Below are 42,526 nucleotides of genomic sequence, written 5' to 3' on the forward strand. Positions count from 1 at the left end.
GTCCACGGAGCCGCTGTCCAGCCCCGCCGCCAGTGCTTCCAGCGCCGCAATCGCGCCTTCGGCCGCGCCGCGTAGCACCGCCATCTGCGCCGAATCGGGCAGCGCCGCGCGGTGCGCGCCCAACGCCGACAGGTAGCTCAGCAGCGTGTGCGAGCGGATCAGGAAGCGCAGCGCCACGCCCGCGCGCGGCCGCACGAAGCCCGGCTCGCGGAACATGTCGGACACGGCGGTGGACAGCGCCGCGTCGGCGTTGTGGTCGTTGCGCCGCGCCAGCCGGTAGTCGAGGTGGTCGCGTGCGCCGGTGCGGTACTGCTCGACGATCTGCCGCAGGTAGCCCGCGTGCCCGCGCATGGCCGTGGCCGCCAGCTCGTTGATGCGGCGCGCCTGCCAATGCGGCAGCACCAGCAGCACCGCCAGCCCGGCGATGGCGCTGCCGATGGCGGTGTCGACCAGCCGCGGCACCAGCAGCACGCCGCTGTCGCCCACCTGGTTGAAGCACATCAGCACCAGCAGCGTCATCGAGGCGGTGGCCAGCAGGTAGCGCGTGGTGCGCGTCGCGAAGAACAGCACGCCCGCCACCACCGCGATCACCGACTGCACCAGCGGCTGCGGAAACAGCTGCAGCAGCGCCCAGCCCGCCACCACGCCCAGCGCCGTGCCCGCGATGCGCTGGCCCATGCGCGCGATGGTGTCGCCATAGCTCTGCTGGCAGACGAACAGCGTGGTCAGCAGGATCCAGTAGCCCTGCGCGGGGTGGATGACCTGCATCACGCCGTAGCCCGCCACCAGCGCCAGCGACAGCCGCAGCGCGTGGCGAAACAGCGGCGAGCGCACCGTGAGTTGCCGCCGCACGCGCTCGACCGCGTCGCGCCACGAACGCGGCGAGCGGTCGAACAGGCCCATCTCGGTACGGCCGGCGCGCGCCGACGGCTGGCTCGCGCCCGCCAGTTGCCCGTCGAGCTGCGCGAGGTTGCGCGCCAGCGCCTCGACCGATGCCAGCAGCACCAGCCGCTCGGGCGTGACGGCCCGCGCGCGCTCGTGCTCGATGGCGCTGCGCAGGTCGGCCAGCGCCAGCACGGTCTCGGTGCCGGTGTCGAAGGGCTCGCGCCGCGCGATCGATGCCGACAGCCGCAGGCACGCCAGCCCCTGCAGGCCGAGCACGCGCTGGCAGCGGTACAGCAGGTCGCTGTGGAAGAAGGCGTCGGCCAGCGCGTTGTAGTCGTCGTGCGAGGAACTGGCGCGCTCGTGCACGTCCTGCGCAATGAGGTACAGGCCACGGTAGCGCGAGATGCGCCCGGTCGGCGCCCGCGCGCCGATGCGGCGGAAGATGCTTTCCTTGGCCGCGTTGAGCTCGCTCACCACCTCGGCATTGAGCTGCGCGAGCGCGAGCCGCTTGCGCTCGATGTCCACGCCGCGCAGCGGCTCGAACAGCGAAGCCTTGAAGCGCACGAAGTTGCCCAGCACCTCGAACAGCGTCACCAGCCGCGCCTGCACCGGCTGCGCGGGGAAGACGGCGCACCACAGCACCGAGAACACGCCGTACCACGCCGCGCCCGCCAGCAGCAGCAGCGGCTCGCGCCCCCGTGCGGCCGCGCCGCCGTGCGAGGCCATGCCCTCGATGCCCAGCGTGGTGTACATCGCCAGGATCAGCGTGGCGTAGGCAATCGCCTTGTAGCGCGCCTCGACCGCGCCCAGCATCGTGAGGCAGAAGGCCGCGAGCGCAAGCCCGGTGATGAACAGCCACGGCAGGCCGAACAGCGCCTCGATTGCGAACGCGATGGCCGCGAAGCAGGCCAGCGTGACGACCTGCGCGCGCAGCCGGCCGCGCCAGCTGTCGTCGGTTTCGGCGAGCGCGCTGGCGATGGCGCCGAGGAACAGGGGAATCACCGCGTCGGCATGGCCGGTGAAGCCGCACAGCGCCATGAGGCTGCCGAGCGTGAGCAGGATGCGCACGGGCTGCGCGCGGGAAGCAAAGGACCGCAGCCGCTGGCGCAGCGCGTCGGGAGACAGGGGAAGCATGGTGCGATCTTGCACGATGCATGCCACGGAATTTCTACGGCATGGCGTGGCGGCGCAGGAATCCGTGGCGCGGGGCGATCCAGTCGGCCTTGTCGGTGGCGGGGGAGGCGGCGCCGGTGAACAGCGTGCTGTCTTCGGGCAGCAGGAATTGCGGGCCTGCCTGTGCGTTCAGCACATGCAGCGTGGCGCCGCCGAGGTCGAGTCGTTGGCCCGGCGCGGGTGGCGAAACGGATGCGTCGGGCCAGGCTTCGCGCACGGCGCTGTCGACTGGCAACGCTTGCGTCGACCAGATCCACCGCACCCGACCGGGCGCCGCACCGCGCAGCGCCGCGATGTGTTCGGGGCTCGCGGGCGACGGGTCGATCAGCACGCAGTCGCCGCCCTCGACGCCCGCGAAATAGCTGTGCGGCAACGCGCCCGATGCATCAGCCGCCCCCGTGACCCGCCAGACCCGCGCCGATAGCCGCATCACCAGTCCGGCCTCGTGCGCATAGCGCCCGCCGCCTTCGCCGTCCGGGTCGACGTGGCCGACTTCTTCATACGCCGGCTCTTCCATGTTCACCGGGCGCCGGCCCTTGGGGCCATCGGCGAGCCGGGGCATGACACGCGGAATGTGCGTCAGCCTGCGCGCGTGCGCCATGAGCTCCTGCGCGCTGGCAAACCGCGCAAGCTCTTCGAGAATGCGCCGCGTCACGTTCATGAGCTTGAGCCCGCGCGCCGGGTCGACGGCCTCGGCGGGTCGCAGCCACATGTGCTCGACCGTCTCGCGCCCGTCGGGCCGCACGGTCTGCGCACCCGGCATCAGCGCCAGAAAGAAGCGCGTGTCGAAGCGGCGCGGCATGCCCGGCGGCGTGAGCCAGTGGGTGAAGTAGGCGAGCCGGTCGGCCGCGAGCCGCCAGCCGTGCGCATCGCACAGCGCGAGCAATGCGTCGGTGCCCTGTTCGGCTGCGTGGCGCATGGCCGCGAGCTGTTCGGGCGGCAGGCTGTCGAGCGCGACCGGCGCGCGTGGGCATCGGCCGCGAACAGCAGGCCCGCCTCCTCGAAGCATTCGCGGATGGCGGCGGCGTAGTAGTCGAGCCCGCCCTCGGCCACCCCGAGCCGCGCGCTGGCGGCGGCGTCGTCCAGGCCGGTCGTGCGCTGGTGCAGGCCGCGGTCGTGCGCGTCGATCACGCCGCCCGGGAACACGCTGGCGCCGCTGTTCTGGTCGTTGGCCTTCTCGGCGCGGCGCAGCATCAGCACCTCGAGACCGCGCGCACCGTCGCGCAGAACGATGAGCGTGGCCGCGTTGCGCACGGGGCGCGCTGCGGGTTTTTCCGGGGTCTCGCGGGGCTCTTTGTCATGCGTGTTCATGGGCCGTCATTCTCGCGCCGGCCGGCCGGCCCGTGGCTGGCGCGCAGGTGACAGCCGCACGGCCTGCCTGTCGCGCGAAGGACCGTGCGAAACGCCGCGTGCCGCTTAACTTCGAACGCACTTTGTTGAAGGACGCACCATGCATTTCGAATTCACACCCAAGGTGATCGCGCTGCGCGACGAGTTGCTCAAGTTCATGGACGAGTTCGTCTACCCGAACGAAAAGCGCCGCGAAGAGGAACTGGCCGCCAACGCCCGCGCCGGCCGCCCCTATGCCGAACTGCCGATGATGGCCGGCCTGAAGGCCAAGGCGCGCGAACGCGGCCTGTGGAACCTGTTCCTGCCCGAGGCCGAGCACGGCCCGGGCCTGACCAACGTCGAGTACGCGCCGCTGTGCGAGATCATGGGCCGGCGCTACTGGTGCGCCGAGATCTTCAACTGCTCCGCGCCCGACACCGGCAACATGGAAGTGCTGGCGCGCTACGGCACCAAGGCCCAGCAGGCGCGCTGGCTCACGCCGCTGCTGGCCGGCGAGATCCGCTCGTCGTTCGCGATGACCGAGCCCGAGGTGGCGTCGAGCGACGCCACCAACATCCGCTGCAGCATCCGCCGCGAGGGCGACGAGTACGTCATCAACGGCCGCAAGTGGTACATCACCGGCGCGATGAACGAGCGCTGCGAGATCTTCATCCTCATGGGCAAGACCGACCCCGACAACGCCGACCGCCACAAACAGCAGTCGATGATCCTCGTGCCCAAGGACACGCCCGGCGTGACCATCGTGCGCGACATGCAGCTGCTCGGCATGTACGACCCGCCCTTCGGCCACCCCGAGATCGTGTTCGAGAACGTGCGCGTGCCGGTGGAGAACATCCTGCTGGGCGAAGGCCGCGGCTTCGAGATCGCGCAAGGGCGCCTGGGCCCCGGGCGCATCCACCACTGCATGCGCGCCATCGGCATGGCCGAGTCGGCGCTGGAGATGATGTGCGAGCGGCTCGTCTCGCGCACCGCCTTCCACAAGCCGCTGTCGGAGCAGGGCGTGTGGCGCGAGCGCATTGCCGAGTCGCGCATGCTCATCGAGCAGTCGCGCTGGATGGTGCTCAATGCCGCCTACCGCATGGACACCGTGGGCAACAAGGTCGCCGCGAAGGAGATCGCGATGATCAAGGTGCTCACGCCCAACAACTGCGTGAAGGTGATCGACTGGGCCATGCAGGCCTTCGGCGCCATGGGCCTGAGCCAGGACACGCTGCTCACGCACTTCTACGCCTACGAGCGCCACCTGCGCGTGGCCGACGGCCCCGACGAGGTCCACCGCAACGCGATCGCCAAGCACGAGCTGGCGGCGTACCAGTAAGAAGCCAGCCGGAACCGTCGTCAGTTCACGCGCTTGGCTCTTTCGAGCATCGCGTGCAGCAGCACGTTGCAGCCAGCCGTCAGGTGCTCGGGCTGCGCGTCCTCGATCTCGTTGTGGCTGATGCCGTCCTTGCAGGGCACGAAGATCATGCCGGCCGGCGCCAGCCGCGCCGCGTAGATCGCGTCGTGCCCCGCGCCCGACACCACGTCCATGGTCGAGTAGCCCAGCATGTCGGTCGCGCGGCGCACCGCGTCGACGCAGTCGGGGTGGAACGGGCAGGGCGGGATGTACGACACCCGCTCGATGGTCACGCCCAGCCCGGTCTCGCGGCCCGTGCGCTCCACGAACGCCAGGATCTCGGCGTGCATGCGGTCGAGCAGCTCGTCGTTCACGTTGCGCAGGTCGATCGAGAACTTCACCTGCCCCGGAATCACGTTGCGGCTGTTCGGGTGCACCTGCACCATGCCCACCGTGCCCCGGCCGTAGGGCTGGTAGCTGTAGGCGATGGCCACCACCTCCTGCATGATCCGCGTGGCCACTTGCAGCGCGTCGCGGCGCAGGTGCATGGGCGTCGGGCCCGCATGGGCCTCCATGCCGGTCACCACGCAGTCGTACCACGACAGGCCGAGCACCGCCGGCACCACGCCGATCACCTTGCCCGCGTCTTCCAGCACCGGGCCCTGCTCGATGTGCGCCTCGAAGTACGCGCCGATGGGGTGGTCGCCTGGCGTCTGCGCACCCACGTAGCCGATGCGCTCCAGCTCTTCGCGCACCGTCTTGCCCTCGGTGTCCTTCGCGGCGTAGGCGTGCTCCAGGCTGAAGGCGCCGCAGAACACGCCCGAGCCCATCATCACCGGCACGAAGCGCGAGCCTTCCTCGTTGGTCCAGAACGCGACCTCGATCGGCGCTTCGGTGCGAATGCCCTGGTCGTTCAGCGTGCGCACCACTTCCAGCGCCGAGAGCACGCCGTAGTTGCCGTCGAACTTGCCGCCGGTCGGCTGCGTGTCGATGTGGCTGCCCGACACGATGGGCGGCAGCGCCGGGTTGGTGCCCTCGCGGCGCATGAAGACGTTGCCGATCTTGTCGACCGTGATCGACAGCCCCGCCTCCTTGCCCCACGACACCACGAGGTCGCGCCCCTGCTTGTCCAGGTCGGTCAGCGCGAGCCGCTTCACGCCGCCCTTGGGCGTGGCGCCGATGCGCGCCAGTTCCATCAGCGCGTTCCACAGGCGCTCGCCGTTGATTGTCAGCACCTGCTTGTCCACTACTGCATTCATCTGTATGACTCCTTGGGAATTCAGCGCGCCACGGCCGTGGGCGCGTGCTGGCTCTTGAAGCGCTCCAGCGCGGTGAACATGGGCGCGAAGGCCGGGCGCTTGAGGTAGCGGCCGGTGCCGGGCTCGGCGCGCAGGTCGCCGTCGCGCCAGACCCAGCGGCCCGCGCTCAGGGTGTGCCTGGGCACGCCCATGACTTCGCGGCCCTCGAAGATGTTGAAGTCGCTCTTCGAGTGCTGCGTCTTCACCGACAGTGTCCTGGTGGCCTTCGGGTCCCACACCACGATGTCGGCGTCGGCGCCCGGCTGGATCACGCCCTTGCGCGGGTAGAGGTTGAACAGCTGCGCCGCGTTGGTCGAGGTCACGCGCACGAACTCCGACGGCGTGAGCCGGCCCGCGTTCACGCCCGCGTCCCACAGCACGGCCATGCGCTCTTCCACGCCGCCGCAACCGTTGGGGATCTTGGTGAAGTCGTCGCGGCCCGCCGCCTTCTGCTCGGCGCAGAAGGTGCAGTGGTCGGTCGCGGTGGTGTGCAGGTTGCCGCCCTGCAGGCCGCGCCACAGCATGGCCTGGTTCTCGCGCGAGCGGAAGGGCGGGCTCATCACGTGGGCGGCGGCGCGCGCGAAGTCGGGGTCGCGGTAGGCGGTCTCATCGACCACCAGGTGGCCGGCCAGCACTTCGCCGTACACGCGCTGGCCGCGCGCGCGGGCACGGGTGATGGCCTCGAGCGCTTCGCCGCACGACACGTGCACCACATAGATCGGCACGCCCAGCACGTCGGCGATGGCAATGGCGCGGTTCGCCGCCTCGGCCTCCACCATCGGCGGGCGCGACAGCGGATGGCCCTCGGGCCCGCGAATGCCCTGCGCCAGCAACTGCTGCTGCAGCATCGCGACCAGCTCGCCGTTCTCCGCATGCACCGTGGGCATGGCGCCGAGTTCGAGCGAACGCTGGAAGCTCTTCACCAGGATCTCGTCGTCGGCCATGATCGCGTTCTTGTAGGCCATGAAGTGCTTGAAGCTGTTCACGCCGTGCTCGTGCACCAGCTCGCCCATGTCCTTGTGCACGCTGTCGTTCCACCAGGTCACGGCCACGTGAAAGCTGTAGTCGCCGGCCGACTTCTCGGCCCAGCCGCGCCACATGCGAAACGCGTCCATCAGCGGCTGCTGCGGGTCGGGAATCACGAAGTCGATGATGCTGGTGGTGCCGCCGGCCAGGCCGGCCGCCGTGCCGCTGAAGAAGTCGTCGGCCGCGACCGTGCCCATGAAGGGCAGCTGCATGTGCGTGTGCGGGTCGATGCCGCCGGGCATCACGTAGGCGCCGCCGGCGTCGATCACCTGCGCGCCGGCGGGGGCCTGCAGGCCGGCACCGACCTGCACCACCTTGTCGCCCTCGCAGAGCACGTCGGCCCGTTGTTCGGCATCGGCGTTGACCACCGTGCCACCGCGAATGAGTACGGTCATGGCTTGAATTCCTTTTCTAGCTGGGGTTCTTGAGCGGCGCGGCCACGCTCTGCAGCTGCGGCGCGCGCGCTTTCATGAGGCCGAGGTACACCACGGCCGAGAGCACCACACCCACGAACCATGCGTAGGTGTAGACAGTCTTGAAGAGTTCGGGCATCGACGGCACGGCCGCTGGAAAGGCCGCGTTCAGGAAGCCCGGAATGTTCGGCAGCACGCCGACGACGAAGGCCACGATGGCCGCCGTGTTCCAGCCGTTGCCGTAGCTGTAGGGGCCGGTGCCGCGGTAGAGCGCGTCGACGTCGAGCTCCTTGCGGCGAATCAGGTAGTAGTCGGCGATCAGGATGCCCGCCACCGGACCCAGCAGCGCCGAGTAGCCGATGAGCCAGGTGAAGATGTAGCCCTGCGTGGTTTCCAGCACCTTCCACGGCATCATCACGATGGCGATGCCGGCCGTGATGTAGCCGCCCTTGCGGTACGAGATCTTCTCGGGGTTGAGCGCAGAGAAGTCGTAGGCCGGCCCCACCAGGTTGGCCGCGAGGTTCACGCTCACCGTGTCGATCAGCAAGATGATCAGCGCGATCAGCACCGCCGCGCCCGTCATGCGGCTGGCCAGGTCCACCGGGTCCCACAGCGCCTTGCCGTAGATCACCACGGTGGCCGAGGTGACCATCACCGCCATCATCGCAAGCAGGCCCATCGGCGCGGGCAGGCCGATGACCTGGCCCACCACCTGGTCGCGCTGCGAACGCGAGAAGCGCGTGAAGTCGGGAATGTTCAGCGCCAGCGTGGCCCAGAAGCCGACCATGGCCGTCAATGACGGCCAGAACACCGCCCAGAACAGCCCGGCCTTCTTGCCGCCGGGCTCGAACTGCGAGGGCTGCTCGAAGATCGGGCCGAGCCCGCCCGCGCGCTGCACCGCCCAGTAGAGCAGCGCGATGCACACGATGATCTTCAGCGGCGCGGTGTAGGTCTCGAGCCGGCGGATCGACTCGATGCCGTGCACCACGAAGTACAGCTGGATCGCCCAGAAGATCAGAAAGCACACCAGCTGCGCGCCGTTGATGCCCAGCACCGGCAGCTTGTCGCCGCCTAGCGGCTGGCCCATGAGCACGCCGACCAGCGTGTAGATCATCTCGCCGCCGAACCAGGTCTGGATGCCGTACCAGCCGCAGGCCACGATGGCGCGCAGCAACGCGGGCAGCCGCGCGCCGCGCGTGCCGAACGAGGCGCGCGCCATCACCGCGTAGGGAATGCCGTACTTCGCGCCCGCGTGGCCGATGAGCAGCATCGGCACCAGCACGATCGCGTTGCCCAGGAACACCGTGAGCACGGCCTGGCTCCACGACATGCCGCCCTCGATCAGGCTGGCCGCCAGCGTGTAGGCCGGAATGCACATCACCATGCCCACCCACAAGGCCGCGAAGTGGTACCAGCGCCACGTTCGCTGCGCCAGGGTGGTGGGCGCGAGGTCCTCGTTCCAGAGATTGGCGGCGGGCGCGCCGCCGTGCTGCGATGGGGTCGTCATGTGGGTTGTCTCCTGCACGTGTGTTGTGTTCTTGGCCGTGTTGTCGTTCCCCTCCTGCCGCCACCCGGTCTGCGCCGGGCTTGCTTGTCACTCGATCGGTCGCTCAGGCATGGGTGCTGTCCGTGCGCATCGGGTTGTTCGGGTGCGTGGTCCAGTTGGCGTACTGCGCGACCACCGGGTGGCCGGTGCGCGCGTCGACCTCGCCGGGCTTGAGCGTGCGCATCGACAGCGCGCCGGGCACCGGGCAGATCGACACGCACAGGTTGCAGCCCACGCACTCTTCTTCCTTCACCTCGAAGAAGCGCATGCCGTCCTTGGTGGCGGTGATGGCCTGGTGCGAGGTGTCCTCGCACACCACGTGGCAGCGGCCGCACTGGATGCACAGGTCCTGGTGGATCACGGCCTTGTCGACGTGGTTGAGGTTCAGCTCCTTCCAGTCGGTGATGCTGCCGACGGCGCGCCCGCGCAGCTGCTCCAGGCTCTGGTAGCCCTTCTCGTCCATGAAGTTGGAGAGGCCGTCGCACAGGTCCTGCACGATCTTGAAGCCGTACACCATGGCGGCCGTGCACACCTGCACCGAGCCGCTGCCCAGCGCGATGAACTCCGCCGCGTCGCGCCAGGTCGAGACCCCGCCGATGCCCGAGATGGGCAGCCCCGCCGTCTGCGGGTCGCGCGCGATCTCGGCCACCATGTGCAGTGCGATGGGCTTGGCGCCGGGGCCGCAGTAGCCGCCGTGCGAGCCCATGCCGCCGGTGTTGGGGAACATGGCCATGGCGTCCAGGTCCACGCCCATGATCGAGTTGATGGTGTTGATCAGGCTCACCGCGTCGGCCCCGCCTTTCCTGGCGGCGCGCGCGGCGGGGCGGATGTCGGCCACGTTGGGCGTGAGCTTCACGATCAGCGGCAGCCTGGAGTAGTGCTTGCACCACTCGGCCACCATCTGGATGTACTCGGGCACCTGGCCCACGGCCGCGCCCATGCCGCGCTCGCTCATGCCGTGCGGGCAGCCGAAGTTCAGCTCCAGGCCGTCGCAGCCGGTGTCTTCGATCATCGGCAGGATGTTCTTCCACGACTCCTCGGTGCACGGCACCATCACCGAGGCCACCAGCGCGCGGTCGGGCCAGTTGCGCTTGACGCGCGTCATCTCCTCGAGGTTGGTGCGCAGCGGCCGGTCGGAAATCAGCTCGATGTTGTTGAAGCCCGTCACGCGCCGGTCGGCCGCGTAGGAGACGGCGTAGCGCGGGCCGTGCACGTTGACCACGTTCGGGTCTTCGCCCACGGTCTTCCAGACCACGCCGCCCCAGCCGGCCTCGAAGGCGCGGACCACGTTGATCTCCTTGTCGGTCGGTGGCGCCGAAGCGAGCCAGAAGGGGTTGGGGCTGCGGATGCCCACGAAGTCGATGCTCAGGTCTGCCATGTGAAGTGCTCCTGTCGCGGCCATGCGCGACGCTGGATGAATGGGGTGCGAGAAAGGCGAAGCCGCGTCAGGCCGCGTCAGGCGGCGCGCAGGTGCCGGTCGATGGACAGCGCGGCCTGCTTGCCGTCTTCCACCGCCTCGACCGTGAGGTCGCGCCCGCCGAAGCGCGCGTCGCCGCCGGCCCACACCTTGGGCCGCGAGCTGCGGCATTCCGCATCGGTGCCGATGCGCCCGCCCTGCAGTTGCACGCCGCTGTCTTCCAGGGCCGTGGCCACGAAGCTCTGGCCGATGGCGCACAGCACCATGTCGGCCTGCAGCGCCAGGCCTTCGCCGGTTTCCACCAGCTTGCCGTCGACCAGCGCGGTGCGCGCGAAGTCGATGCCGCGCAGCACGCCGCCCTTGGCGCGCAAGGCCTTCGGCGCGGCCCAGTGGATGATGCGCACGCCGTTCTCCTTGGCCCAGCTCTGCTCGTCGACCGAGGCGCCCATGCTCTCCTCGCCGCGGCGGTAGACGATGCTCACGTCTTCCGCGCCGAGCTTGCGCGACTGCACGGCGGCATCGACGGCCGTCATGCCGCCGCCGATCACCACCACGTGGCGGCCGATGGCCACGTCGGCCGGCGACGCGGCCTGCCGCAGCTCGGCGATGAAGTCGACCGCGTCGCGCACGCCGGCCTGCTCGCCCAGGCCCAGCGTGTTCACGCCGGCCAGACCGAGCCCCAGGAACACGGCGTCGTATTCCGCCGCGAGCGCATCGAGGTGCAGCTCGCGGCCCAGCGCGTGGTTGTTGCGCACCTCGATGCCGCCGACCGACAGCAGCCACTCGATCTCGCGCTGCGCGAAACCGTCCACCGTCTTGTAGCTGGCCAGGCCGTATTCGTTCAGGCCGCCGAGCTTGGGGCGCGCGTCGAACAGCACCACCCGGTGGCCCAGCACCGCGAGCCGGTGCGCGCAGGCCAGGCCCGCGGGGCCCGCGCCGACCACCGCCACGCGGCGGCCGGTGTCGGCCGCGCGCACGAACAGCGGCGTGCCGGGCTTGTCGAAGAAGGCGTCGGTCGCGTGCCGCTGCAGCAGGCCGATCTCGACCGGCTTGCTCTCGTTGGTGTTGCGCACGCAGGCCTGCTCGCACAGCACCTCGGTCGGGCAGACGCGGGCGCACATACCGCCCAGGGGGTTCTCTTCGAGGATGGTGCGCGCGGCGCCGCGCAGGTTGCCGTCGGCGATGCGGCGGATGAAGGTCGGAATGTCGATGCCCGTGGGGCAGGCCGTCTGGCACGGTGCGTCGTAGCAGTAGTAGCAACGCTCGGCCTCGATGTTGGCCTGCACCACGTTCAGGGGCGGATGGGCGTCGCAGAAGTTCTTGGCGTACTGCTCGGGGTTGAGGCGGCCCGCGCGCACATCGGACGCAAGATGTGCGGTGGGAGCGACGGGATTCATCGTGCTGCTCATGGGCGTTCGGGCTCCAGGATCGTGGTGGGGATCTGTTTCGACACAAGGGAGCGAGCCCTCATGAAGTTTGACCAAGTGGTCGAATGTCGCGATGATTCAGCAAACGACGGGTGCCGCCCATACACAGTTGGAGCGGTAAGCAAGAAAGTGTTTGCCGTCGCCGGGCGGGCTGTTTGGCCCACTGCCCAGCACGGTTCCCAAGGGCAAACCCTTTCTTGCACCGCCGCATTCCGCATGGATGCCGCACCGGCGGCACATGGGTTTCCAAGGAGACACAGCAATGCAGGGTTCACACGGCGGCGCCTCGGCGCAGCGCAGGCCGGCGCAGGCCGGCGCCGGATGGATGCAGGGCCTGATGGGCGAGATGGACGAGGCCGCGCCCGGCCTGGGGCTCGCGCAGCGCCTGGTGGTGGGCGTCGAGTTGCGCGTCATCGACGGGCGCCTCGCGCCGGGCACCAAGATGCCGTCGGTGCGCGCGCTGGCGGGCAAGCTCGGCATCAGCACCTTCACCGTCACCGAGTCGTACAGCGCGCTGCGTGCGCGCTCGGTGCTGGCTTCGCGGCCGGGCAGCGGCTACTACGTGCTGCACCGGCCCGCGCGCGTGGCCGACGAAGCCGATGCGGTGCCGCGCATCGCCGAGCAGCCTGGGGCAACGACCGCCCGCCGCCGGCCGAATACCGGGGCGACGACCTCGTGCGTGAAGCCATGCGCCGCGTGGCGCGCGCCGCGCCCGAGTGGGACGGCGCGCGCGGCCCGGCTTCGGCCTGCCGCGCCTGCGCGAGCTGATCGCGGCGCGCCACCACGCCGAGCTGCCCGCGCTGGCGCCGCAGCAGGTCATGACGGCCGCGGGCAGCCTCGGTGCCACCATGTGCCTGCTGCAGGCGTGGACCGCACCCGGCGACGCCGTGCTGGTCGAGTCGCCCGCGTCGCGCCAGTTGCGCAACCTCGTGCTCACGCTGGGGCGTCGCATTCTCGAAGTGCCACGGCGTGGCGGCAGCCTGGACATCGCCGCGCTCGACGGGCTCGCATCGCAGCTGCCCGCCGAAGCGCACCGGCGCTTGCTGTTCGTGTCGACGGCCGTGTCGAACCCGCTGGGCATCTGCATGAGCCCGCAGGGCGCGCATCAGGCGCTGCAGGCCGCCGAGCGGCACGACCTGCGCGTGATCGAGCTCGACACCTGGCGCGGCCTGTCGCCGCTGCAGGCGCCGAGCCTGGCGGCCATGGACGGGCTGCAGCGCGTGGCGCAGATCGGCGGCGTGTCGACCACGCTGTCGGCCCGGCTGCGGCTGGCGCATGTGCTGCTGCCGCAACGCTGGACCGACGACGCCGCGCTGCGCTGCCTGCACACCACGCTCGGGCCCAGCGAGTTCGAGGAGCGCGTGGCCTGCGAGGTGCTGTCCGACGCGGGCTATCCGCGCTTTCTGCAGAAGCTCAACACGGCCTTGAAGATCGCGGGCGAGCGCACGCTGTCGCTGCTGACCGGCGCGGGCCTGCAGGCGCTGTACGCGCCCGACGGCGGCCCCTTTCTCTGCGCGGGCTGGCCGCCCGGCAGCGAGCCGAGGCCGACGACCGACGCGGTGCTGCAGGAGGCGCGCAAGCAGGGCCTGCCGCTCGCGGCGGCAAGCGACTTCGGCGGCACGCCGCAGCCCTTCGCGTGGTATCGCTTCAACGTCACGCAATGCGGCGACGAGCGGCTGGTGCGCTTCCTCGCGCGGATGAGGAACCCATGAGCACCGCGCGCCCACCGGCGGTCAAGCGCCAGGCCCGCCGCCAGAACCTGGAGAGCGCCATCCTCGCGGTCGCGCAGGAGCGCTTCGCGCTGCAGGGTTATGGCGGTGTCTCCATCGACGACATCGCGGCCGAGGCCGGCATCTCGAAGCAGAGTCTGCTGTACTACTTCCCCTCGAAGAAGGCGCTGTACCGGCGCGTGTTCAACGACGTGCTCGACTCGTGGCTGTCCAACCTCGACAGCCTGGCCGCCGCCGACCTGGAGCCGCACGCGGCGCTGGAGCGCTACGTGACGCAAAAGCTCCAGTTCTCGTACGACCATCCCTCGGGCTCGCGCCTGTTCGCGCAGGAAATCATTTCGCAGGCGCCGCAGTGCGGTGACGACATCGAGGCCAAGCTCGTGCCCGCCTTCCGCGCCGAAGCCGCCGTGCTGCATCGCTGGATGGGCAACGGCGACGTCGCGCCGCTGCCCGTGGCGCACCTGTTGTTCACGCTGTGGGCCATGACGCAGACCTATGCCGACTTCGCGTGGCAGATGCGCATGCTGCTCGGCAAGAAGGCATTGGAGCCGGCCGACTTCGACCTGGCGCGCGAGACCATCATGCGCATGCTCGAAGGCGCGCTGGGGCTCGCGCGGCCGGCGACGTCTGCGGTGGTGACGAGCACGCCAGACCCTCTGCCTGAAAAATAGGCACGCCTCGCGAAGCCACACCCAGAGCCACGCCGACGCCCTTGAGTCGCATCGGCCCTCGCGCGGCCTGCTCAGTCGCGCAGCTCCAGCACCAACGAGACCTCGGCCACGCCGCCGCGCGGCAGCGACGCCACGCCCACGGTGGTGCGGGCCGGCAGCGCGGTGTGCGGGAACAGCTGGCGCAGCACCTCGGAGGCCGCGTCCATCACCGGCACGTGGTCCGTGAAATCGTTCGACGCCTGCAGGTAGCCGTTCAGCGCGACCACGCGGGCCACGCGCGAGAGGCTGCCCAGCTCTTCCCGCGCGGCGCGCAGCAGGGCGCCCACGGCGGCCACTGCGGCGCGCTGGCCGCGCGGCACATCGTCGGCCGTTCGCAGCTGTCCGGTGATCGCCTCGCCGTTCTCGCGACCGACCACACCGCTCGAATGCAGCAGGTTGCCGGCCTCGAGAAGGTGGCGTAGGCGCCCGACGGCTTGGCGCGCGCCACTTCGGGCGGGCACAGCAAATCGAGGCGCAGGTCCGCCGGCGAGCCTTCGCGGGCCTCGCCGCCCACCCAGCAGCCTTCGTGCGCCATCGCCTCCGGCGGCAAGCCGACCTTGATCGCCGAAGGCGAGCCCATGGCCTCGCCCTGGCGCACCGTGACCGACACCGCGTCGTCGCCGACCAGACCGAGCCGGCGCAGGCCCCACGCGAGCGCGGCGGCGGCAATGCCGGTGGCCGCGTCTTCCGGGTAGCCGGACGACTTCGGAAACTGCCGCGCGCTGACCGTGTCGGCCTCGTCCCGCGACATCGCATACGGATACAGCCCGGTGGAGCCGAGGCGTTCGCACAGCGACTGCACGCGCGAAAAGTCGACGCGCAGCGCATGCAGCTGCGCGGTGTCGGCCAGCCGCACCAGCGTCTTCACGCGGCTGGTGGCGGCGTTGAGCACCGGCCCCGCGATCTGCGCGGCGTCGATGCCCAGGCACTGCGCTATTTCTTCGACCAGTGCGCGCTGCGTGACTTCTTCGACCACCGCGCGCGGCTGGCTGATCTGCACGGTGCCGTCGACGCGGCGCCCCGTCACGGTGCCGCTCAGCGTTTCGATGGCGACGGGCGCGCCGTTCCATTCGCCGCGCCGGTGCAGCAGCCACAGCGCGCCGACGGTGGCGTGGCCGCACATTTCCATTTCGTGGTTCGGCACGAAGTAGCGCATGCGCAGTTGGTGCTGCGCGCGGTTCGCGGGCTGCAGCACGAAGACCGATTCGTGTCCGCTGCGCCGCGTGTGTTCCTGCATCTGCGCGCTGGAGAGCGCGTCGGCCTCCAGCCAGACCGGCGCCGGGTTGCCGCCGACGCTGGGGTCGGTGCCCACGAAGACGTGGATGTTGTGAACGCTCAGGGCCATCGTCAGTCGGCCTTCGCGTTGACCGAGCGCGCGATGCCGCCCCAGAGCTTGATGTCGCCGCGGATCTGCGCCGCGAAGGTCTCGGGCGGCACGTTCCACGGCGTCACGCCCTTGGAGAGCATGTCGGCGCGCAGGGCCGGGTCGTGCATCACCTTGTCGAGCGCGGTGCGCAGGCGCTGCAACACCGGCGGCGGCGTGGCGGCCGGCGCCATGAGGCCGTACCAGAGCTGCGGCTTGAAGTCCTTGATGCCGGCCTGCTCGAAGCTCGGCACGTCGGTGAAGCCGGCCGAGGGCTCGCTGATGGCCAGTGCCCGCATGCGGCCGCCGCGCACCTGCGCCATCAGTGCGGGCGGGTTGTCGAACAGCGCCTGGATCTGGCCGCCCATCAGGTCGGACTGCGCGGGCGCCGCGCCGCGGTAGGGCACGTGCGTCATCTCGATGCCGGTGCGCTGCTTGAACAGCTCGCCCGTCAGGTGGCTCAGGCTGCCGTTGCCGATGCTGCCGTAGTTCAGCGCCTTGGGGTTGGCCTTGGCGTAGTCGACGAAGCCCTCCAGGTCGCGCGCGGCCAGCGCGGGCGTCACCACCAGCACGAAGGGCGTGGTGCCGATGGTGCCGACGGGCGCGAGGTCTTTCAGCGGGTCGTAGGGCAGCTTGGGGTACACCGCTTCGGCCGAGGCGATGGTGGTCGTGGTGGCGGCCACCAGCGTGTAGCCGTCGGGCGTGGCCTTGGCGCCGAAGCCGGTGCCCACGGTGCCGCCCGCGCCCGCGCGGTTGTCGATGATCACCGAGACGCCCAGCGCGGCTTGCAGCCGGATCTGCACCGAGCGGAAAATCACGTCGGTGCCGCCGCCGGCGGGGAACGGTACGATGATGGTGACCGGCTTCGTCGGGTAGGCCGCGTCGGTGGCCGCCCAGGAGGCGGCGGGTCCGCAGAGGAGGCCGGCGGCCGCCAGGCCCAGGAGCGCGCGGCGCAGAGGTGGATGTGTCATGCTTTTTGCTTGCAGGAGTGGTGTTTCCCGATTCTGTTGAGCGTGCGCAAACGCGCACGACCGATTGCGACATCCGCTGATTCATATGCGACAAGGAGTGGCCATGCACGCGAACACCCGCCCGACGGCACCCCGCCAATCGCTGTTCGTCGAACGGCTGTCACACCACGCCACCATGGTGGCGAACGCCAGCGACCGCTACGTCACCGATCCTCATGTGCACGACTGCGACATGCTGTTCGTGCCCATCGCGGGGCGTTTCAGCATCGGCGACGCGCGCGGCCAGGCGCAGCGCCTGGGCCCCGGCCACTTCGTGTGGTTCGCGGCGGGCAGCGCGCACTCGACCACCACGCTGACCGGCGGGCAGACCCACGTCGCGGTCTATGTCGATCCCGCGCTGTGGGCCACGGCGCTGCAGGCGCAGGGCGTGGAGCGGCCGGCGCAGGGCATGCGCGCGGGCAGCACCGCGTTGCGCGCGCTGTCGCAGCGCATGTTCGAGTCGGCGAAGGCCGGCGACGGCCAGAACTACGCGCTGTGCGGCGCGCTCGTCATGGAGGCCGCGCGGCTCAGCGGCAACCCGCTGTCGGACGGTGACCCGGCCTCGGGGCTGCTCGTGGCCGAGCTGCTGGCCGAGGCCATCGAGGGCGACCTGGCGCAGCCGCTGTCGCTCGACGCCTTCGCGCAGCAGCACCGGCTGTCGCGCCGGCAGGTGGAGCGCATCTTCCGCATGAAGTACGGCGTGTCGCCGCTGGCCTACCTGCAGCGCCGGCGCATGGAGCGCGCCGTGTACCTGCTGGAGAACACGCGCGACTCGGTGCTGTCCATTGCGCTGCAGGTGGGGTGGGAGTCGAGCTCGTACCTGTCGCGCATGCTCGAGAAGACGTGGGCGAAGACGGCGACGCAGATCCGCGCCGCCGGACGCCGCTAGGCGGCTAGCGGTAGCGGCTGCCCTCGGTCACTGTGTTGGTGTCCTTGATGGCGGCAATCGATTTGTCGACGTGCTTCACTGCGTAGCGCGAATACACGACGTCCGTCACCAGCAGCTGCGCCATCTTCGACAGCATCGCCTCGTGGTACGGCGCCGAGCCCACGGCCGCATCGGTGGTGTTCGTCAGCAGCGTGAGGTGTGCGCTCTGCGCCAGCGGTGAATCGGGGTACGAAGTGATGGCCACCGTGGTCGCGCCGCGCTTTTGCGCCGTGCGCAGCGCCTCCACCACCGGAATGGTGCGGCCCGAGTTGCTGATGGCAAAGGCCACCGAGCTCTTGCCCAGCGTGGCGGCCGAAATCTGCTGCACCCCCTGGTCCTTGTAGAAGATGCAGCGCTTGCCCACGCGCATGAAGCGCATCACCGCGTTCTCGGCCGCCAGCGTGGACGAGCCCATGGCGAAGAAGGCCAGCGAGTCGGCCTTGTCGATGGCGGCGGCCACCTTGTCGAGCAGCTTCAGGTCGAGCCGCTGCGCCGTGTCTTCGAGCGCGCTGATGTTGCGAAACAGGATCTTCTTGATGATCTGCGCATTGGTGTCCGAGGCTGAAATGTCGTCGTAGACAAAGGCCTCGTGCGCCGCGGGTGCCGCCTTGCCGTGGGTCGACAGCGCTTCGGCGATACCGATCTTGAGCTGCTGGTAGCTCGGCACGTCGAGCGCCTGCACGAAGCGCGTGATGGTCGACTCCGACACCTCGCACACCTCCGCCAGGTCCTTGATGGACTGCGTCTTGACGATGTCCGGGTGCTTGAGCACGTAGTTCGCGATGCGCTTCAACGCGGGGTTCAGTTGGCCCTGCGCCTGGCGGATCGTGTTCAGCACGCCGGTCCGGTCAAGCTGAGTGGTCATTTTTCGGGCCTCCTGTGGCAATGGAAGAAATTTTCCTCCATGGTAGCGGCCCTTGCGCGCCAGCCTCCTGCAGATCCTGCTGCAGCGAATGATGTTCGGGTTTTCCCGTGGGGGAAAACGATGGAAGGAATTTCCTTGCATCAAAAATATCGCGGTATTAAATTCCACGACAACCGATCACGGACATGCAACAGCCCTTTCAACCCGCCGCTTCCGACGCCCGCGCCAGGCCCCGCAACAGGGCGGCCCGCTCGCCGGGCGCGTGGCCGTCGTCACCGGCGCAAGCTCGGGCATCGGGCTGGCCATTGCCGGGCTGCTGGCGTCGCAGGGCGCGCGCATCGCGGTGCTGGCCCGCGACGACGCGCAGCTGCAGGCGTTGCGCGAGACCGATGCGCCGTGGATGGTGGCGCCCGGCGATGTCGGGGAGCCTGCGGACGTCGAGCGCTTCATGGCCGATGTCGAACAGAGCTTCGGCGCCATCGACATTGTGGTCAGCAATGCGGGCTTTCACCACGCCGACGTCATCGAGAACGTCTCGCCCGGCACCTGGCGCTCGGTGTTCGACACCCACCTGGGCGGCGCCTTCCTGTTCAGCCGTGCCGCCTTCGCGCACTGGAAGCGCCGGGGCACCGGCGGCTGCCTGGTGTTCGTCGCCAGCAAGGCGGCCGTGGCCGCGAGCCCGGGCGCGTCGGCCTATGCCTGCGCCAAGGCGGCGCAGTTGCACCTGGCGCGCTGCCTCGCGGAAGAGGGCGGCCCGCACGGCATTCGCGTCAACAGCGTGCTGCCCGACGGTGTGATCCGCGGCACCGGCATCTTCGACGCCGACCAGCGCACTGCCAATGCACGCCGGCACGGCGTGGCGCCCGAGGCGCTGGAGCACTACTACGCGCAGCGCAACGCACTGAAGGCCGCCATCGGCCCCGACGACGTGGCGCGCGCCGTGCTGTTCCTGTGCGACCAGGCGCGCAGCGCCAGCATCACCGGCGCCGCCCTGTGCGTCGACGGCGGCCTCGGCGCCGCCTACCTGCGATAGCCCGCGTTCCCCCGATCGACAAAGACTTCACCCCGGAGACAAGACCATGACATCCACCCGCTTCATTCCCCGGCGCCGTGCCTTCGGCGCGTCCGTGCTCGCGCCGGCGCCGCGCTCATGACCGGCAGCGCCTCGGTCCATGCGCAGGCCCCAGCCAAGGGCCGTACCTACTACTACGCCTCGCAGCTGCTCGGCCATCCTTACCTGCTGGATTGCCACCTCGGCATGCGCTATGCGGCCAAGGCCTTCGGCGCCGACATCCGCACAGTCGGCCCGCAGGGCTGGGACCCGGTGGGCCATGCCGCCGCCGTCGAGCAGGCCATCGCCAAGAAGCCGGCCGGCATCATCACCAGCCTGTGGGAGCCCGGCGCGGTGCCGGCCATTCGCCGCGCGATGTCCCAAGGCATTCCGGTGGTGGTGATCGAGGCCAACGTGCCCGACAGCGGCGCGTTGAGCTTCATCGGCATGGACAACTACGCCTGCGGCGCCGACACCGCCAAGGCACTGATCAAGTTCGCGGGCAAGAAGGGCAAGTACGTCGCCAGTGGCAACTGGGGCGCCTCGAACACCGACGCCAAGGTCAAGGGCCTGTCCGACTACCTCAAGGCCAACAGCGAGTGGGAGATGGTCGGGCGCGTCGACGACAAGGCCAGCACCGAAGCCGCCATTGCCTCGTCGAAGGCGATGTTCAACACCTACAAGGGGCTCAACGCGGTGGTCGGGCTCGACTCCAGTTCGGGCAGCGGCATCGCGCTGGCAGCCGAGGAGATGGGCGTGGACCTGGGCAAGATCACCGTGGTCGTGCACGACCGCGAATCGCCGGTGCTGGAGTTCATCAAGAAGGGACTCATCAAGGGCTCCATCATCAACAAGACGGCACTGCAGTGCTACAGCGCGGTGCAGATGCTCGAGGCCTGGAACAGCCCCAACGGCCTGGCAGGCGTGCCCATCGCAGCCGACAACAAGGCCGCGGGCGCCATGCCCGCGCCGCAGCAGGTGCTCATGGGCACCGAGCTGATCACGCGCGAAACGGTGGACCTGTTCAACCACCAGAAGATCCCGCAGTACCGCAGCTGAGCGTCGCCATGACAGACGATTGCAGCCTCAAGATCGACGGCGTGTCCAAGTCCTACGGGGCGGTACGCGCGCTGCAGGACGTGTCCTTCAGCGTGCGGCGCGGCACCATCCACGCCGTGCTCGGCGAAAACGGCGCGGGCAAGAGCACGCTGATGAAGGTCATCAAGGGCGAGGTGACGCCCGACCGCGGCACCATCGCGCTCGACGGCCGCGTCTATGAACGCTACGAGACGGCCTACACCCGGCGCCTGGGCGTGATCATGGTGCACCAGGAGCTCGCGGTGTTCGACAACCTCTCGGTGGCCGAGAACATCTTTCCCGACCTGCGCCGCTTCTTGCGCGGCGGGCTGATCGATGCGCCCCGCCTGCGCGCCGAAGCGCGGCGCGCGCTCGCGAGCTTCGACTTCGCGCTGCATCCCGACACGTCGATGGCGCAGCTCACGCTGGGCCAGAAGCAACTGATCGAGATCCTGCGGGCGCTCAACCAGCCGCGCAAGCTGCTGATCCTCGACGAGCCCACTTCGGGCCTGTCGAGCGCCGAGGCCGACCGGCTCATGCGCATCCTGCGCAAGCTGGCCGACGGCGGCGAGACCATTCTCTTCATCAGCCACCGCATCCCCGAGATTCTCGGCGCCTGCGACGCGGTGAGCGTGCTGCGCGACGGCCGCTACATCGAGACCTTCGACTGCCGCCATGCCACCGAGGCCGAGTTGGTCAACCGCATGGCCGGGCGCGAGCTGGTGCTCGACACGGCGGCGCGCACGGCGAGCCCGGCAACCGGCGAAGTCGTGCTCGACGTGCGCGACCTGCGCGTCCCAGGCCGCCTCGACGGCGTGAGCCTGTCGCTGCGCGCGGGCGAGGTGGTGGGCCTGTTTGGCCTCGAAGGCTCGGGCAGCAGCGAGGTGGCGCCCGCACTCTTCGGCCTGCACGTGGCCACGGGCCGGTTGAGGGTGCGCGGGCAAGAGGTGCCGCGCCTGCTGCCGCACGAACTGCGGCGCCATGGCGTGGGCTTCGTCAACACCAACCGCAAGGACGCGGGGCTCTTCATGCGCAGCAGCATCGCAGCCAATATTTCGGCGCCGGTGCTGTCGAACTTCAGCGGCTTGGCGGGCTGGCTGCGTGGGCAGGAGGCCGTGGCGTTCGCGCGCGGCTACATGCAGCGCTTCTCGATCAAGGCCTCGGGCCCCGATACGCCGCCTTGCGACCTGAGCGGCGGCAACCAGCAGAAGGTGATGCTGGCCGCCGCGCTGGCCGACGACCCGCAAGTCGTGCTCATCAACGAGCCCACGCGCGGCGTGGACGTGGCCGCCAAGGCCGACATTCATCGCCACCTGCGCGGCCTCGCGCGCGCCGGCAAGGGCCTGCTCGTGATGTCGTCGGAGCTGCCCGAACTTCTCGCGCTGTGCGACCGCATCGTGGTGATGCGCTCGCGCCGCATCGTCGGCGACTGCGCGCTCGCGCAAAAGCAGATGGACGCCGAAACCATCATGACCCTTGCCGCCGGCCACGCGCCCGTGGCACAGGAACAGGGAGTGCCCGCATGAAACCCCTCGCATTGCAAAACCCGTCGCCGGCGGCGCGCCACCACACACTCTCGGCGGTCGACCGCCAGGTTGTGCCCATTGCCCTGATGGTGGTGGCCGCCACGCTGCTGCTGGGCCTGGCGCATCCGCGCTTCGCGCAGGCCGGCAACCTCTACGCGATCTTGCTCGACCTGTCGCTGCAGACGCTGGCCGTGAGCGGCTTCGTCTACGTGATGGCCACCGGCGAGATCGATCTGTCGGCAGGCGCTGTGTACGGCTTCACAGGGGCCTTCGCGGGCTTTCTGATGCAGATGGACCTGTCGTTCGGCGCGGCGGCGCTGCTGTCCCTGGGGTGCGCGCTGCTCTTCGGCGTGGTCAACGGGCTGCTTACCGTGAAGCTGCGGCTCAACTCGCTGATGCTCACCATCGGCACCATGGTGCTGATCCGCGGGCTCAGCGGCGTGCTCAACACCCTGCTCGTGGGCGAGACCTTCTCTTCGCAGTTCCGGCAGCTCGCGCGGCTGCAGGTGGGCGGCGTGCACCTGATCGTGATCGTTGCGCTGGCCATGCTGGTGGTCTTCAGCGTGCTGGAGCGGCGCACCGCCATGTTCCGGCGCCTGTACCTGGCCGGCGAGAGCGCGGCCACCGCGGTGCTGTATGGGCTGCGCGTCGACCGCATCAAGATCGCAGCCTTCGCCTGCAGCGCGCTGGCGGCCGGCGCGGCCGGGCTGGTGGCGGCCTCGCGCGTCACCCATGCCGACGCGCAGCTCGGCGACGGGCTCGAGTTCACGCTGGTCACGGCGGCGGTGCTGGGCGGCGCCAGCCTGGCGGGCGGCAAGGGCACGCTGGCGGGCGCTTCCTGGGGCTGGCCTTCCTGTCGGTCGTGGTCAACGGCATGGTGGCCTTCGATGTCGAGCCCGCGTTGCAGTCGCTGGTGGTGGGCGTCCTGCTGATCGTGGCGGTGGCGCTGGACCGGCGCCTCGAAATGCGCCGCCGCTGAGGCAAAAGGAGCAAGGAGCAACCCCATGGTCAATTTCATCCTTCGTTCGCTGCGCATTCCCGCCGGGTTGGTGCTGCTGGCGCTTGCCGTGCTGGCGTTCGGCAGCGACGCCTTCGGCGACATCAACAACCTCGACTCGCTGCAGACCATCGTCGGGCCGATGCTCATCCTGGTGGTCGGCATGACGCTGCTGTTCGTCGTGGGCAACTTCGACCTGTCCATTGGCGCAGTGATGGGGCTGTCGGGCATCGTGGCCGCGATTGCCATGAACGCCGGGCTGGGCGTGGTCACGGCCTGTGCACTGGCAATGGGCTGCGGCCTGCTGGTGGGCGCGCTCAACGGCTTGCTGGTGGCGGTGCTGGGCATCAATCCGCTGATCGCCACGCTGGCGATGCTGGCCATCGTGCGCGGCGTGATCGAGTGGCTGGTGCGCGGGCTCGGCGTGGCGGGCTTCACCTCGATGCCGGCCGATTTCGTGGCGCTGGGCAATGCCAAGCTGGGGGGGCTCTACGCGGTGGTGTGGGTCGGGCTGCTGCTGGTGGTGGCGGCCGACTGGGGCCTGGCGCGCTGGCCCCGGCTGCGGCAGCTCTACCTGATCGGCGGCAACACGGCTTCGGCGCGGCTGCTGGGGCTGCCGGTGCGTAGCGCGACCTTCGGCGTGTTCGTGCTCACGGGCGGGCTGGCCGCGCTGGCCGGGCTGATGGCCACGGCGCGCGTGGGCATGGCCAACCGCTACCTGGGTGTCGGCGCGGAGATGGAAGTGATCATCGCCTGCCTGATCGGCGGCGCGGTGCTGGCGGGCGGGCGCGGCTCGGTGCTTTGCGCGGCGCTGGGTGCGCTTTTCATGGCGTTGCTCAAGAATGGCTTCAACCTGGTCGAGGTGGCGCCGCAATGGCAGGGCGTGGCACTGGGCGCCATCCTGAGCCTGGTGGTGGTGCTCGACGGGCTGACGGCGCTGCGCCGGCGCAGGCAGGGCCTGGCGGCGTGAGAAGACGGCGTGAGAAGACGACAAGACGAGACGACAAGAAAGACGGAGACAAAGACATGGCTTACCTGATCGGGGTCGACATCGGCACCATGGGCACGAAGACGGCGCTCTACGACGAAGCCGGCCACCTCGTGGCGGACGCGTTCGAAGAGTCGAAGCTGCTGTACCCGGCGCCCGGCGCCGTCGAGCAACTGCCCGACGACATTTACGGCGCGGCGATGAACACCATCAAGGCGTGCATCAGCCGCTCGGGCGTGAACCCACGCGACATCGCGGGCATCGCCTGCGATGGCCAGATGGCCGGCGTGGGCACGGTCGACACCGAGGGCAATGCGCCCACGGTGTACGACTCGTGGCTCGACACGCGCTGCGCGCCCTACATCGAGCAGCTCAAGCGTTGCCGCGGCGAGATCATCCGCTCGGCCGGCGGGCCGCCCTCGTTCTCGCATGGCGCCAAGATGCTCTACTGGAAGAACGAGCACCCCGAGGTGTACGGCCGCATCAGCAAGTTCGTCGTGCCCTCAGCCTACGTGGCCGGCCGCATGGCGGGCCTGCGCGGCGGCGACGCCTTCATCGACCGCACCTACCTGCCGTTCAGCAACTTCGCGGACACCGCGCGCAGCCGCTGGAACAAGGAGTTGCTGGCCGAGTTCGGCCTGGACGACAGCAAGCTGCCGCGCATCGTCGATCCGACCGACATCGTGGGCCGCGTCGACAGCCGCGCCGCCGCGCTCACCGGCCTGCGCGAAGGCACGCCCATTGCCGCCGGCTGCGGCGACGCCACGGCCAACGTGCTGGGCGCGGGCATCGTGCAGCCGGGCATGGTGTTCGACGTGGCGGGCACGGCCGCTTGCCTGTCGATCGTGGTCGACCGCTACGTGGCCGACGAGGGCGACGGCATGCTGTTCTCCTGCCCGCACGTGATTCCGGGGCTGTACTTCGCCATGGCCTACGTCAACGGCGGCGGGCTCAACCTGCGCTGGTTCCGCGACGAGTTCTCGCAGCTCGAGAAAGCCATCTGCGAGCTGGACGACGAGAGCGTTTACCAGCGTCTGGGCCGCATGGCCGAGAAGGCGCCCCCGGGCGCCGACAAACTGCTGTTCCTGCCGCACCTGGGCGGGCGCGTGTGCCCCAACAACACGACCATGCGCGGCGCGTTCGTCGGGCTCAACTGGGCGCACAAGCGCAAGCACCTGTACCGCGCGATCCTGGAAGGCATCGGCTACGAGTACCGGGCCTACCTGAAGAGCGTCGAGGCGCTGGTGCCCGGCTTCCATGCCAGCCATGTCATAGGCATCGGCGGCGGGGCGCGCAGCCAGGTGTTCAAGCAGGTGAAGGCCGACATCCTGGGGCTGCCGTACCGCACGCTCGACCGCGAGGAGTTCGGCACGCTGGGCGCCGCGCTCGTCGCCGGCAAGGCCGTGGGCCTGTACAGCGACCTGGCCACCGCCTCGCAGCAGATGAACCGCACCAAGGGCGATCCGATCGAACCCAACGCCGCGCTCAGGCCGCTGTACGACGACATGGCCGAGGCCTACCTGGACATGCTCGCGAGCAACCAGGGCGTGTTCGACAAGCTGGCAACCGCGGGCCTGCGCACGCACTGATTTTCGCGGTCTTCATCTGCAGCGCCCATGCTCGCCCTGAATTTGGAAGTAAATTCCTTCCGTATTTAAATTGACAGAAAGTAATTCCATGCATAAGATTTCCGCATCGATGAATCCCGTCAAAGGAGACGTTCATGTCTGAAGGAAAGCTCGCTGGCCGCGTGGCCGTGGTCACAGGGGGCTCCTATGGCATTGCCGCGCCACCGCGCTGCGCCTGGCGCAAGAGGGCGCCTCGGTCGCGATCCTGGCGCGCGGCGCCGAGCGGCTGGCCGAAACCCTGGCGCTGCTGCGGCCGCTCGGCGGTGCCGACCGCTGCCTGGCGGTGCAGGCCGACGTGCGCATTCCCGAAAGCGTGGCCGCCGCCTTCGACCAGGTGCGCGCGCGCTTCGGCGGCTTTGACATCGTGGTGAGCAATGCGGGTTCGCACTTCGGCGCCGCCATCGAGGACACCAGCGTCGAGCAGTGGCGCCTGATGCTCGACACCCATGCCGGCGGTTCCTTCCTCGTGAGCCAGCAGGCCTTTCGCGAGTGGAAGCGCCGCGGCACCGGCGGGCAGCTGGTGTTCGTGACCAGCAAGTCGGCGGTGGCGGCCACGCCCAAGGCCACGGCGTACAGCGCGGCCAAGGCGGCACAGTTGCACTTGGGGCGCTGCCTGGCGGAAGAGGGCGGCCCCTTTGGCATCCGCGTGAACATGGTGCTGCCCGACGGCGTGATCCGCGGCACCGGCATCTTCACGCCCGAGCAGCGCATCAACGCCGCCAAGCGCCACGGCGTGGCGCCCGAGCAGCTCGAGGACTTCTATCGCCAGCGCAACGCGCTCAAGGTCAGCATCACGCCGGAAGAGGTCGCCAAGGCGGTGCTGTTCCTGTGCTGCGACGACAGCGCCGTCATCAACGGCGCGGCCCTCACGGTCGACGGCGGCGTGGTCGGCGGCTACGTGCGCTGAAAGGGAACAGGCCCATGTCCACGCCCATGCTTTTCACCCCCATCGCGTTTCGCGACGTGCAGGCGCGCAACCGCCTCATGATGTCCGCGATGTGCCAGTACGTGGCCGTCGACGGCTTTGCCAACGACTGGCACCGCACCCACTACGCGAGCCGCGCGGTCGGGCAGGCCGGGCTCATCTCGCTGGAGATGACGGCGGTGCATCCGCTCGGCCGCATCACGCCCGGGTGCCTGGGCATCTGGAAGGACGAGCACGTGTCGGGCCTGCGTAGCATCGCGCAGGGCTGTCAGCAGCACGGCGCCAAGGTCGGCGTGCAACTGGGCCACGCCGGCCGCAAGGGCGAGTTCTTCGACCAGGGGCTGGTGGCGCCGTCGCGCATCGCCTTCGCCGACAAGTGGCCACTGCCCCACGAACTCACGCAGGCCGAGGTCGTGGCGCTGGTCGACAGCTACGCGCAAGCCGCGCGGCGCGCCAACGAAGCCGGCTTCGACTACATCGAGCTGCATGCGGCGCACGGCTACCTCGTCAACCAGTTCAGTTCGCCGCTGAGCAACCGGCGCGACGACGCCTACGGCACCGACCGGCCGCGTTTCCTGCGCGATGTGCTGCAGGCCCTGCGCGAGACCTGGCCGCGCCACAAGCCGATCTTCATGAAGGTCTCGACCATCGAGCGCGACGAAGGTGGCGCACAGCAGGACGAAGTGGTGGCCCGCGTGGCTGGCCTGCGCGAGTACGTCGACCTGGTCATTGCCAGCTCGGGCGCATGGCGCCGACCAGCGGCATCCGCTTCGACGCCTTTCCCGGCTATCAGGTGCCGTTCGCCGAAGCCATCCGCCGCGAGGCCGGCGTGCCGAGCGCGGCGGTCGGCATGCTCGACCACCCGCTGCTGGCCGAAGAAGTACTGAAGAACGGCCGGGCCGACGTGGTCGCGGTCGGCCGCCAGTTCCTGCGCGACCCGTACTACCCGCTGCACGCCGCGCGCGTCCTGGGCGCCGAGATCGCGTGGCCCGCCCCTTACGAGAAAGCCAGGAAGGACTGGAAGTACCTGGTCTGAACGCGCGCCTCCCTTATTCCCTTTTTTTGAACACACCTACCCAGGAGATGAACCATGGCCCATTGCGGAGACATGCTGACGGAAATGTTGATCGAGTACGGCGTCGAAGTGGTCTTCGGCATGCCCGGAGGCCAGACCTCGGGCCTCTATGAAGGCATCGCGCAGCGCCAGGACCGCATCAAGCACGTGTTGGTGCGCGATGAGCGCAACGGCGTCTACGCAGCCGATGCCTATGCGCGCCTCACCGGCAAGCCCGGTGTGTGCGACGTGACGGTCGGCCCCGGCGCCACCAAGCTCACCGACGGGCTGGTGGAAGCGCTCAATGCCTCGATCCCGCTGGTCGCCATCGTCGGCGAACTGCCGCGCGACTGGCTGCCGCTGAAGGCCAAGGGCGTGGCCTCGCAGGGCTTCGACCAGTTGAGCTTCTTGAAGTCGATCACCAAGGAAACCTTCATGGTGCCCACGGCGAGCTCGTTCCAGGAAATCATCCGTACCGCGTTTCGCGTCGCGACCTCGCCGCGTCCCGGCCCCGTGGCCATCATCGTGCCGCACGACGTGATGGACGCCGAGTGGGACCCGGCCACGGCCCCCGCGCTCGCCGACGACCGCTACATCCGCGCACCGGCCCACCGCGCGCGCGCCATGAAGCAACACCTGGCCGAGGCCGCGGCACTGATCGCCAAGGCCCGCCGCCCGCTCATCGTGGCCGGCGGCGGCGTGCACATGTCGGGCGCCTACGCGCAGCTGCAGGCGCTGGCCGACCGCAGCTGCGCCTACGTGGCGACCTCGCTGTCGGGCAAGGGTGTGATCTCCGAAGTGTCGGAGCGCTCGGTGGGCGTGCTCAACCCGATGGGCTCGAAGGCCGCGCTGGCGCTCGCGCCCGAGGCCGACCTGATCATCTGGTGCGGCTGCAAGGCCAGCCAGAACACCGCCAGCAACTGGACGCTGCCGACGCCGCAGCAAGCCACCATCACCATCGACGACGACCCGCAGGAGCACGGCCGCACCTTCCGCCCCACGGTGGCGCTGTTCGGCGACATCCGTGAAGTGCTTGACGAGCTGAACCCGTTGCTCAAGGCCAATCGCGTCGAAGCCTGGGACAGCCGCGTGAACGAAGTGAAGGCCGAGCAGGCCGCCGTGATCGCGGCCGACCATGCGTCGGAGGCCGTGCCCATTCATCCGGGTCGCGTGCTCAAGTCGCTGGCCGCGCGGCTCGATGCCGACGACGTGGTGATCAGTGACGCCAGCTTTGCCTCGGGCTGGATCGGTCAGTACCTGCCGGCGCTCAAGGCCGCGCGCCGCTTCCTCTATGCGCGGGGGCAGGGCAGCCTGGGCTACGCGGTGCCGGCCTCGCTGGGGGCGAGCATGGTCAAGCCCGGCAAGCGCGTGATCACCGTGGCCGGTGATGGCGGCTTCTCGTTCTCCATCGGCGAACTGGCCACGCAGGCTTGCTACAACATGCCGGTCATCAACATCGTGTTCAACAACGGCGAGCTGGGCTGGCTGCGCATGTGGGAGCAGATCTTCTACAACAACACGCGGCTGTCGGTGGACCTGCAGTCCGAGCATGCCAAGCCCAACTACGCCGCTGCCGCCGCCGGTCTCGGCCTGAAGGGCATCGTGGTCGATCGGCCTGACCAGATCGAGGCCGCGCTGGACGAAGCCTTCGCGCACCCGGGCCCGTCGGTGATCGAGATCCGCACTGACGCCAAGGCCACGCCCATTCACAGCCTGCGCCGCCGCATCGAGAACCCGAACCCCGAGCAGAAACGCCCCGGCACCGTGTACGCGCTGCGCGACTGGAAGCGCTCGCCGAACCTGGGCTGACCCACCCGCCCGCGCCCATCCCTAAAAAAAAGACAGGAGACAAGATGGATCTGCAACTCAAGGGTCAACGTGCCCTGGTCACGGCCTCCAGCGGCGGCATCGGGCGCGAGATCGCCCGCGTGCTGGCACGCGAAGGCGCGCATGTGATCGTCAACGGTCGCACGCAGGCCGTGGTGCAGGCGGCGATGGACGACATCGCAGCCTCGGTGCCGCAGGCCCGGCTCGAGGCCCTCGTGGCCGACAACGGAACGGCCGCTGGTTGCGAGGCCACCATCGCGCAGGTGGGATCGCTCGACATCCTCGTCAACAACCTCGGCATCTACGAGGCCATGTCGTTCTGCGACGTGAGCGACGAGGCTTGGCTGCGCCTGTTCGAGGTCAACATCATGAGCGGCGTGCGCCTGTCCCGGCACTGCATCCGCGGCATGCTCGAACGCGGCAAGGGGCGCATCGTGTTCATCTCCAGCGAATCGGGCGTCTCGCCCGCACCAGAACTGCCGCACTACAGCGCGACCAAGACCATGGAGCTGGCCATCTCGCGCACGCTGGCCGAGCTGACCAAGGGCACCGGCGTCACCGTCAACGCAGTGCTGCCGGGCTCCACCCGCACCGAAGGCGTACGGGCCTTCGTGCAGGACCTGTTTCCCGCGCTGCCCTATGAAGAGGCCGAGGCCCGCTTCATGCGCGAGAACCGCTCGACCTCGCTGATCGCGCGGCTGATCGACCCCCGCGAGATCGCCGACACGGTGGCCTTCGTGTGTAGCGCACGCGCCAGCGCCATCAACGGTTCGGCATTGCGCGTGGACGGCGGCATCGTGCGAACGGTGTTCTAGCCCACTGCCCTTTTTACCCCGACCGCTCCGGGCTGCGATGCATCCGCACGCAGTGGCGTCGCGGCGTGCCCGATCACAACCCGATGGAGACAACGATGAACCTGCCGAAGACCGGCCTCAAGGCCCTGATGACACTGGCCGCCGCGCTGGTGGTGGCGCATGCCACCGCCCAGACCACGGCCTACCCCGCACCCAGGCCGCTGGGCCCCGGCGCCCAGGCCACGCTCGACAAGCTGAGCTTCAAGGGCGGCACGCCCATCATCGCCTACCTGCCGATGGGCACCGAGTACAACTACCACGTGGCGCTGTACGAGGGCATCAAGTCGGTGCCCGGCATCAAGTCGTTCATGCTGTCTCCCTACGCGGGCTCCGACCAGGCCGGCCAGATGGGCATGCTGCAGGACGTGACTTCGCGCAAGGACGTGGACGCGATCCTGATCATCAGCTTCGACGAGCACTCGCTCGCGCCGCTCATCAAGAAGGCGGTCGACGCCGGCAAGGTGGTGGTGGTCGTCAACTCCGACATCCCCAACTTCCCGACGCCGGTGCATGGCGTGGTCGGCGTCAACCAGCGCAACGCCAACCGCGCGCTCGCCGAGTGGGCGCGCGCGCAGGCCAAGGACGCACCCAAGTCGGTGGGGGTGCTCGACGGCGAACCCAGCTACATCGCGACCGAGCGCGCGGGCGGCTTTCTCGACGGGCTCAAGGGCAGCAACTGGAAGCTGGCCACGCGCGTCAACGGCGGCTGGAGCGTCGAGAAGGGCAACACCGCGGCCATGGACCTGCTGCAGGCCAACCCCGGCATCAATGCGATCTACGCCTCGAGCGACTACATGGCGCTCGGCGCGGCGCTGGCGGCCAAGAGCCTGGGCCGCACCAACATTTCCATCTTCGGCTACGACGGCGATACCGGCGCGCTGGAAGACATAGCCAATGGCGGCGGCGTCACGGCCACCACCAACACCTCGCCGGTAGGCATGGGCCGCATGGCGGCGCTGTTCGCGCTCGACCTGCTCAACAAGAAGTCGGCCGGTGGCTATGTCGGCGTGCCGACACAAATCGTGCACAAGGGCAACGTGCAGGCGGTGCTCAGGCAGCCGGCCGACCTGTTCCCCAAGCCTTCCAAGGCTTACTGAGCCGCGGGCACGCACGCCATGAACGACGGCACACCGGTCATGCCCGCGTCGCCCACGCGAGGCACGCCGCTCTGGGCGCTGCAGGGTCTTTGCAAGTCCTTTCCCGGCGTGAAGGCGAACGACCGCGTGTCGCTCGAGCTGCATGCGGGCGAGATCCACGGGCTGCTCGGCGAGAACGGCTGCGGCAAGTCGACGCTGATCAAGCTGCTGTCGGGCGTGATCCAGCCCGACGCGGGCGCCATCCTGCACCGCGGCCTACCGGTGCGCCTGGCCGACCCGACGCAGGCGCGCGCATACGGCGTGGCCACGGTGTTCCAGGAGTTCTCGCTGGTGCCGCAGCTCAGCGTGGCCGAGAACATCTTTCTGGGCCGCCATCCGTCGAAGTGGGGCGGCCTGCGCGTCGACTGGCCGGCCATTGCGCGGGGCGCGCGCGACATCCTGGCGCAGCTCGACATTCCCATCGACCCCGCCGCGCGCGTGGCCGATCTGTCGGTGGCCGAGCAGCAGCTGGTGGAAATCGCCAAGGCGCTGTCCCAGGATGCGCAACTGCTGATCCTGGACGAGCCGACCACCGCGCTGGGCCTGGACGAGATCGCCGTGCTGCACCGCCTGCTGCGGCGCATGAAGACGCGCGGCGTGGCCATCCTGTACATCTCGCACCGCCTCGACGAAGTGTGTGAGCTGGTCGATGCCGTCACGATCCTGAAGGACGGCGAGGTGGCCAGCCGTTCGGGCGAGACGCGGCTCGACGTGCACGCGATCGTCTCGCGCATGGTGGGCGGCAACCTCGGTGAGCACTACCCGAAGGAGCGCCACGCCACCACGGAAGTGGTGCTGCAGGCCCGGGGCTTGCGCACCGCCAGCCGCGTGCGCGGCGCGAGCTTCGACCTGCGCCGCGGCGAGGTGCTGGGGCTCGGCGGTGTGATCGGCGCGGGGCGCACCGAGATCGCCCGCGCGCTGTTCGGCGCCGACCTGCTGGAGGCCGGCGAGGTCCGGCTCGACGGGCGCGTGCTGCGCCTGCACGGCCCGGCCGACGCCATCCGCGCGGGCATTGCGCTGGTGCCGGAGAACCGCAAGTTCGACGGCCTGTTCTTCAACTTCTTCGCGGGACCGAACGTGACCATGGCTAACCTGGGCGGCGTGATGCACGGCCCCCGGCTCGACCATGCGCAAGAAGCCCGGGTGACGGCCGGCTACATCCGCGAGCTGGAGATCACGCCGCTGGCGCAGCACAAGCCGGTGAACCAGATCTCGGGCGGCAACCAGCAGAAGGTGCTGATCGCGCGCTGGCTGTTTGCGCGTTCGCGCGTGCTGATCCTGGACGAGCCGACGCAAGGCATCGACGTGGGCGCCAAGCTGGCCGTGTACCGGCTCATCAACCGGCTGACCGCGGCCGGCAAGTCGATCGTGCTGATCAGCTCGGACCACAACGAGCTGATTGCCATGAGCGACCGCATCGCCATCGTGCAGCACGGCCGCGTGACGGCGGTGTGCGACGCGGCCGACGTGCGGCACGCGGACCTGGTCAGTGCCTCGCAGGCGCAGCGCGAAGCGCCGGCCGACCCCCTCATCCCTGAAGGAGTAACGACATGAAACGTTCCGTCCTCAGCCAGTTCGCAGGCCCGATGGCCGCGCTGCTGCTGATCATGGCGGTGGTCGCGGTGACCACGCCCAGCTTCCTGGCCGCGGAGAACTTCCGCAACATCGCGCTGCAGGTGGCGGTGCTGTCGATCGTTGCCATCGGCGCCACCGTGGTCATCCTGACGGGCGGCATCGACCTGAGCCCGGGCTCGATGATCGCGTACCTCACGATGGTGCTGGCCGTGATGGTCAAGCTCAACGGCGTGAGCCTGTGGGTCGCGGTGCCCGCGGCCATTGCGCTCGGCGGCGTGCTGGGGCTGGTCAACGGCGTGCTGGTGGCCTATGTGCGCATACCGGCCTTCATCGTCACGCTGGCGGGGCTCAGCGCCTTCAAGGGCATCGCGCTCACGGTGGGTGGAGGCACGCCGGTGTTCTCGCTGTCGCCCGACCTCGGGCAGCTGTTCTACGGCGAGCTGCTGGGCGTGCCGCTGCCGTTCTACTACATGGTCGGCCTCTACGCCTTTGCCACGATGGTGCTGAACCACTCGCGCTTCGGCCGCGAGATCTATGCCGTGGGCGGCAATGAGTCGGCGGCGCGGCTGTCGGGCATTCATGTGCCGCGCGTGCGCATGCTGGCCTTCGTGATCGCAGGGGCTTGCGCCGGCATCGGCGCGGTGCTGCTGGCCGCGCGGCTCAATTCGGGCTCGCCCAACTACGGTTCGCTGATCGAGCTGCAGGCGATCGCGGCGGCGGTGGTGGGCGGCGCCAGCCTGGCGGGCGGGCGCGGCCACGTGCTCAACACGTTGATCGGCGTTCTGATCATCGTGGTGGTGCAGAACGGGCTGAACCTCAACGCCGTGTCGACCTCGCTGCAGAGCATCACCATCGGCGGCATCATCCTGCTGGCCGTGGGGGTGGACATCTGGCGCGGGCGGCTCAGCGCTGCGGTCTTCGGCCGCTTTGCCAAGGCACCGGTGGCGGCGCTGCAGGGGAGCGCGCAATGAACAAGCTCGGCATCCACATGTTCGTCTACACCCCGCAGTGGGACGAAGCCAGCGCGCGCCGCGTGTTCGAGCGCGCCGCCGACATCGGCTACGACTTCGTCGAGGTGCTGATCTTCGACCCCGACACCGTCGACGCCCGGATGACCGCGCGTCTGGCCGAACAGCACGGCCTGGGCGTGATGGCCACCATGTGCGGCAAGCTCAGCGCCGACCTGTCGAACCCCGACCCGGTGATCGCCGGGCGCGGCGAGGCCTTGGTGGCCAAGGCCATCGCGGTGGCGCGCGACATGGGGTCGCCGCTGCTGGGCGGCCCTTCGTTTTCCGCGGTGCACCGCTATGCCGTGCAGCCTTCGGAGATGGCGCGCGAGCGGGCGGTGGAAGCCTACCGGCGGCTGGCGGGACAGGCGAAGAGCGCGGGCATGCGCCTGGGCCTGGAGGCGCTCAACCGTTACGAGAGCAACTTCATCAACACACTGGGCCAGGCCGCCGCGCTGATTCGCCAGGTCGGCTCCGACGCGATGTTCGTGCATGCCGATCTCTTTCACATGTGCATCGAGGAAGAGCGGCTGGCGCAGGCCGTGCTCGACGTGCGCGACCTGCTGGGCTATGTGCACGTGGCGGACAGCCACCGCGGCCGCCTCGGCGAGGGCAACCTGGACTTTCCCGCGTTCTTCGGTGCGCTCGCGCAGGCAGGCTACGACGGGCCGATCCTGTTCGAGTCTTTCTCGCCCTCCGTGCTCGGCCCCGATCTGGCCGGCCTGATCGCGCTGTGGCGCGAGCCCTGGCACGACTCGGACGACACCGCGCGCAAGGCGCTGGCCTTCATGCGCGCGCAGATCGCGGCCGCCCACGCCGCCTTGCGCTGACCGCACTCCCCACTTTCCAACTTTGCCTCGAGGACACGCCATGCTTGCGTTGAAAGACCCGACCCTGTTCACAGACCGCGCACTGATCGGCGGTGAATGGGCCGCCGCCGACACCGGCGCCACGCTGCGCGTGCTCAACCCCGCGACCGGCGAGCAGGTCGGCACGGTGCCGCGCATGGGTGCGGCGGAAACCGCGCGCGCGGTGCGGGCCGCGTCGCAGGCCTTTCCCGCGTGGGCGGCGTTGTCGGTGAAGCGGCGCGCCGACCTGCTGCGCCGCTGGTACGAACTCATGATCGCCGCGCAGGACGACCTGGCCCTGATCATGACGACCGAGCAGGGCAAGCCGCTGGCCGAAGCGCGCGGCGAGATCGCCTACGGCGCGAGCTTCATCGAGTGGTTCGCCGAAGAGGCTCGGCGTGGTTACGGCGACGTGATTCCGGCCACGCAGACGGGCCACCGCATCGTGGTGCTGCGCCAGCCGGTGGGCGTGTGCGCGGCCATCACGCCTTGGAACTTTCCCAATGCGATGCTGGCGCGCAAGCTCGGCCCCGCGCTCGCGGCGGGCTGCACCATGGTGGTCAAGCCGGCGTCGCAGACGCCGTTCTCCGCGCTCGCGATGGCGGTGCTGGCCGAGCGCGCCGCATTCCGCCGGGCGTGATCAATGTGCTGACGGGCGGCGCGGCGGAAATTGCCGGCCAGCTGTGCGCCAACCCCGTGGTGCGCAAGATCAGCTTCACGGGCTCGACCGAAATTGGCCGCGGCCTGATGCGCGCGTGCGCCGACAGCATCAAGAAGCTGTCGCTCGAACTGGGTGGCAACGCACCCTTCATCGTGTTTGACGATGCCGACATCGACGCCGCGGTGGACGGCGCCATGGTCGCCAAGTTTCGCAACAACGGCCAGACCTGTGTGTGCGCCAACCGCATCTACGTGCAGCGCGGCGTGTACGACGTCTTCGCCGACAGGCTGTCGCGCCGCGTGGCCGCGCTGCGCGTGGGCAACGGCGTGGAGGCGGGCGTGCAGGTCGGCCCGCTGATCGACGAGCGCGCCGTTGCCAAGGTCGAGGCGCACATTGCCGATGCCACGGCCAAGGGCGCGACCCTGCGCGTGGGCGGCCAGCGGCTGGGCGGCAACTTCCTGTCGCCGGCCGTGCTCACGGGCGTGACCCGTGCCATGCAGGTGAGCGAAGAAGAAACCTTCGGCCCGCTCGCGCCGCTGATCGGCTTCGACACCGAGGACGAAGTCGTGCGGCTGGCCAACGACACCGAGTTCGGCCTGGCCTCTTATTTCTACACCGCCGACCTGAAGCGCTCGTGGCGCGTGGCCGAGCGGCTGGAGGCCGGCATGGTGGGCATCAACACCGGCCTGATCTCCACGGCCGAGGCGCCATTCGGCGGCGTCAAGCAATCAGGCACCGGCCGCGAAGGCTCGAAGTACGGCATGGACGACTACATGGAACGCAAGTACGTCTGCGTCGGCGTTGCCTGACGCCAGCCCTTCCTTCGCTTTCTTCCCTTTTGTTTCTTATCCCAAGGAGATCCTGATGAACGCACCCGCCAACCCCTGGAACCTGCTGCGCGACGACGTGCGCGCCTTCGTCGCCCGCCCCAAGAAGCTCTTCATCGGCGGCCAGTGGCGCGACCCCGTCAACGGCAAGACGCTCGAGGTCTTCGACCCCGCGCTGGGCACGCGCATCTGCACCGTGCCGGCCGGTGACGCGAAGGACGTGGACCTGGCCGTGGCGGCCGCGCGCGAGGCCTTCGACAACGGCCCGTGGTCCCGGCTCAACCCTTCCGAGCGCGGCAAGCTGGTGTGGCGTCTGGCCGACCTGCTGGAGGCCAACGCCGACGAGCTCGCGCAACTCGAGGCGCTGGACAACGGCAAGCCCGTGACCGACGCACGCGGCGTGGACGTGGCCTTCTCCATCGAGCTGCTGCGCTACATGGCGGGCTGGTCGAACAAGATCCTGGGCCAGACCATTCCGCTGTCGAACCCGGCCGAGTTCCATGCCTACACGCTGCGCGAGCCGGTGGGCGTGGTCGGACAGATCGTGCCATGGAACTTCCCGTTGATGATGGCCGTGTGGAAGGTGGCGCCCGCGCTTGCCGCCGGCTGCACGGTGATCCTGAAGCCGGCCGAGCAGACGCCGCTGTCGGCGCTGCGGCTGGCGGAGCTGGTGCAGGAGGCAGGCTTTCCGCCGGGCGTGTTCAACGTGGTTACCGGCTTCGGCGAGACCGCGGGCGCCGCCATTGCCGCGCACCCCGACATCGACAAGGTCGCCTTCACCGGCTCCACCGAAGTGGGCCGGCTGATCCTGAAGGCCGCCACCGGCAACCTGAAGAAGGTGGCGCTGGAGCTCGGCGGCAAGTCGCCCGTGATTGTGTTCGGCGACGCCGACATCGAACAGGCCGTGGCCGGCGCGTCGAGTGCCATCTTCTACAACAATGGCCAGACCTGCACCGCGGGCTCGCGCCTCTATGTGCACCGCAAGGTCTATGACAAGGTGATGGAGGGCATCGTGCGCGAGGCCTCGGCGCTGACCATCGGCCACGGGCTGGACCCTGCCACGCGCATCGGCCCGCTGATCTCGGCCGAGCAGCGCGACCGCGTCGCGGACTACATCGAGCAGGGCCGCAAGGCCGGCGCGCAGGTGCTGACCGGCGGCGGCTCCGTGGGCAGCGCGGGCTACTTCCTGCAGCCCACGGTGCTGGCCAACACGAACGCGGGCATGAGCGTGGTGCGCGAAGAAATCTTCGGGCCGGTGCTGTGCGCCATGGTCTTCGATGACGACGACATCGACAGCGTGGTGCGCCAGGCCAACGACTCCGTCTACGGGTTGGCCGCCAGCCTCTACACCCGCGACGTGAGCGTGGCGCATCGCGTGGCCAAGCGGCTGAAGGCCGGCACCATCGGCATCAACACGCACCACGTGGTCGACGTGGCGCTGCCGTTCGGCGGTTTCAAGCAGTCGGGCTGGGGCCGCGAGATGGGCTACGAGGCGATCGCGCAGTACACCGAGGTCAAGTCCATCGGCATCGCGCTCTGAGCGCGTCAAGGAGCACCGGCATGAAAGTCAGAGCAGCCGTACTTGAGCGCATGGGCGCGGCCCCGCCGTACGCCGACAGCCGTCCCCTTGCCATTCGCACTGTCGAGTTGACGCCGCCTGGGCCGGGGGAGGTGTTGATCCGCGTGGGCGCGGCGGGCCTTTGTCACTCCGACCTGTCGGTCATCAACGGCGACCGTCCGCGGCCCATGCCGATGGCACTGGGTCACGAGGCGGCCGGCGTGGTCGAAGAGGTCGGCGCGCACGTGCACGACCTGCAACGTGGCGACCACGTGGTGGTGGTCTTCGTGCCCAGTTGCGGACACTGCGCGCCCTGCGCTGAGGGCCGCCCCGCGCTGTGCGAGCCTGGCGCGGCCGCCAACAGCGCCGGCACGCTGCTGTCGGGCGCGCGCCGGCTCAGCGACCATGGCGCGCCGCTGAACCACCACCTCGGTTGCTCCGTCTTCGCGGAGTACGCCACGGTGTCCCGCCGCTCGCTGGTGAAAATCGACCCGGACGTGCCGCTCGACGAAGCGGCGCTGTTCGGCTGCGCGGTGCTGACCGGCGTGGGTGCGGTGGTGAACACGGCGCAGGTGCGCGTGGGGGCCTCGGTGGCGGTGGTGGGACTCGGCGGCGTGGGGCTGGCGGCGCTGATCGGCGCGCGTGCGGCGGGTGCGCGCCACATCGTGGCGGTCGACCTGTCGGAAGACAAGCTGGCGCAGGCACGCGCCCTGGGCGCCACGCACACCGTGAACGCGGGCAGCGACGACGCCAAGGCGCAGATCCGCGACATCACCTCGGGCGGGGCCGACTATGTATTCGAGTTCGCCGGCGCCATCCGGGCACTGTCGTTGGCCTACGACGCGACACGGCGCGGCGGCATGACCGTGACGGCGGGCCTGCCCACTTCGACGGCGAGCTTCGCCTTGCCTGCGGTCAGCCTGGTGGCGGAGGAGCGCACGCTCAAGGGCAGCTACATCGGCACCTGCGTGCCTTCGCGCGACATTCCACGCTTCATCGATCTGTACAAGCAGGGCCGGCTGCCGGTCGACAAGCTGCTGACGCACCGGCTGAAGCTGGACGACATCAACGAAGCCTTCGACCTGCTGCATGCCGGGCGGGCGATCCGACAGGTGGTGGTGTTCGATTAGCAGGGAATTTGCCGTGGGGTGGCCGGCGCTCAGCCCGGCACCGGCGCCTCCCACGCAAAGCCCACGCCGTACACGACCGTATCCAGTCGTGCCCCGGCGTCACCGCGCCGAGCTTGCGGCGCAGGTTCTTCACGTGGCTGTCGATGGCGCGCTCGGTCACGTCCACGGTGTCGTCGTAGGCCAGCTCGAGCAGCCGCGCGCGCGAGAAGATGCGCCCCGGGTGCCGCGACAGCACCTGCAGCAGCCCGAACTCGCGCCGCGTGAGGTTCAGCGGCGTGCCTTTGAGCGACGCGCGCCAATGAACGTCGTCCAGCACGAGCCCGGGCGCTTCGCCCTGCGAGGCCTGCTGCCCCGGCGCCAGGCCCGGCGCGGTGCGCCGCAGCACGGCGCGCACGCGCGCCACCAGCTCGCGCGGCGAAAAAGGCTTGCACACGTAGTCGTCGGCGCCCAGCTCCAGGCCCAGCAGCCGGTCGACCTCCTCGATGCGCGCGGTCAGCATGATGATCGGGTGCGCCGTGTGCTCGCGCGCGCGGCGCAGCACCTCGATGCCGTCCATGCGCGGCAGCATGATGTCGAGCAGCGTGAGGTCGGGCGGCGCCGCAAGAATGCTCTGCAGCGCGCTTTGCCCGTCGGCGAAATGCGCGGTCTCGTAGCCCGCGTGGCGCAGGTAGTCCTGCACCACGGAGGCGATGTCGATCTCGTCCTCGACGATGACGATGCGTGTCATGCGGATGCGGCCAGTGGCAGGGTGACGGTCAGGCGCAGGCCGCCGAGCGGCGAGGGCGCGGCATCGATGCTGCCGCCGTGCGCCTCGATGGTGGTGCGGCAGATCGACAGGCCCAGCCCCGAGCCGCCGTGCTCGCGGCTGCGCGAGGTCTCGCCGCGGAACAGGCGGTCGAACAGGCGCGGCAGCTCGTCTTCGGGCACGCCGGGCGCGCTGTCGTCGAACACCAGCGTGAGGCAGTTGCCGGTCCACGCGCCCTCGACCGTGACGTCGATGCGCAGTTCGCCGCCCTCGTCGGTATAGGCCAGCGTGTTCTCCAGCAGGTTCATGAAGACCTGGTGCAGCCGGTGCGCGTCGCCGTCGATGGTGGGCTGGGCGGACGCGGCGACAAGGTCGATGGCGCGGCGGTCGACCGCGATGCCGCGCCGGGCGAAGCGCTCGCGCGTGTGGTCGAGCGCCTCTTTCAGCAGCGACAGCGGGAACACCGTGGTGGTGAGCAGGTCGCTCTGCGGCTCGCGCATGCTGCTGCGCAGGTCGTCGACCAACTGGCCCAGGCGGATCACCTGGCGGTGCAGGCGCAGCGCGGTGCGCTCGTCGAAGGTGCGCACGCCGTCCTGCAGCGCCTCGATCTCGGCGCGCATGGCGGCCAGCGGCGTGCGCAGCTCGTGCGCCGCGTCGGCCAGCCACGCGCGGCGCGAGGCCTCGACCGTGTCCAGCCGCTGCGCCATGTCGTTGAAGGTCTTGCCCAGCAGCGCGAGTTCGTCGGAGCCCTGCACCGCCACGCGGGTCGACAGCCGCCCGCGCGCCACATCCTGTGCGGCCTGCGTGAGTTCGTCGATGGGCTTGAACCAGCGCCGCGCGAGCAGCCACGACAGCACCAGCGCAAAGGCCAGGCCGCACAGGCCGGTCAGCACGATCACGCCCGACTGCCGCGCGAGAAAGGCGCGGTCGGCCTCGCTCTCCAGGCCCTGCACCGGCGCGAGCGCGAGGTAGCCCACCACCGTGCGGCCGCGCCGCAGCGGCGTGCGCGCGGCGTTTTCGAGGTCGACCTGGGCGCCGACCACGCGCACGCCCTGCGCGTCGAGGACGGCCAGCCGCTGGTAGATGGAGTCGGCCATCTCGCGCGGATCGGGAAAGAACCACGGCGGCGGCATGTTCGGCAGCCGGCGCGGCAGCAGGTCGAGCTGCGGCGAGGGCGGCGGGGCTGGCGGAGGAATGGGCGGCGGCTCGTTGTTGTTGTCGGCGGCGCCGCCGTCGGTCGGGGCCACGCGCCGGGCGCGGTACTCGTACCAGGGCGGCAGGCGGCGTTCGTCGGTGCCGCCGGCGTTGTCCAGCGCGGCGGCCAGCCGGCCCATCTGCAGGCGGTGCCAGGCTTCGTCGTTGTTGCGCAGGCTCTTCCAGTCGCCGTTGGCGGCGTAGTGCTTGAGCACCAGCTGCGAGAGCCAGTCCATGCGCCGGATCTCGATCTCGGCCACGTAGGAGCCCAGCCCCCGCTGCAGGGCCAGGATCGACAGGCCCGCGAAACTGAGCAGCAGCACGATCAGCAAGGCCGCCAGCGCCAGGAAGATCTTCCGGGAAAGGGTCAGTCTCGGCATGGGCTCGTAAGGGGCATGCGCGCATTCTGCGGCATGCGTGGCGGGCGGACGGTCTTCATGGGCAAGCCGTCGATCATGCCGCCCAAATGGGGAGGAATCTGGGAGAAGTGTTCTCCCATATTTCTCCCGATTGAAAACGCACCATGGCCCCATGAACCCCCCTATGGACCTGCCGCTGCTGCTGGCGATCACGGTGTTTTTTGGCTGCTGACCCAGGCGTGGGCGCTGTTCGTCTTCTGGGCGGAAGACTGTGCCACGCGGCCCGTGCCCGGGGCGGGCCCGAACGCAAAGGAGCAGAAGACGCCATGACACACCCTCGAACACCGCCCCGTCCACCCGCCCTCGGGCGCCGCGGCCTGCTGGCCGCGCTCGGCGCCGCAGGGCTCGCCGCCTCGGCGCATCCTGCCCGTCCGGCACGGGCCGCCGCGCGCAAGCTGCCGCTGACCGCGCAGACCACCGAAGGGCCGTACTACCTCGACGTGGCGAAGCTGCGCGCCGACATCACCGAAGGCCTCGACGGCGTGCCGCTCGAAGTGCGCTTCACCGTGAGCGACACCACCGGCCGCCCGCTGCCGAAGCTGCGCGTGGTCCTGTGGCACTGCGACGCGCAGGGCCGCTACTCGGGCTTCGGCGGGCAGGGCGACGACCGCGCGCTGACGTTCGAGGGCCAGGCCTTCCTGCGCGGCAGCCAGCACACCGACCGCGACGGCGCCGTGGCCTTCACCACCGTGTACCCGGGCTGGTACGCGGGGCGCACCACGCACATCCATTTCAAGGTGCTGAACGGCGCGCGCGCCGTGCTCACCTCGCAGTTCTTCCTGCCCGACGCACTCAGCGAGTTCCTCTACACGCAGGTGTCGGGCTACCAGCGCTCGCGGCTGCGCGACACGCTCAACAGCGCCGACGGCATTGCGCTGAAGGCCGGCGACACCGTGCTCGGCGCGGTGCGCGAGGAACGGCGGCGCTATGTCGCGACGCTCGCGCTGGTGGTCGACCCGGCCGCGAACCCCGTGGTCGACCGGCCCTCGCCGCCCCCGCCGCTGGGTGCGATGCCGTCCGGC

Annotated in this window: 33 protein-coding genes and 4 pseudogenes; 24 read left to right on the plus strand and 13 right to left on the minus strand. The window is 69.6% G+C overall.

The genetic code is table 11. The features are described 5' to 3' along the window. Together yccS and BMG07_RS42460 are read right to left on the minus strand one after the other, a co-directional pair. A partial coding sequence (gene yccS, locus BMG07_RS19660) for a YccS family putative transporter (RefSeq protein ID WP_198085968.1) occupies positions 1-2,019 on the minus strand: 2,019 nt, incomplete at its 3' end. 801 nt (positions 2,020-2,820) lie between these two features. Continuing rightward, positions 2,821-3,369, minus strand: a complete 549-nt coding sequence (locus BMG07_RS42460) for an NUDIX domain-containing protein (protein WP_269759185.1) — start codon at positions 3,367-3,369, stop codon at positions 2,821-2,823. A 139-nt stretch (positions 3,370-3,508) separates the two neighbouring features. On the opposite strand from BMG07_RS42460, the gene BMG07_RS19670 reads away from it, so the two are divergent. After that, the gene (locus BMG07_RS19670; RefSeq protein ID WP_198085969.1) at positions 3,509-4,726 is read left to right on the plus strand and encodes an acyl-CoA dehydrogenase family protein; all 1,218 of its coding nucleotides are present in this window, start codon (positions 3,509-3,511) and stop codon (positions 4,724-4,726) included. Between the two features lie 20 nt (positions 4,727-4,746). Here BMG07_RS19670 and BMG07_RS19675 read toward each other — a convergent pair whose 3' ends face one another. The 5 genes from BMG07_RS19675 to BMG07_RS19695 all read right to left on the minus strand — a co-directional run bounded on the left by BMG07_RS19675 (position 4,747) and on the right by BMG07_RS19695 (position 11,853). Then, a complete protein-coding gene (locus BMG07_RS19675; protein WP_198085970.1) occupies positions 4,747-6,003 on the minus strand; it encodes a Zn-dependent hydrolase in 1,257 nt (418 codons plus the stop codon). 20 nt (positions 6,004-6,023) lie between these two features. After that, positions 6,024-7,463, minus strand: a complete 1,440-nt coding sequence (gene hydA / locus BMG07_RS19680) for a dihydropyrimidinase (protein WP_198085971.1) — start codon at positions 7,461-7,463, stop codon at positions 6,024-6,026. A gap of 16 nt (positions 7,464-7,479) precedes the next feature. After that, a complete protein-coding gene (locus BMG07_RS19685; RefSeq protein ID WP_198085972.1) occupies positions 7,480-8,988 on the minus strand; it encodes an NCS1 family nucleobase:cation symporter-1 in 1,509 nt (502 codons plus the stop codon). A gap of 103 nt (positions 8,989-9,091) precedes the next feature. Beyond that, positions 9,092-10,405, minus strand: coding sequence for an NAD-dependent dihydropyrimidine dehydrogenase subunit PreA (gene preA, locus BMG07_RS19690; protein ID WP_198085973.1), 1,314 nt, complete (start codon positions 10,403-10,405; stop codon positions 9,092-9,094). Positions 10,406-10,482: 77 nt separating this feature from the next. After that, positions 10,483-11,853 carry an NAD(P)-dependent oxidoreductase gene (locus tag BMG07_RS19695; RefSeq protein WP_269759186.1) on the minus strand — a complete coding sequence of 457 codons (1,371 nt, stop codon included), beginning with the start codon at positions 11,851-11,853 and terminating at the stop codon, positions 10,483-10,485. A gap of 364 nt (positions 11,854-12,217) precedes the next feature. Between BMG07_RS19695 and BMG07_RS19700 the strand changes: the two are divergent. From BMG07_RS19700 to BMG07_RS42465, 3 genes and pseudogenes are all read left to right on the plus strand, one after another. After that, positions 12,218-12,424: pseudogene (locus BMG07_RS19700) on the plus strand (GntR family transcriptional regulator); the annotation flags it as partial. A 163-nt stretch (positions 12,425-12,587) separates the two neighbouring features. Then, complete coding sequence (locus BMG07_RS19705) at positions 12,588-13,583, plus strand: aminotransferase class I/II-fold pyridoxal phosphate-dependent enzyme (protein WP_198085974.1); 996 nt, start codon at positions 12,588-12,590, stop codon at positions 13,581-13,583. Further along, a complete protein-coding gene (locus BMG07_RS42465; protein WP_269759189.1) occupies positions 13,580-14,272 on the plus strand; it encodes a TetR family transcriptional regulator C-terminal domain-containing protein in 693 nt (230 codons plus the stop codon). The genes BMG07_RS19705 and BMG07_RS42465 overlap by 4 nt, the downstream gene beginning before the upstream one ends. Before the next feature lie 71 nt (positions 14,273-14,343). Here the strand turns inward: BMG07_RS42465 and BMG07_RS19720 are convergent, their stop codons facing one another. From BMG07_RS19720 to BMG07_RS19730, 3 genes and pseudogenes are all read right to left on the minus strand, one after another. After that, entirely contained in the window at positions 14,344-14,772 is a 429-nt protein-coding gene (locus BMG07_RS19720; RefSeq protein WP_198085976.1) for a RidA family protein, read from the minus strand. A 50-nt stretch (positions 14,773-14,822) separates the two neighbouring features. After that, positions 14,823-15,656, minus strand: a pseudogene (locus BMG07_RS19725) (PhzF family phenazine biosynthesis protein); the annotation flags it as partial. Positions 15,657-15,658: 2 nt separating this feature from the next. Further along, positions 15,659-16,645, minus strand: coding sequence for a tripartite tricarboxylate transporter substrate binding protein (locus BMG07_RS19730; RefSeq protein ID WP_198085977.1), 987 nt, complete (start codon positions 16,643-16,645; stop codon positions 15,659-15,661). 103 nt (positions 16,646-16,748) lie between these two features. On the opposite strand from BMG07_RS19730, the gene BMG07_RS19735 reads away from it, so the two are divergent. After that, a complete protein-coding gene (locus BMG07_RS19735; protein ID WP_198085978.1) occupies positions 16,749-17,573 on the plus strand; it encodes an AraC family transcriptional regulator in 825 nt (274 codons plus the stop codon). A gap of 4 nt (positions 17,574-17,577) precedes the next feature. On the opposite strand, the gene BMG07_RS19740 is transcribed toward BMG07_RS19735, so the two are convergent. Beyond that, positions 17,578-18,477 (minus strand): MurR/RpiR family transcriptional regulator, encoded by a 900-nt coding sequence (locus BMG07_RS19740; protein ID WP_198085979.1) that lies wholly within the window; start codon positions 18,475-18,477, stop codon positions 17,578-17,580. A 262-nt stretch (positions 18,478-18,739) separates the two neighbouring features. Here BMG07_RS19740 and BMG07_RS19745 point away from each other — a divergent pair, with 262 nt between their 5' ends. The 18 genes and pseudogenes from BMG07_RS19745 (at position 18,740) to BMG07_RS19830 (ending at position 39,146) form a co-directional block, all read left to right on the plus strand. Next, complete coding sequence (locus BMG07_RS19745; protein WP_198085980.1) at positions 18,740-19,510, plus strand: SDR family oxidoreductase; 771 nt, start codon at positions 18,740-18,742, stop codon at positions 19,508-19,510. 117 nt (positions 19,511-19,627) lie between these two features. Then, complete coding sequence (locus BMG07_RS19750) at positions 19,628-20,587, plus strand: substrate-binding domain-containing protein (protein WP_198085981.1); 960 nt, start codon at positions 19,628-19,630, stop codon at positions 20,585-20,587. An 8-nt stretch (positions 20,588-20,595) separates the two neighbouring features. Beyond that, positions 20,596-22,131 carry a sugar ABC transporter ATP-binding protein gene (locus BMG07_RS19755; RefSeq protein WP_198085982.1) on the plus strand — a complete coding sequence of 512 codons (1,536 nt, stop codon included), beginning with the start codon at positions 20,596-20,598 and terminating at the stop codon, positions 22,129-22,131. Further along, a complete protein-coding gene (locus BMG07_RS19760; RefSeq protein WP_198085983.1) occupies positions 22,128-23,063 on the plus strand; it encodes an ABC transporter permease in 936 nt (311 codons plus the stop codon). Before BMG07_RS19755 ends, BMG07_RS19760 begins: the two co-directional genes overlap by 4 nt. A 72-nt stretch (positions 23,064-23,135) precedes the next feature. Then, a complete protein-coding gene (locus BMG07_RS19765) occupies positions 23,136-24,098 on the plus strand; it encodes an ABC transporter permease (RefSeq protein WP_198085984.1) in 963 nt (320 codons plus the stop codon). 56 nt (positions 24,099-24,154) lie between these two features. Beyond that, complete coding sequence (locus tag BMG07_RS19770) at positions 24,155-25,705, plus strand: FGGY-family carbohydrate kinase (RefSeq protein ID WP_198085985.1); 1,551 nt, start codon at positions 24,155-24,157, stop codon at positions 25,703-25,705. Positions 25,706-25,913: 208 nt separating this feature from the next. Continuing rightward, entirely contained in the window at positions 25,914-26,651 is a 738-nt protein-coding gene (locus tag BMG07_RS19775; RefSeq protein WP_198085999.1) for an SDR family oxidoreductase, read from the plus strand. A gap of 14 nt (positions 26,652-26,665) precedes the next feature. Further along, on the plus strand, positions 26,666-27,556 hold the full coding sequence (locus tag BMG07_RS44210) for an oxidoreductase (RefSeq protein WP_198085986.1): 891 nt from the start codon (positions 26,666-26,668) through the stop codon (positions 27,554-27,556). Next, a complete protein-coding gene (locus BMG07_RS42475; protein WP_307867022.1) occupies positions 27,499-27,705 on the plus strand; it encodes a hypothetical protein in 207 nt (68 codons plus the stop codon). Before BMG07_RS44210 ends, BMG07_RS42475 begins: the two co-directional genes overlap by 58 nt. Positions 27,706-27,759: 54 nt before the next feature. After that, the gene (locus BMG07_RS19790) at positions 27,760-29,532 is read left to right on the plus strand and encodes a thiamine pyrophosphate-binding protein (protein ID WP_198085988.1); all 1,773 of its coding nucleotides are present in this window, start codon (positions 27,760-27,762) and stop codon (positions 29,530-29,532) included. Between the two features lie 44 nt (positions 29,533-29,576). Next, positions 29,577-30,365: an SDR family NAD(P)-dependent oxidoreductase gene (locus BMG07_RS19795; protein ID WP_198085989.1), complete on the plus strand. Its 789-nt coding sequence runs from the start codon at positions 29,577-29,579 to the stop codon at positions 30,363-30,365. Between the two features lie 95 nt (positions 30,366-30,460). Beyond that, positions 30,461-31,501: a sugar ABC transporter substrate-binding protein gene (locus tag BMG07_RS19800; protein WP_198085990.1), complete on the plus strand. Its 1,041-nt coding sequence runs from the start codon at positions 30,461-30,463 to the stop codon at positions 31,499-31,501. 18 nt (positions 31,502-31,519) lie between these two features. After that, the gene (locus tag BMG07_RS19805) at positions 31,520-33,094 is read left to right on the plus strand and encodes a sugar ABC transporter ATP-binding protein (protein ID WP_198085991.1); all 1,575 of its coding nucleotides are present in this window, start codon (positions 31,520-31,522) and stop codon (positions 33,092-33,094) included. Then, positions 33,091-34,086, plus strand: a complete 996-nt coding sequence (locus BMG07_RS19810) for an ABC transporter permease (protein WP_198085992.1) — start codon at positions 33,091-33,093, stop codon at positions 34,084-34,086. Before BMG07_RS19805 ends, BMG07_RS19810 begins: the two co-directional genes overlap by 4 nt. After that, positions 34,083-34,952, plus strand: a complete 870-nt coding sequence (locus BMG07_RS19815; protein ID WP_198085993.1) for a sugar phosphate isomerase/epimerase — start codon at positions 34,083-34,085, stop codon at positions 34,950-34,952. The genes BMG07_RS19810 and BMG07_RS19815 overlap by 4 nt, the downstream gene beginning before the upstream one ends. A 40-nt stretch (positions 34,953-34,992) precedes the next feature. Next, positions 34,993-36,440, plus strand: a pseudogene (locus tag BMG07_RS19820) (NAD-dependent succinate-semialdehyde dehydrogenase). A gap of 55 nt (positions 36,441-36,495) precedes the next feature. Continuing rightward, positions 36,496-37,998 carry an aldehyde dehydrogenase family protein gene (locus tag BMG07_RS19825; RefSeq protein WP_198085994.1) on the plus strand — a complete coding sequence of 501 codons (1,503 nt, stop codon included), beginning with the start codon at positions 36,496-36,498 and terminating at the stop codon, positions 37,996-37,998. Positions 37,999-38,018: 20 nt separating this feature from the next. Further along, positions 38,019-39,146 (plus strand): zinc-dependent alcohol dehydrogenase family protein, encoded by a 1,128-nt coding sequence (locus BMG07_RS19830; protein WP_198085995.1) that lies wholly within the window; start codon positions 38,019-38,021, stop codon positions 39,144-39,146. Between the two features lie 29 nt (positions 39,147-39,175). Here the strand turns inward: BMG07_RS19830 and BMG07_RS19835 are convergent. Beyond that, positions 39,176-39,873: pseudogene (locus BMG07_RS19835) on the minus strand (response regulator). After that, positions 39,870-41,465 carry an ATP-binding protein gene (locus tag BMG07_RS19840; protein ID WP_198085996.1) on the minus strand — a complete coding sequence of 532 codons (1,596 nt, stop codon included), beginning with the start codon at positions 41,463-41,465 and terminating at the stop codon, positions 39,870-39,872. The pseudogene BMG07_RS19835 and the gene BMG07_RS19840 overlap by 4 nt, the downstream one beginning before the upstream one ends. 305 nt (positions 41,466-41,770) lie before the next feature. On the opposite strand from BMG07_RS19840, the gene BMG07_RS19845 reads away from it, so the two are divergent. Further along, positions 41,771-42,526: intradiol ring-cleavage dioxygenase (locus tag BMG07_RS19845; protein WP_198085997.1), on the plus strand; the 756-nt coding region annotated here is incomplete at its 3' end.

The sequence above is a fragment of the Variovorax sp. E3 genome, from assembly GCF_016082275.1.
GTDB lineage: Bacteria > Pseudomonadota > Gammaproteobacteria > Burkholderiales > Burkholderiaceae_C > Variovorax.

Bases quoted from the DNA above. Each gene is read 5' to 3' on its own strand.
- BMG07_RS19755 (WP_198085982.1), top strand. From the start codon at position 20,596: ATGACAGACGATTGCAGCCTCAAGATCGACGGCGTGTCCAAGTCCTAC.
- BMG07_RS19670 (WP_198085969.1), top strand. From the start codon at position 3,509: ATGCATTTCGAATTCACACCCAAGGTGATCGCGCTGCGCGACGAGTTG.
- BMG07_RS19800 (WP_198085990.1), top strand. From the start codon at position 30,461: ATGAACCTGCCGAAGACCGGCCTCAAGGCCCTGATGACACTGGCCGCC.
- BMG07_RS19760 (WP_198085983.1), top strand. From the start codon at position 22,128: ATGAAACCCCTCGCATTGCAAAACCCGTCGCCGGCGGCGCGCCACCAC.
- BMG07_RS19685 (WP_198085972.1), bottom strand. From the start codon at position 8,988: ATGACGACCCCATCGCAGCACGGCGGCGCGCCCGCCGCCAATCTCTGG.
- BMG07_RS19825 (WP_198085994.1), top strand. From the start codon at position 36,496: ATGAACGCACCCGCCAACCCCTGGAACCTGCTGCGCGACGACGTGCGC.
- BMG07_RS19750 (WP_198085981.1), top strand. From the start codon at position 19,628: ATGACCGGCAGCGCCTCGGTCCATGCGCAGGCCCCAGCCAAGGGCCGT.
- BMG07_RS19765 (WP_198085984.1), top strand. From the start codon at position 23,136: ATGGTCAATTTCATCCTTCGTTCGCTGCGCATTCCCGCCGGGTTGGTG.
- BMG07_RS19735 (WP_198085978.1), top strand. From the start codon at position 16,749: ATGCACGCGAACACCCGCCCGACGGCACCCCGCCAATCGCTGTTCGTC.
- BMG07_RS19695 (WP_269759186.1), bottom strand. From the start codon at position 11,853: ATGAGCAGCACGATGAATCCCGTCGCTCCCACCGCACATCTTGCGTCC.
- BMG07_RS19730 (WP_198085977.1), bottom strand. From the start codon at position 16,645: ATGACACATCCACCTCTGCGCCGCGCGCTCCTGGGCCTGGCGGCCGCC.
- hydA (WP_198085971.1), bottom strand. From the start codon at position 7,463: ATGACCGTACTCATTCGCGGTGGCACGGTGGTCAACGCCGATGCCGAA.
- BMG07_RS42465 (WP_269759189.1), top strand. From the start codon at position 13,580: ATGAGCACCGCGCGCCCACCGGCGGTCAAGCGCCAGGCCCGCCGCCAG.
- BMG07_RS19795 (WP_198085989.1), top strand. From the start codon at position 29,577: ATGGATCTGCAACTCAAGGGTCAACGTGCCCTGGTCACGGCCTCCAGC.
- preA (WP_198085973.1), bottom strand. From the start codon at position 10,405: ATGGCAGACCTGAGCATCGACTTCGTGGGCATCCGCAGCCCCAACCCC.
- BMG07_RS19770 (WP_198085985.1), top strand. From the start codon at position 24,155: ATGGCTTACCTGATCGGGGTCGACATCGGCACCATGGGCACGAAGACG.
- BMG07_RS42460 (WP_269759185.1), bottom strand. From the start codon at position 3,369: ATGAACACGCATGACAAAGAGCCCCGCGAGACCCCGGAAAAACCCGCA.
- BMG07_RS19675 (WP_198085970.1), bottom strand. From the start codon at position 6,003: ATGAATGCAGTAGTGGACAAGCAGGTGCTGACAATCAACGGCGAGCGC.
- BMG07_RS19740 (WP_198085979.1), bottom strand. From the start codon at position 18,477: ATGACCACTCAGCTTGACCGGACCGGCGTGCTGAACACGATCCGCCAG.
- BMG07_RS19815 (WP_198085993.1), top strand. From the start codon at position 34,083: ATGAACAAGCTCGGCATCCACATGTTCGTCTACACCCCGCAGTGGGAC.
- BMG07_RS19840 (WP_198085996.1), bottom strand. From the start codon at position 41,465: ATGCCGAGACTGACCCTTTCCCGGAAGATCTTCCTGGCGCTGGCGGCC.
- BMG07_RS19790 (WP_198085988.1), top strand. From the start codon at position 27,760: ATGGCCCATTGCGGAGACATGCTGACGGAAATGTTGATCGAGTACGGC.
- BMG07_RS19830 (WP_198085995.1), top strand. From the start codon at position 38,019: ATGAAAGTCAGAGCAGCCGTACTTGAGCGCATGGGCGCGGCCCCGCCG.
- BMG07_RS44210 (WP_198085986.1), top strand. From the start codon at position 26,666: ATGTCCACGCCCATGCTTTTCACCCCCATCGCGTTTCGCGACGTGCAG.
- BMG07_RS19810 (WP_198085992.1), top strand. From the start codon at position 33,091: ATGAAACGTTCCGTCCTCAGCCAGTTCGCAGGCCCGATGGCCGCGCTG.
- BMG07_RS19805 (WP_198085991.1), top strand. From the start codon at position 31,520: ATGAACGACGGCACACCGGTCATGCCCGCGTCGCCCACGCGAGGCACG.